General features: G+C 41.9%; 46 protein-coding genes (1 of these 46 only partly in view). 7 read left to right on the plus strand and 39 right to left on the minus strand.

The features are described 5' to 3' along the window. Positions 1-568, minus strand: partial view of a condensation domain-containing protein gene (locus BLR42_RS06300; RefSeq protein ID WP_091867554.1) — the 5' portion only. Its footprint begins 818 nt before the window's first position; the window shows 568 of its 1,386 coding nt (coding positions 1-568); it begins with the start codon at positions 566-568; the stop codon falls past the left edge of the window. Positions 569-741: 173 nt separating this feature from the next. On the opposite strand from BLR42_RS06300, the gene BLR42_RS06305 reads away from it, so the two are divergent. Continuing rightward, positions 742-2,061: an MFS transporter gene (locus BLR42_RS06305; RefSeq protein WP_091867556.1), complete on the plus strand. Its 1,320-nt coding sequence runs from the start codon at positions 742-744 to the stop codon at positions 2,059-2,061. A 44-nt stretch (positions 2,062-2,105) separates the two neighbouring features. Then, positions 2,106-4,721 carry a glycoside hydrolase family 2 TIM barrel-domain containing protein gene (locus BLR42_RS06310; protein WP_091867558.1) on the plus strand — a complete coding sequence of 872 codons (2,616 nt, stop codon included), beginning with the start codon at positions 2,106-2,108 and terminating at the stop codon, positions 4,719-4,721. On the opposite strand, the gene BLR42_RS06315 is transcribed toward BLR42_RS06310, so the two are convergent. From BLR42_RS06315 to BLR42_RS06415, 21 genes are all read right to left on the minus strand, one after another. After that, positions 4,693-5,340, minus strand: coding sequence for a 4'-phosphopantetheinyl transferase family protein (locus BLR42_RS06315; protein WP_091867560.1), 648 nt, complete (start codon positions 5,338-5,340; stop codon positions 4,693-4,695). The two genes, BLR42_RS06310 and BLR42_RS06315, sit on opposite strands and share 29 nt — an antisense overlap. Beyond that, positions 5,337-6,440: a putative glycoside hydrolase gene (locus BLR42_RS06320; protein WP_091867562.1), complete on the minus strand. Its 1,104-nt coding sequence runs from the start codon at positions 6,438-6,440 to the stop codon at positions 5,337-5,339. Before BLR42_RS06320 ends, BLR42_RS06315 begins: the two co-directional genes overlap by 4 nt. A gap of 1 nt (position 6,441) precedes the next feature. After that, complete coding sequence (locus tag BLR42_RS06325) at positions 6,442-6,687, minus strand: TIGR03905 family TSCPD domain-containing protein (protein WP_026498163.1); 246 nt, start codon at positions 6,685-6,687, stop codon at positions 6,442-6,444. A 28-nt stretch (positions 6,688-6,715) separates the two neighbouring features. Further along, on the minus strand, positions 6,716-7,531 hold the full coding sequence (locus BLR42_RS06330) for a transporter substrate-binding domain-containing protein (protein ID WP_091867564.1): 816 nt from the start codon (positions 7,529-7,531) through the stop codon (positions 6,716-6,718). 45 nt (positions 7,532-7,576) lie between these two features. Next, entirely contained in the window at positions 7,577-8,314 is a 738-nt protein-coding gene (locus tag BLR42_RS06335; RefSeq protein WP_091867566.1) for an amino acid ABC transporter ATP-binding protein, read from the minus strand. A gap of 12 nt (positions 8,315-8,326) precedes the next feature. Continuing rightward, positions 8,327-9,001, minus strand: a complete 675-nt coding sequence (locus tag BLR42_RS06340; protein WP_022761241.1) for an amino acid ABC transporter permease — start codon at positions 8,999-9,001, stop codon at positions 8,327-8,329. Between the two features lie 161 nt (positions 9,002-9,162). Next, positions 9,163-9,846 (minus strand): L,D-transpeptidase, encoded by a 684-nt coding sequence (locus BLR42_RS06345; protein ID WP_091867569.1) that lies wholly within the window; start codon positions 9,844-9,846, stop codon positions 9,163-9,165. 101 nt (positions 9,847-9,947) lie between these two features. After that, positions 9,948-11,303 (minus strand): glycoside hydrolase family 5 protein, encoded by a 1,356-nt coding sequence (locus BLR42_RS06350; RefSeq protein WP_091867571.1) that lies wholly within the window; start codon positions 11,301-11,303, stop codon positions 9,948-9,950. 152 nt (positions 11,304-11,455) lie between these two features. Next, entirely contained in the window at positions 11,456-13,624 is a 2,169-nt protein-coding gene (locus BLR42_RS06355; protein ID WP_091867573.1) for a glycoside hydrolase family 3 C-terminal domain-containing protein, read from the minus strand. A 33-nt stretch (positions 13,625-13,657) separates the two neighbouring features. Then, positions 13,658-15,370: an SGNH/GDSL hydrolase family protein gene (locus BLR42_RS06360; protein WP_091867575.1), complete on the minus strand. Its 1,713-nt coding sequence runs from the start codon at positions 15,368-15,370 to the stop codon at positions 13,658-13,660. 16 nt (positions 15,371-15,386) lie between these two features. Then, on the minus strand, positions 15,387-16,340 hold the full coding sequence (locus BLR42_RS06365; RefSeq protein WP_022761236.1) for a hypothetical protein: 954 nt from the start codon (positions 16,338-16,340) through the stop codon (positions 15,387-15,389). An 81-nt stretch (positions 16,341-16,421) separates the two neighbouring features. Beyond that, positions 16,422-17,996 (minus strand): ABC transporter substrate-binding protein, encoded by a 1,575-nt coding sequence (locus tag BLR42_RS06370; RefSeq protein WP_139165113.1) that lies wholly within the window; start codon positions 17,994-17,996, stop codon positions 16,422-16,424. Between the two features lie 160 nt (positions 17,997-18,156). Next, on the minus strand, positions 18,157-19,203 hold the full coding sequence (locus BLR42_RS06375; protein ID WP_242879232.1) for a carbohydrate ABC transporter permease: 1,047 nt from the start codon (positions 19,201-19,203) through the stop codon (positions 18,157-18,159). Continuing rightward, positions 19,196-20,110 carry a carbohydrate ABC transporter permease gene (locus BLR42_RS06380; RefSeq protein ID WP_026498156.1) on the minus strand — a complete coding sequence of 305 codons (915 nt, stop codon included), beginning with the start codon at positions 20,108-20,110 and terminating at the stop codon, positions 19,196-19,198. The genes BLR42_RS06375 and BLR42_RS06380 overlap by 8 nt, the downstream gene beginning before the upstream one ends. 14 nt (positions 20,111-20,124) lie before the next feature. After that, a complete protein-coding gene (locus BLR42_RS06385) occupies positions 20,125-22,707 on the minus strand; it encodes a DUF5696 domain-containing protein (protein ID WP_139165114.1) in 2,583 nt (860 codons plus the stop codon). Positions 22,708-22,728: 21 nt separating this feature from the next. Continuing rightward, the gene (locus BLR42_RS06390; protein ID WP_022761231.1) at positions 22,729-23,379 is read right to left on the minus strand and encodes a YIP1 family protein; all 651 of its coding nucleotides are present in this window, start codon (positions 23,377-23,379) and stop codon (positions 22,729-22,731) included. After that, positions 23,379-24,902: an NHL repeat-containing protein gene (locus BLR42_RS06395; RefSeq protein WP_091867582.1), complete on the minus strand. Its 1,524-nt coding sequence runs from the start codon at positions 24,900-24,902 to the stop codon at positions 23,379-23,381. Before BLR42_RS06395 ends, BLR42_RS06390 begins: the two co-directional genes overlap by 1 nt. A 40-nt stretch (positions 24,903-24,942) precedes the next feature. Next, the gene (locus BLR42_RS06400) at positions 24,943-25,860 is read right to left on the minus strand and encodes a carbohydrate ABC transporter permease (protein WP_091867584.1); all 918 of its coding nucleotides are present in this window, start codon (positions 25,858-25,860) and stop codon (positions 24,943-24,945) included. Position 25,861: 1 nt separating this feature from the next. After that, the gene (locus BLR42_RS06405) at positions 25,862-26,800 is read right to left on the minus strand and encodes a carbohydrate ABC transporter permease (RefSeq protein WP_091867586.1); all 939 of its coding nucleotides are present in this window, start codon (positions 26,798-26,800) and stop codon (positions 25,862-25,864) included. A gap of 43 nt (positions 26,801-26,843) precedes the next feature. Next, complete coding sequence (locus tag BLR42_RS06410; RefSeq protein WP_091867588.1) at positions 26,844-29,792, minus strand: extracellular solute-binding protein; 2,949 nt, start codon at positions 29,790-29,792, stop codon at positions 26,844-26,846. 18 nt (positions 29,793-29,810) lie between these two features. Continuing rightward, positions 29,811-31,328 carry an endo-1,4-beta-xylanase gene (locus BLR42_RS06415; RefSeq protein ID WP_091867590.1) on the minus strand — a complete coding sequence of 506 codons (1,518 nt, stop codon included), beginning with the start codon at positions 31,326-31,328 and terminating at the stop codon, positions 29,811-29,813. A 504-nt stretch (positions 31,329-31,832) separates the two neighbouring features. On the opposite strand from BLR42_RS06415, the gene BLR42_RS06420 reads away from it, so the two are divergent. Then, positions 31,833-32,819: a helix-turn-helix transcriptional regulator gene (locus BLR42_RS06420; protein WP_091867593.1), complete on the plus strand. Its 987-nt coding sequence runs from the start codon at positions 31,833-31,835 to the stop codon at positions 32,817-32,819. 61 nt (positions 32,820-32,880) lie between these two features. Here the strand turns inward: BLR42_RS06420 and BLR42_RS06425 are convergent, their stop codons facing one another. Both BLR42_RS06425 and BLR42_RS06430 read right to left on the minus strand, forming a co-directional pair. Continuing rightward, a complete protein-coding gene (locus BLR42_RS06425) occupies positions 32,881-34,452 on the minus strand; it encodes a glycoside hydrolase family 43 protein (RefSeq protein WP_091867595.1) in 1,572 nt (523 codons plus the stop codon). Continuing rightward, on the minus strand, positions 34,449-35,921 hold the full coding sequence (locus BLR42_RS06430; RefSeq protein WP_091867597.1) for a glycoside hydrolase family 43 protein: 1,473 nt from the start codon (positions 35,919-35,921) through the stop codon (positions 34,449-34,451). Before BLR42_RS06430 ends, BLR42_RS06425 begins: the two co-directional genes overlap by 4 nt. Positions 35,922-36,169: 248 nt before the next feature. Here BLR42_RS06430 and BLR42_RS23895 point away from each other — a divergent pair, with 248 nt between their 5' ends. Further along, positions 36,170-38,938, plus strand: a complete 2,769-nt coding sequence (locus BLR42_RS23895; RefSeq protein WP_330387308.1) for a carboxylesterase family protein — start codon at positions 36,170-36,172, stop codon at positions 38,936-38,938. Between the two features lie 125 nt (positions 38,939-39,063). Here the strand turns inward: BLR42_RS23895 and BLR42_RS06440 are convergent, their stop codons facing one another. From BLR42_RS06440 to BLR42_RS06455, 4 genes are all read right to left on the minus strand, one after another. Then, entirely contained in the window at positions 39,064-39,918 is an 855-nt protein-coding gene (locus BLR42_RS06440) for a carbohydrate ABC transporter permease (protein WP_091867652.1), read from the minus strand. Between the two features lie 88 nt (positions 39,919-40,006). Beyond that, on the minus strand, positions 40,007-40,924 hold the full coding sequence (locus BLR42_RS06445) for a carbohydrate ABC transporter permease (protein ID WP_091867599.1): 918 nt from the start codon (positions 40,922-40,924) through the stop codon (positions 40,007-40,009). A 160-nt stretch (positions 40,925-41,084) separates the two neighbouring features. Continuing rightward, positions 41,085-42,557 carry a type 2 periplasmic-binding domain-containing protein gene (locus BLR42_RS06450; protein WP_091867601.1) on the minus strand — a complete coding sequence of 491 codons (1,473 nt, stop codon included), beginning with the start codon at positions 42,555-42,557 and terminating at the stop codon, positions 41,085-41,087. Between the two features lie 77 nt (positions 42,558-42,634). Further along, positions 42,635-43,666 carry a LacI family DNA-binding transcriptional regulator gene (locus tag BLR42_RS06455; RefSeq protein WP_091867603.1) on the minus strand — a complete coding sequence of 344 codons (1,032 nt, stop codon included), beginning with the start codon at positions 43,664-43,666 and terminating at the stop codon, positions 42,635-42,637. Between the two features lie 319 nt (positions 43,667-43,985). Here BLR42_RS06455 and BLR42_RS06460 point away from each other — a divergent pair, with 319 nt between their 5' ends. Further along, on the plus strand, positions 43,986-46,418 hold the full coding sequence (locus tag BLR42_RS06460) for a glycoside hydrolase family 94 protein (RefSeq protein ID WP_091867605.1): 2,433 nt from the start codon (positions 43,986-43,988) through the stop codon (positions 46,416-46,418). Positions 46,419-46,496: 78 nt separating this feature from the next. Here BLR42_RS06460 and BLR42_RS06465 read toward each other — a convergent pair whose 3' ends face one another. From BLR42_RS06465 to BLR42_RS06480, 4 genes are all read right to left on the minus strand, one after another. Then, the gene (locus tag BLR42_RS06465) at positions 46,497-47,156 is read right to left on the minus strand and encodes a bifunctional (p)ppGpp synthetase/guanosine-3',5'-bis(diphosphate) 3'-pyrophosphohydrolase (protein ID WP_091867607.1); all 660 of its coding nucleotides are present in this window, start codon (positions 47,154-47,156) and stop codon (positions 46,497-46,499) included. Between the two features lie 20 nt (positions 47,157-47,176). Beyond that, positions 47,177-48,613, minus strand: coding sequence for an MATE family efflux transporter (locus BLR42_RS06470; RefSeq protein WP_091867609.1), 1,437 nt, complete (start codon positions 48,611-48,613; stop codon positions 47,177-47,179). A gap of 3 nt (positions 48,614-48,616) precedes the next feature. Next, positions 48,617-49,129, minus strand: coding sequence for a hypothetical protein (locus BLR42_RS06475; protein WP_091867610.1), 513 nt, complete (start codon positions 49,127-49,129; stop codon positions 48,617-48,619). Between the two features lie 71 nt (positions 49,130-49,200). After that, positions 49,201-49,479, minus strand: a complete 279-nt coding sequence (locus BLR42_RS06480) for an HU family DNA-binding protein (RefSeq protein WP_022761214.1) — start codon at positions 49,477-49,479, stop codon at positions 49,201-49,203. 183 nt (positions 49,480-49,662) lie between these two features. On the opposite strand from BLR42_RS06480, the gene BLR42_RS22640 reads away from it, so the two are divergent. Continuing rightward, the gene (locus tag BLR42_RS22640; RefSeq protein ID WP_022761213.1) at positions 49,663-49,812 is read left to right on the plus strand and encodes a hypothetical protein; all 150 of its coding nucleotides are present in this window, start codon (positions 49,663-49,665) and stop codon (positions 49,810-49,812) included. A 40-nt stretch (positions 49,813-49,852) separates the two neighbouring features. Here the strand turns inward: BLR42_RS22640 and BLR42_RS06485 are convergent, their stop codons facing one another. From BLR42_RS06485 to BLR42_RS06500, 4 genes are all read right to left on the minus strand, one after another. Next, positions 49,853-50,164, minus strand: coding sequence for a hypothetical protein (locus BLR42_RS06485; protein ID WP_139165115.1), 312 nt, complete (start codon positions 50,162-50,164; stop codon positions 49,853-49,855). Between the two features lie 141 nt (positions 50,165-50,305). Next, positions 50,306-50,827: a tRNA-dihydrouridine synthase family protein gene (locus BLR42_RS06490; protein WP_091867615.1), complete on the minus strand. Its 522-nt coding sequence runs from the start codon at positions 50,825-50,827 to the stop codon at positions 50,306-50,308. Positions 50,828-50,831: 4 nt separating this feature from the next. Further along, on the minus strand, positions 50,832-51,389 hold the full coding sequence (locus BLR42_RS06495) for a GNAT family N-acetyltransferase (RefSeq protein WP_091867617.1): 558 nt from the start codon (positions 51,387-51,389) through the stop codon (positions 50,832-50,834). A gap of 210 nt (positions 51,390-51,599) precedes the next feature. Beyond that, a complete protein-coding gene (locus BLR42_RS06500; protein ID WP_170832653.1) occupies positions 51,600-52,253 on the minus strand; it encodes a GDSL-type esterase/lipase family protein in 654 nt (217 codons plus the stop codon). A 301-nt stretch (positions 52,254-52,554) separates the two neighbouring features. Between BLR42_RS06500 and BLR42_RS06505 the strand changes: the two genes are divergently transcribed. Continuing rightward, positions 52,555-52,800, plus strand: coding sequence for a PTS sugar transporter (locus tag BLR42_RS06505; protein ID WP_022761209.1), 246 nt, complete (start codon positions 52,555-52,557; stop codon positions 52,798-52,800). A gap of 67 nt (positions 52,801-52,867) precedes the next feature. On the opposite strand, the gene BLR42_RS06510 is transcribed toward BLR42_RS06505, so the two are convergent. The 3 genes from BLR42_RS06510 to BLR42_RS06520 all read right to left on the minus strand — a co-directional run bounded on the left by BLR42_RS06510 (position 52,868) and on the right by BLR42_RS06520 (position 56,564). Continuing rightward, a complete protein-coding gene (locus BLR42_RS06510; RefSeq protein WP_091823648.1) occupies positions 52,868-54,097 on the minus strand; it encodes a replication initiation protein in 1,230 nt (409 codons plus the stop codon). A gap of 944 nt (positions 54,098-55,041) precedes the next feature. Then, positions 55,042-55,779 (minus strand): hypothetical protein, encoded by a 738-nt coding sequence (locus BLR42_RS06515; RefSeq protein WP_091867621.1) that lies wholly within the window; start codon positions 55,777-55,779, stop codon positions 55,042-55,044. Next, positions 55,776-56,564: a ParA family protein gene (locus BLR42_RS06520; protein WP_022761206.1), complete on the minus strand. Its 789-nt coding sequence runs from the start codon at positions 56,562-56,564 to the stop codon at positions 55,776-55,778. Before BLR42_RS06520 ends, BLR42_RS06515 begins: the two co-directional genes overlap by 4 nt. Between the last annotated feature and the right edge of the window lie 1,107 nt (positions 56,565-57,671).

A 57,671-nucleotide genomic window follows, 5' to 3' on the forward strand; every position in this document is an offset into this window, starting at 1 on the left:
TCTCTACTCTCTTTTCATTGGATGCCTTTGTCAGATCCCTCTGCAGGGCTTCCTCATAGTCCACCAGGTTAGCAGGGAACTCTGTACCGAACTTATAATGAGTATAGAGCGCCATAATGTCTCCGGTCATGACGAATATTCCGCAGGAATCGATGAGCCTGTGATCCATATGTACAAAGAAGCCGTTGTAACCCTCGGGAAGTTTTGTCAAAAACACTTCGCACATTGGGATATCATCGCCGTCAAAGGTCTTGTATGCCCATTCCTGCATTACGGCATCCGCCTCCTCCATTGTCAAATCAGACAAATCCCTAAGCGGTATGTCTCTGTCATCCTTTTCTATCAGATACTGCTTAACATCCCCGTTTTTATCCGCCTTGGTAAATCTGATTCGCATACAACCGTATCTCTCCATTTCCAGACGGATGCATTTTTTCAGAAGATCAAAATCAATCTCCACCTTGAGTGATGCAATAAAGCTGAGCCCCGATACCTGCTGTGTCCCATATTCCTTTATCCATCGGTAATGCATGTTCTGTGCTGCTGTCAGCGGATATTTCTTAGTCATAACGTCCCTCCTCATACCTCATTTATGAGAGAAAAGTTATCACAATCCTCCTCGCCATTCCATACCCTCCCCGACTTAACAAACACTTCTCATCAAAATGACCGATATCTTCCATCCATTCGGATAGGATGATATTATAGGAGATAAGAATAGTTTTAGGGGGAATAGTTAAAATGAAGCTCAATTATAAGCGGACAATACTTATCGGATTTGCTTTTATGTCCATCTGCGCCTTCTGGCAGTTTTATGACAATGAAATCCCAAAGATACTAACCTATCATTTCGGGCTCGGCGAGACCCTTACGGGCACTATTATGGCCTTTGACAATGTTCTGGCACTATTCCTTTTACCCATGTTCGGAACACTCTCCGACAAGGCTAATACCAGACTGGGTAAGCGCATGCCATTTATTCTTATCGGAACCGTCCTGTCTGTAATTTTATTCCTTTCTCTCATATATATTGCTCATGTCAGTACTAATCTTCAGCTTTTTATCTTTATACTGCTTTTGCTCCTGGTTGCTATGGGCATTTACAGATCTCCGGCCGTATCACTGATGCCTGAGCTGACCCCCGCCGTGCATCGAAGCGGAGCCAACGCCATCATCAACCTTATGGGAACCCTTGGCGCAGTATATACACTTATAATGATCAAGGTTTTCCTTAAATCCGCTGCAGTCGAAGCAGAAACAAATTACACCCCTCTGGCCATAGCAATTGCGGCCTTTATGGTGATTACAGTTGCTATTCTTTTCTTTACGATTCCCGAAAAAAAGCTCATGTCCGAGGTCCGTGAGGGTGTTGAGAACTTTGACGGAGATGACGTGCGTGAATTGACAGGAAAAGATGAGGATGAAGCCTATCAGAACGCAGGAAAACTTTCCCAAGACGTATTCAGAAGCCTTACCTTGTTGCTCTGCTCCGTATTTTTGTGGTTTACAGCCTACAATGCGGTAACTACTGCTTTTTCCAGATACGTAACAGAAGTATGGGGACTCCGCAACGGAGCCTACGCTGACTGTCTGATGATAGCAATGATAGCAGCTGTTCTTTCATATATTCCCGTGGGCTTTGTTTCTGCCAAACTTGGTAGAAAAAAGACAATACTCATAGGTATAACACTCATGAGCATCTGCTATCTGTCTGCAGCCTTGATGCCGCAGTATAACGCTTCTCTGAACTTCCTGTTCGCAATTATCGGGATAGGCTGGGCCGCGATAAATGTTAACTCCTACCCCATGGTCGTGGGCATGGGCGAGAGCCGCGTCATTGGCAAATACACCGGTCTGTACTATACCTTTTCCATGGCAGCCCAGGTATTTACCCCGATTTTTTCCGGCTTTTTGCTTGAGCACGTGTCCTACAGGACCCTGTTCCCCTATGCATTCGTCTTCTCCTGCCTGTCCTTTATTACCATGCTCTTCGTTAAACACGGAGATGTAAAGCCCACAGCCAAGAAGAATGTGCTGGAACACTTTGATGTCGACAACTGATTACCAATATTTCTGAAAGGATTTTCTGATAACAGGTTACTACTATGAAGAGACTATTTAATCAAAACTGGAAATTCCTGAAAACTCCCGCAGGCACTACCTTTGATGAGGCTCATAAGTGCCTGGGCGATTTTAATAATGTGGAGATTCCTCACGACTGGATGATAGAGGACGCTCAAAATCTGTATGCGGACGCAACCGGGTGGTATTTAAACCACTTTGAAGCTATGGACGGACGGCGTCTCTTTTTCGTCTTTGACGGAATCTATATGGACAGTATTGTGTATATAAACGGGCATGAAGCCGGTGAATGGAAAAGCGGTTATTCCCAATTTGTTCTGGATGTAACGGACTACGTAGTTCCCGGCACCAATGAGATTCTTGTCGCTGCAAGATGCAAATATCCCAGTGCCAGATGGTACACAGGTGCCGGTATATACCGCAATGTCTGGCTCTGCGACTACAGTGATATTTTCATCCCGGAAAATGGCATATATGTACATTCAAGCAAAATAGGCGAAAGCTATCTTCTGGAGATTTCTACGGATATTTCCGGTCTTAAGGAATCCGATGAAAATGAGAATGTCTATGTCAGACACAGATTGTTTGACAACGATGGTAATGAAGTACCTATCATGCCCCAAATCAACAAAGATGAAGAAGTTCACACCTACAAACGCTTTATTGTAGATAATCCCAAGGAATGGAGCCCTTCCTCTCCTGTACTTTATGAACTCCTGGTAGAATTATACGCAGGCGTCGATGTGGATACATCAAATCAGCACACATATCCGATTCAGACAGAGAGCGTCAGAATCGGTTTTAGAAATATTCGTTTTGACAACAATAGGGGCCTTTTCATAAATGATGAACATATAAAACTAAACGGTGTCTGCCTGCATCACGACCTTGGTGCCCTTGGCGTCGCCTTTAACAAAGGTGCAATGAAAAGACGCCTTGTTCAGCTGCAGAAAATGGGCGTAAATGCCCTCCGTCTTACTCACAATGTCTATGATCCCGCCGTACTTGATATGGCTGATGAGATGGGCTTTTTAGTGCTCTCCGAGTCTATGGACATGTGGGAACGCTCAAAAACCGATTATGATTTTGCAAGATTTTTCCCCGACTGGTATAAAAAAGAGGTTGAAAGCTGGGTCAGACGCGACAGAAATCACACAAGCGTATTCATGTGGAGTATCGGAAATGAAATATATGACACCCATGTGGACAGCAGAGGTCTTGAGCTTACTATCATTCTCCGGGATGAGGTCAGAAAATACGATCCGCTAAGAAATGGTCTTGTTACCTCCGCTTCGAACTATATGGAATGGGAAAATGCGCAAAAATGCGCCCCGGAACTCGATGTTGTGGGATATAACTACCTGGAACGCTTATATAAAAAGCAGCATAAAGCCAACCCCGAATGGATAATCTTCGGAAGTGAGACTTCCTCCATCGTTCAGAGCCGCGGAATTTACCATTTCCCGCTCGATGAGCACCTAATTAAGGAATCTGACCTCCAGTGTTCCTCCCTGGGAAACAGCATTACCGAGTGGAGTGCTAAAAGCATGGAAGCCTGCGTCTGCGAGGACAGAGATATGGAGTTTTCTCTCGGACAGTTCCTCTGGACAGGCTATGACTACATCGGAGAGCCTACGCCCTATGAGACGAAAAACTCTTACTTTGGCCTGATAGATACCGCAGGCTTTTTCAAGGACGCCTATTATGTCTGGAAATCCGCATGGGTAAGCTGCAAGGACAATCCCTTCGTGCACATTTTCCCCTACTGGGATTTTAATGAAGGTCAGCGCATTGATGTGCGCGTAGTCAGCAATTTACCCTTTGTAGAGCTGTTCTTGAACGGAAAAAGTCTCGGCAAACAGGAACTAACCCACGCACCCGGGGCCGGAGATCATATTATCGCCGATTACAGTGTGATTTATGAAGAAGGCGAACTTCGCGCTGCCGCTTACGATGAAGAAGGAAAAATCATTGCCGAGACCGCAAGATGCTCTTTTAAGGATACCCATGCCCTTAATGTGACAACGGAAGATGTCGGTGATCTCATTTTTGCTGAAATAAGTGCAGTGGATGAAGACGGAAATCCTGTCGAAAACGCGCGTGACTACGTAAAGGTAACCGTAGAAAACGGGACTCTTGTAGGTTTTGATAACGGAGACAGCACCGATTACGACAGCTACAAAGCTGATACGAAAAGACTTTTTGCAGGAAAAGCACTCGTTATTGTAAAGAAAGAAAGTACTCTGGATGCGGAAGGCAGTTGTATAACAAACTCCGTTCCGAAGGTTGTGCCCTCTCTCCTTCCGGGAAGTGATATCAGAACTATAAAGCTTAAAGTCTGTGAGAAAACTTCCACAGATAACGGCATATATACACTGACTCCGGGCAATAAAAAAATCACCGTCTCTGCCGAAGTATTCCCCAAAGGAGCAGATGACAGCGATTTATGTTTTAGAATTCTTAGCAGAAATCGCGGCGAGACAACCATCGCAAAGGTTAGACAAGACGGCTGTAATGCGATAGTTGAAGCCCTTAGCGACGGCGAATTTGTTCTTCGATGTGAAGCGTCAAACGGTGCTAATGAAGTAAAGGTTATTTCAGAACTTGATTTTAAGTCAGTTCATTCTGATGAACAGTAAAAGGGAAGCGACCGGCACAACTCACCATAAACTCATCTCTAAGCGGGAAACTCTCAATATGGAAGCCTTCCATGAAGGAGTTATCCTCTCTCGGATCTAGGAAAAAGCCGCTTCCTATCGCCTTTAGAACTGCCTCTACAGAGGTCCAGGCCTTCGCCCAGCGAAGCTTCTCTTCGGGGCTTTGAGGCTCTTCGGCAGCTTTATCGCAGCCGGGATTCTCTTTTTCTCGCATACTGATAAGTTCATCGAAATATGCGACCGGAAGAACACGCTTAAGTACAGAAAGCGTGAGTCTTTCCGTGCTCTCAATATCAACTCCGACAGGCACTTTTGATACGGCCAGCACCACATAGCTGCGAGCATGTGACAAACTAAACTCCTTGGACTTATCACTCAAAAACGGCTTCCCGTGCTCCCCAAAGGACAATTGCTCATCTTTGGTCACTCCAAGGACCTTGGACAATATGTATCCGGCACCGAGTTCCTGCATTTTTACGCTCTCTACCTTAGCTCTGCGGGATTTTTCTGCATAATAGGGTGCAATACCTTGTACAATATTGTCTTCCCGGCCCTTCAGCCGTTCTGTATCCAGTATATAAATATCTACGCTGTCTTTCATTTAAACGCATCCCACTTATATTTGCATGAAGGATTCCATATGATCCATGAATAAACTCCGTTCTCATTAACAGCCTTAATCTGATCCTGTATCTCTTCTACTCCGTAATCTCTGTATTTTGACAGATAAGATGCCGTAAATCCCTGAAGCCAGGGGCGTACCGAAGCTTGCTGTCTTTTTCCAAGCGGATTGACCACTTTAAGCTCGGCATCGGAGTATTTCATGGCCGCATCCACGGTCTCATAGGGATGAAGATCGGGATAATCAAGCCCCATAGAACCCTCGTAGTAATGTGAAGGATAGATCATTGGCGAGAGATACTCGCAGTTCATGGAAAGCCAGGAGTATTCCTGCCCTACAATGTCTCTGTCAACCTTGGAGCCCATCGCTGTTCCGAATACATCAAGCGAAAGCGGTATCCCCTCCTTTTTGAGACTAAAATGAGCATCGCGGACGAATTTGTAGATAGCACGGCGTCTGCCGTAGCCGTTCATTCCAAGATCCTCTTCCTTTATCCCTGTGGGAAATCTCACATAGTCATACTGAACTTCATCAAATCCGGCCTTTTTACAGCCAAGAGCTACTTCGATGAGATAGTCCTTTACTTCTTCGTTCTCGGGATCCATCCAGGAAAATCCCTTGCTATCCTCATACAGTTCACCGGATGCTTTTTTCAAAACCCATTCCGGTTTTATATCATCGATTAGAGGATCCCTGAAGGCAACGCATCTTGCAATTGCATAGATTCCATGCTCATGAAGTGTGTTAATAAGTCCCGGCATATCTCCTACAAGAATATCCTTTGTCCCAAGAGAATCCACAAGTTCTGAATCCATGTCGAACACTATGTTGCCGTCATCATTTTTAACATCTATTACCACGGCGTTTATGGATGTCTCGTCTATATGAGTTATGATTTCATCCATCATATTCTTCGTGCCTGCAACAAAGGCACTCACGTATATTCCATGGATTTCACTTCCGATATTTTCATTATCCTCCTCTGCAGCCACATCAAAGCCGGTACCGCAAAGAAGGCTGGCGCACAGCGCGCCGCATAAAAACCTTCTGCTATTGTTTATCAGCTTCTTAAGTTTCATCTCAGCCTTCCTGCATTGCCTGCTCAATAGCGTAGGAAAGCTGGTCGGGACAGGATGTACTCTTCATTCCGCATCTGATGCCGCGAAGCTTGGCAATGGCATCCTCTGCCTTCATACCCTCCACAAGTCTTGATACACCCTGAAGATTACCGTTGCAGCCATTTGTGAAAGCTACATGCTTAATAATTCCACCCTCAACGTCAATATCAATCTGTGTGGAACAGGTTCCTTTTGTCTTGTAAATCATTTCTAAAACCCCTTTAATACTTTTTTACTTATTCTGCTGTTATATCAGCACCGAAATACTTCTCCGAAATCTCTTTCAGTTTTCCTTCTTCCCTGAGCTCCTTAATTGCCCCGTTAATCGCCTCACGAAGAGAATCGTTGTCAGAGCCCTTTGCAAGCGGAATCGCATACATTGTCACTTCCGGATCAACGGCAGCAACCTTAAGCTCTGTTGTTCCTGTTGTATTGAAATAATCCTGAGCAGAAGTATTGGCATTTATTGTAGCATCTACAGTGCCGTTAAGGACAAGTGTCATTGTCTCTCCGAGCGTATCCACATTTGAAACGGTTGCACCATGCTCTTTTCCCATAGCCTCATAGGTGGAACCTGCGGAATTCGCTGTTGTATGGCCGTTTAAATCGTCAAATGACGTGATAGTATCATTTGTTGCCAGAGTAACAACCACGGCGTGGTCGTAAGCATAAGGCTCGGTAAAGTCATAGGTTCCCTTGCGGTCGTCAGTGACATCAACTCCGTTAGCCATCATATCAAAAGTGCCGGTGGATACTCCGGTAAGGCCTCCATCAAAGGCAACCTCCTGGAAGTCCGCCTCTACTCCGAGTTTTTCGGCAATAGCAGCTGCTACTTCAACATCGAAACCGACCAGCTCATCTGTGGTCTCATCGTGGTAGGTAAAAGGCGCCCAGCAGCCTTCCGTAGCAACCGTGATTTTTCCTGCCGCCTTAATCTTTGCAAGGTGATCATCACCGGTACTTGTCTTTGCTCCTCCGGCTCCCTGTCCGCAACCTGCGACAAAAGTTGTAATCATCACTGCTGCAAGCACCATAGAAAGATTTTTCTTCATAATTTTCCTCCTGTTCTTGTTAAATATCAATAACCAATTCTGGTACTACCCTGTAATTCTCAGGAACTCTCTGGTCTTTTCCTCTCTCGGATTCACGAAGATATCCTTAGGACTCCCCTCCTCGACAATAACGCCGTCTGCCATAAAGACAACCTTGGATGAAACCTCCTTCGCAAAGCCGATCTCATGAGTCACAACTATCATTGTCATGCCGTCATCCGCTAGTTTTCGCATTACTTCCAGTACCTCTGCAGTAAGCTGGGGATCCAGTGCAGAAGTCGGCTCGTCAAAATATATTATGCTCGGATCCGTAGCCAGTGCTCTTGCAATTGCCACTCTCTGCTGCTGACCTCCGGAGAGCTGCGAGGGATATTTATCCACGTGTTCCAACATTCCGACTTTTTTTAGGACATCCAGAGCCTTTTCCTTTGCCTCTTTTTGCGGAATATGGCGTGCTGACGTAAGTCCCAGAGTGACGTTCTGAAGTACTGTCTTATTTGCAAACAGGCAATAGTTTTGAAAAACAAAGCCCGTATGCTTTCTGACAGCGGCCATTTCTGCTTTACTTACCTTTGAAAGGTCGTATGTAGTCCCATTAAATAACAGCTGTCCTTTATCTGCTTTTTCCAGAAAATTTATGCATCTAAGGAACGTGGTCTTACCTGAACCCGAAGCCCCGAGAACAGATACCACATCGCCCTTTTCAATCTTTATATCAATGCCCTTTAGCACATCTCCGGCGCCAAAGGTTTTATGTATGTTTCTAACCTCTAATAAAGCCATCTCTAACCCCTGCTATTTCCTTACGCCGTAGCTGCCAAGCGCAAGCTCTCCTCTCTTTTGCACATAGGTAAGCACGGTGCAAAACAGCAGATAAACTATGGCAACCTCAATGTACAACGGAAGATAATTATAGGACTGTCCCGCAATTTGCTTGGTCCTTGTAAACATCTCAACCACAGTTATGCTTGATGCAAGCGACGTATCCTTAACCATGCTGATAAGAGCATTAAACAGCGACGGAAAAGCCGTTCTGAACGCCTGGGGCAATATGATATGCCACATTATCTGCATATAGTTCATCCCCACGCAGTATCCTGCCTCAAGCTGCCCCGCAGGAACAGCCTCCATGGCGGCCCTTACTGTTTCTGCACTGTATGCACCTTCATTTATCGTAAAGACTATCACCGCCATAACAAACGGATTGGAATGAATTCCCAAAAGCGGAAGCCCGTAAAAAGCAACCATCAACTGGACGAGGAGCGGTGTTCCTCTGATAATCCAGATGTAAAATCGGCAAATCTGCCTTGCTACCGGAACCTGCGCGTATTGTACCATCGCAACAAGTACCGAGAGAATTGTTGATAGTATAAAGGCCAGAGCCGCCAGCGGTATTGTAACCTTTAAACCATATTCCAATATTTTGGGAAAAGAGCTGATGATAAGCCCCAATGTATTTTCGTCAAACATTATCCTTCTATATTTCCAATTTTATATTTTGTGCAATCTTTTTAGTTACAATATATTACGCACCATATTGTACATAAAGTCAATACCTTTTTATTATACAAAAAAACAGGCAAAATGTACGTCTACATCTTGCCTGTTCTACTAATTTGTTTTGATATCCATCAGTGAACAACCACCGGTGTTCCGACATTTACTCTGTCAAAAAGTGCTACTGCTGTATCATGCGGCAGGTTCACACATCCATGGGATCCGTTAGTCTTGTATATCTCGCCTCCGAAGGAGCTTCTCCAGGATGCATCGTGAAGACCTATGTGACAAGGATTAGGTGTGAACTGCATCCATCTGTCAACCCATACATTCCAGGTAGGTCCTACCAGATTCTTACCTGCAATATGAGACTGAATCGTATAGGTGCCTCTTGGTGTCCCGTTTCCACGATTAGGATTGCCGGATACTATAGGTGACTGAAGTGCAACCTGACCATTTTCATAATAGGTCATGCACTGTCCGTCTATATCAACATCCACATAGGTACTGTAGGGTAATCCGTTTACCGGTTCGTTCGCCGGTGCTGCTTGTTGTGCCGGTGCTGCCCCACCCGCAAGCGCTGCCTGATACTTTGCAGTATCCTCCTGTTGGTTCTGGGATCTTCCCTCTTTTACGCCATAAGTTATGTAATGATTGTAAAGAACGGCGGGATCATTTCCCAAGGCTGCCACTACATCAGGATACTTATTAGCATAAAAGTTCGCATCAAAGCCATCTGCCGATACACTGACCTTAGCTGTGAGAAATATCACGAACGTTAATGCTGCCAATGATAAACCAATTATTCTTCCACGCATTACTAATCCCCCTCAAGATAGAAACACGATATTATGTGAATAAATGTATTTTATCACATTAGCGCGAGAAAAACCGCTATTTTATGCTTTTTTTATAGAAATTACCTATATTCTTCAAATACTTTCATGAGTTCCGGATAAGGCGTTTCAAACGTTTTTCTGTCAATTATTCCGAAGTTTTCTCCGTCTCCGTTAAACTGACCGTTATCCCACCATACACAGGGAATATTCTTTGCTCTCGCCTTTTTCAGATAATAGCTGAGCCATTCTACTCTGTCTGCTTCGTTGTCCTTGTTCACAGCACCGAATTCACCGATTATAACCGGTACATTCTTGAAGAATATAATTCTCTCAATATCAGATAAAAGCTGGTCGAGATCACCATGATCGTTGTCATAGGTGGATCTTCCGGGGCTCTCAAGGGCGAAGGTATAAGGTGTGTACGCGTGAACCGAAACTGCTACGCAGTCGTCCTCGGGAAGCTCAATAGCTCTGAGACAATTACCCTGTGAGCTTGCTGCATATCCGGGGAACATAATAAGACGCTTTTCATTATTTCCGCCTGCAGCTCTTATAGCCTTATATCCTGCCATATTTACAGCATTTACGACTTCTCTTCCTTCCTTGTCACCGCCGTTCCATTCCACGTCGGTACCGACTTTTCTGGGCTCGTTCTGAAGCTCAAAAATAAGGTGCGTATCATAATCCTTGAATCTCTCGGAAACCTGTGTCCAGATTGAAGCGAGTTTCTCAGAAGCCGCATCCTGATTGTCATAGTAAGGATAGTTCCAATCCTCATGGTGAACATTAATTATGGCATATGCACCTCTGCCATATACGTAATCCACAACCTCCTGAACACGGTCCATCCATGCAGAATCGATATTGCCCTCTTCATCGATGTGATCCTTCCAGGTGATCGGAATTCTTACAGTGTTGAAACCAAGATCAAGAACTGCATCAATCAGCTCCTGTGTAGTCTCGGGATTACCCCAGCAGGTCTCCTGCTTTGACGGCGGATCGCTTATCTTAATATTTGAATCATGTGCATCAAGAGTATTACCGAGGTTCCATCCTATAGTCATGTCATTGACAATTTCCCATGCAGGTGTTGTAGCCACGCTGTCCTCCTCTGAATTTGCAGAGTCTTCCGCAGCTTCCTCTGAAGACGTATCTTCACTCGAAGCATCTTCTGAAGTCTCTTCCTCTGTTGTCTCCTCTGCCGAATCCGTATCTTCAGTTGTTTCTTCTGCGGCTTCTATTGCTTCATCTTTGCTTTCATCCAAAACTACTTCTGTAGATTCCGCAGTAGATTCTGCAACTTCTGCTGAATCTGCGGGTTTAATGGAGTCCTGCGCAACCGTTTGCGCACCATTGCCTTCGCCTGTTCCACTTCCGCAGCCTGCGGTGGATATCATAGTTACTGCAAGCAGCAACGCCATTACTTTTCTTTTCATTTTCTTTTCCCTTTCCACAAAATATTACTCTGACTAAAACAGCCAGAGTAATAAAGTATCCAAATATCAATATACGCCAATGTCTAGGAAAAGGGTACCATTTTCATGTTAAAAATGACATTATTCTGACATCAGGTGATTTTTATTATTTATCAAAGGCGGATGTCCTTTGAAACGCATTTATGGCCCGTAAGCTCAGCAGAACGTGCATCAGGCTGAGATACACCGGCAAATACCTTGAAGCTGTCTGAGAAAATCTTTCTGTTTCCTTCATCATCAACGGAGGTAAATGCTCTTGCGCTTATATGAACAGTAATCTCCTTCTCCTCGCCTGCGCCAAGGTGAACTCTCTTAAAGCCGCAGAGACAGGGATTCGGGATTGCTTTATCAAAACCTGTATCCTGAATGTAAACCTGTACAACATCCTCTGTTTCAACGCTTCCATTGTTAGCAACTGTTATTTTTAAATCAGCCCCGTAAAATTCAGAATTATCAGTTTTATTAAATGTGTATTTAGCATCTTCGGAACTTGTTGTAACTGCCTTATCACATAAGGTAACATCCATATCCTTCACGCTGCAGTCACCGTAGGTAAGTCCGTATCCGAAGGGATAGAGGACCTCGCCCTCAAAGTATCTGTAGGTGCGGTTTTTCATGGAATAATCCCTGAAATCCGGAAGATCTGCAGATGAATTGTAGAAGGTCACGGGAAGCTTTCCTGAAGGAGAAATCTCACCAAACAGTACCTGTGCTACTTCTACGCCGCCTCTGGCGCCGGGATACCAGGTCTGAAGCACTGCTCCTGCACGCTCCTCGGCTACAGAGAGATCAATCGCACTTCCTGACATGTTAACGACAATCGTAGGCTTGTTGCAATCAAGAACAGCCTTAAGAAGCTGTCTCTGTGAAAGAGGAAGATTCAAATCTATCTTGTCACCTGAAGCGAACTGATTACCTGTATCACCTTCTTCACCCTCAAGAGTCTCATCTAGTCCGACAACAGCAACTACTACGTCGGAATAATCTGCTACAGTCTTAGCCTCGGAAAGTCTGTCGGGCTTATTGGGATCCGCAAGTCCGCTTACATTCTCCTTCCAGAGATCACAGCCCTCTGAATACATAACACGTGTATTTTCTCCGACCATGTCCTGAATGCCCTCAAGAACTGTGATGTATCTTGAAGAAGTACCATGATAATTTCCGACAAGAGCAGATCTTGAATTTGCATTGGGTCCGATAACGCCGATGGTTCCGATTCCGTCCTTTTTAAGCGGCAGAATTCCGTCGTTCTTGAGAAGAACCATACTCTCAGCTGCAGCTCTCTTTGCAACCGAAAGATGCTCTTTACACTCAACCACCGTGTAAGGAATCTTGTCATACTCGGTCTCATCAAACATTCCGAGAAGATATCTTGCAGTGAAAAGTCTTTCACAGGATGCTGTTATAACGCTTTCATCCAGCATTCCTGCGCGGTATGCATTCATTACTTTCTGATAGGTACATCCGCAGTTAAGATCGCAGCCTGTCTCAAGGGCAAGCTTTACTGACTCCTCGGGTGCACCTGTCACCTTGTGATTTTCATGGAAATCTCTGACTGCCCAGCAATCGGATACATAATGACCTTCAAAGCCCCATTTTTTCCTGAGATAGCCGTTCATCAGCTCCTCATTGGCACAGCAGGGCTCATCGTTTGTTCTGTTGTATGCGCCCATAACAGCCTCAACACCGGCTTCCTTTACACATGCCTCAAAAGCCGGAAGATAGGTCTCCTCCAGGTCCTTCTTGGAGGCGATGGCATTGAAATGATGACGCTCTCCCTCAGGTCCCGAATGCACTGCAAAGTGCTTGGCACATGCAGCAGCCTTCATATATTCTCCGTCGCCCTGGATACCCTTTACAAAGGGCACAGCCAGTCTGCTTGTAAGATAAGGATCTTCTCCGTAGGTCTCATGACCTCTGCCCCATCTGGGATCACGGAAGATATTTACGTTGGGCGCCCAGAAAGTTAATCCCTTGTAAATGTCTCGGTCCTCTCTCTTGGACTGCTCATTATATTTCGCACGGCCCTCAATAGCAATAATCTCACCTATACACTGCATGAGTTCTTCGTCAAATGCAGCTGCAAGGCCGATTGCCTGCGGGAACATTGTTGCGGTACCCGCACGGGCTACTCCGTGGAGCGCCTCATTCCACCAGTTATATGCAGGTATCCCCAGCCTGTCTATAGCAGGGGCATCAAATTTGAGCTGTGAGGCCTTTTCCTCAACAGTCATCTTAGCTACAAGCTTTTTAGCTTTTTTTCTTGCCTCTTCTCTGTTCATCTCATCACCTTTCCCAATAACACTTGTTTTTTATCACTCCACAACCCCAAATCCAAGAATTGTAAACTTCTTTCTCTCATCACCCTTTGCCATGCGAACTTCTACTTCGTGTGTCGTATTCTCCTCTTCATTAAGGATTATCAAAGGATTACAGTGTGTCCATCCGTTAATATGAGGATCGGCATCAATAGCCTTTTTGCCATCCACGTACACTTCGGCGGTTCCGAATATATTCTCTCCGGAATCCTTTGATACGATAAGAAGCTTTTTACAGTTTATCTTCATGCAAAATGGCTCCGGATTGTCACTCTCTCCGTCGTAATACCAGTTATATGGAAATTCCGGCACAGGAACCACCTCACTGTCCATTTCAACCATCTGGAGCATCTTATCTGTTCCCGAAAAAGCGCCTACCTGTATTTCTGCGCTTCCGGGATTTTGACGATCAATAAGGAATACTTTTTCAAAATCAGCTCCGATCGCAGGCTTTCTTTCAAGAAGAGCCGGATCTTCATCAGAATCCGTACTTCCTACTGATTCTCTGGTCATCTCCATCAGGCAATCGCACATAACCTGATGTCCGAGGTTACTCGGATGATAGATATCATAGAAAAACTGCTTCTTGGAAATAACTCTTCCCTCGCCGGGCTTTAAGCCAAATTGAGGACTTACCGCATCAAGAACACTCACCATCGGAAGGTCATAATTTGTTCCGACAGGTGAAAGTCTGTCCTGAAGGTTCCAATCGTAGGAAAATACTGCGAATAATAAAATAACAGCCGGTTTCCATGGTAATGCAAGGCACTTTCTTACAAGACTCTCATAGCATACGCCCTGGGTCTCATCTCCCTCATCGTTAACGGCAAATTCTATTACTATTAAATCGGGGTTTTCCTTACCGTCACGGAGAACATCTCTCTCGAAACGGATCATTCCAAGCTCGGAGGGCGTTCCGCCGACGCCTGCTTTTATTAGATTTACTGCACCGCCGTTTGCGAATTCTTTCTCAAATGCATCAGCATATATTCTTGCGTAGCATTTTTCATGAATCGGAATCGCGCCCGCACCCTGAGTTATTGATCCACCTATAAATGAGAGAGTCACATCCTCTCCTCTCTTCGCTTTCTCGGTCACGCTGCGAAGACGCAGGAGATTACCCTTACTCATTACGGAATTGGCAATCATTTTCTTATATGCATCAGATTCAAAGTCTACTGCGCTGTCTGAAAGCTGCTCAGGCGCTTCGAATCCATCGTGCAGATAAAAGCACACATCTGCCATAGCCTGTATGCCTGATTTTTCAAATTCAAAGCGGATCTGTCCCGGTACGGTATCTGTGTCATACCATGTTATCTCGGTAAGATCTATAATCTGCTCTGAGCCGTCTGCCACAAACTCTTTGCTTACCATTGTTGCGGGATCGCACTGGTTTGCGCCATACATCTGAAATACGAAATTAACCTTCTCAGTCTTTGAATCTTCCGTAACGGATACACCTATGCTGTGTACAAGCTTCTTAAAGCCCTCCGCAGTCCTTAGCATATCGAGGAGCTTCTCATCCGTTACATTACCTGTCAGCTTTGCAGAATCTGGAAGTCTGCCGCTGTCTTCATATATAAACTGAATTCCTCTTCCATCCGGCTGAGGTGCCGCAAATATTCCCTTGTCCTGCATTATGTAAAAATATGGTCTTTTCTTTGTTGGATCCTTAGGGGCTACCGGCCCCTTTCTTTCTTCGTTACTCATGCTGTCCTCTTTTCTATCACGGCCATCTGCCCGGCCTGGGTTTGTTAACACTTATTATTCCTGAGCTCTCGAGATTTCTGAGAAGCAGTAGTCTTGCCTCTCCGACCTTCTCTGGCTTTAACATGTAAAAACTGTAGGTTTCTATTAAGGAGAAGAGATTTCCTGTTCTTCCCTCAATTTTGAAGTTATTTATACCCATAGGCACATATTTCTCCCAGATCATCTCCGGAGAAACAAAGGTTGAATACTCCTGAATAGTATATATGCAATTCTTATCGCCGTATTCACAGGTCCAGGGCTTTATGGGCTTTTGTTTATCCTTGGGAAGCTTTCTGTTCTCAAGGGTTGTTCTCTGATTTATTGCAATATTTTTGTAGTGATCGCCTCTGCGCTTGCAATCAGGCACACAGCAAGCGTTTATGAGCACTTCCAGCTTTTCCTTGTGCTCTACTTTCTCTAATAAATCCCACTTGTTATTTAAATTGTAATCAAGGACCACATACTTATAATCCTTGTTCATTTCCTCATTCAAAGCTTCAACATCACGAATTTCCTTGCAGGTTGTGCTGTTGAAATGATAGGAGGGATATTTTTCCCTCAGATACGTTTCCAATATTTCCGAAAAAACAAGGACCTCATTCATTCCGTTATCGCCGACTTCCATGCAGAAGTTACAGAAAGGATCATCCAGATCATCTTCGGTCAGAAGCGGATTTGTAAAGGTGTACCTGATCGGTATTCCCTTTGCGTTGATGCTCTTTACCACATTTTTCACGAATCCTGCATCACACTGATCGTTCCCCAGGAATCTTCCGCCATTCCAAAGCGCAAGCGGAAATGCTCCGAAAAATGATGCTATTTCAACACCTTCCCTGAAATACTCGGGGTGCTGTTCCAAAAGACTGATCCAGAACATATTTAGCGGATAATTGTATCTAAGTCCCGGAAGATGAAATTTTACCTTGTTCATAACTAATACCTCTGAAAAAATATGGGGCGGCCAAAAGTTCAGCCGCCCCTCTGATTCTCCACTTATCGAGTTAAGCAGAAATTATTTATTTGCATCGTCGATGTATGCCTTCCATGTATCAGCAATAGCCTCAACCTGCTCAGAAACTACACAACCGGGTGTGATGTTCCAGATGAAGTCTGAACCGATGCTCATGTTAGGAATCATGCCGTGATAAGCAATTGTGCCGTACTGAGGCTCTGACATCATTGTGATTGTCTCATCAACAGCTCTTGTATCGAAGATACCGTTACGTGCTGTAGAAAGGAATCCGTTGAAGTCTTCATAGCCTTCAGGCTGATTTGTCCAAAGATCCCAAGCAAATGCAAGTTTCCAAGCCTTCTCCTCATCATAGCAAGCAGGAATAGCTACCGGGTTGTTTGTCCAAACGTTGATGTAATCCTTGCCCTTAGGTCCCTTCGGGAACATTACGAAACCGAGTTCGTCTGTCATATCCTCAAGGAAGTTGCCGGGTGTTCCAGCATACTCATCCTCTACGAGGAATGCTGCCTGGCCGTTAATGAACTGCTCTTTGTAGTAATCCCACTCAGCGCCTTCAGGATTAGCCTTCTCAGCATCATAGTTATCAAAAATCTTTACTGTCCACTCAAGAGCTTCAAGAGTCTCAGGGCTCTCAAGGTCATATGTGTACTTACCGCTGGAATCCTTACCAACAATGTCGCCACCGTTAGAGAAGATTGCCTGTGTTGTCATAACACCTTCGTTAAGTGTCATACCGTAAATATCGATAACACCGTCGTTATCTGTATCGCGCTGAACCTTGGAAAGAAGATCCTCGAAAGCATCCCATGTCCATGTTCCGTCTGCCTGCATATCATAGATTGTCTCAGGGTCGATACCTGCATCTGTAAGAAGTCTCTTGTTGAAGTATACACCTGTTCTGGGCTCTGACATGCCAGCATACATAGCGTAAATCTTGCCGTCTTTGCCATACTGCTCATGCAGTCTGTTCTTCTGGAACTTATCCTTGCTGAAATCAAGGCAGTCAAGTGTAGAAAGATCATACATAAGTCCGCTTGCCATAGCAGATGTGATAGCCGGATCATCACGAAGGATCCAGAGATAGTTCTCGTCGCCGCCTGTTGTAGCATAGTCAACGAAATCTGCCGGTGTTGAACCCCAGTCAGAAATAGCCTGCTGCTTAATTGTGAAGTTGTATGTCTCCTGAATCCAATCTCTGTACTCCTGCTGAGCTTCCTCATAATCGTTAGCGGGTTCAGCCGGGTCGCCTGACCACCAGTCACGAATGATGATTTCCATACCGCCGAGATCGATAGGATTACCATCTGCATCTGTCTTTACTTCAAAGAGATCGCTGCTCTCCTCTGCATCCTCAGCCTCAGCTTCTTCTGCATCGCCAGCATCCTCAGCCTCAGCTTCTTCTGCATCGCCAGCATCCTCAGACTCAGCCTCTGCTGTATCCTCAGCTGCTTCTGTGCTCTCCTCAGCTGTAGCTGTTGTGTCCTCTGCTGTCTCTGTGGAAGTTGCTGTTGTTGCATCTCCCCCATTAGATGTAGCGCCACAACCAACAGCACTCATTGTCATTGCTGCAAGTGTAATAGCAGCTGTTACTTTTTTGGTTAATGCCCTTTTCATTTTTGTCCTCCTTTTGTTTTGAGATTTGAAAATCTCTTTTAAAGTTATATAGAAGCCATCTGCCCCGGCGCATTCCCGGGTGCAACCAGGGCAAATGGGCATTCCCTGATAAGAAAAATATTACATATACTCTCCCACCAACGCGGTGCGAAGAGATTTTTTACATCTTGATACCTGTACTTGCAATACTCTCTACAAATGCTCGCTGTGCGAAGAGATAGAGAATGATGAGCGGCATAATGATCATCAGTGTACCTGTCGCAAGGATACAGTTTGAATAAGCTACTGAAATTGTAGTCTTAACTCCATTGATACGCTGGATATAAGCACCCAGACTATCAATGATACGTGAAAGGCTTGTACTTACAAGCTTTGTGTTTCCAAGGAACAGTCTGGAATAAAATCCATCTGTCCACTGCCAAACAAAGGCAAACAGGAAGCATGATGTAATAGGCGGCTTAGCCTGTGGAAGCATGATTCTTACAAAGGTCTTAAGCATTCCGCATCCGTCAACGTATGCAGCTTCTTCAAGATCAATAGGAAGTCCTCTGAAGAACTGTCTGATGATGAATATATACAGACCATTTTTTAACCCCATACAGCCTGCGCTCATCAGATAGTAAGGAATAGCTGAACCCCTCAGGTTTAATGTACTTCCCGTTGTAAGCTTAATAAGGCCAAGTACATCAAAGAATCTGAAATGCAGATGCAGTGAACTTGCTATTGTCTGCGGCGGGATAAGGATTACCAGAATAACACAGGCAAACCATATCTTCTTAAGCGGGAAGTCGAATCTTGCAAATCCGTATCCTACAAGTGTGCAGACCGTAATCTGCAAAAGTGCGATTGTCAGTGCTACAATAAGTGAATTCACAAGAGCTTGACTGTAATTCATGAGCTCCGCAGCAAGTCTGTAGTTCGCTGTTGTAAAGTGCTCAGGAATCGCAATAACAATAGGATTGTACAAATCCTGCTCAGTCATGAAGCTGACTGATATTTTATTTAGGATAGGCTGAAGTATCATGAAGCACATTCCAAAAAGTAGAATGAATCTTACAATACTAACACCAACATCCATTATACGCTTTTTTAAGAGATATCCGCCGGAAAGTTTGTTTCTTTCCCAAAAAGTTTTCTGGGAATGATCCGTATTTTTCTTTTTTTCCGCACCGGCTCTCATTTTCTGTGCTAATGCCATATCAGTCATAGTAATAAACTCCCTTCGAGATAACAAGAGATGTAATTCCAACAAATGCAAGTACTACAATGAAGTATATCCAGGACATTGCAGACGCATTACCATACTGCAACTGGTCAACCATTACCTTCTGGATTTTTTCGATAACTCCGTTATCGGAACGCATACAGAAATCAACTACTGTATAGAGCCAGTTTACGAGGAAAAGTGAACTGATCATCGGGAAGGTAATCTTCCAAAGACTTTCCCACTTTGTACATCCTTCGATATCAGCAGCCTCATACATACTGGATGAAATGCTCTGAAGACCTGAAAGAAAGATAATGATCTGAATACCTGAAGCAATAGCAACATCATAGATATTGTTAATAACTTCAAATACCTTTTCATAAGCTCTTACTCCAATGCCAGCAGTACGAAGTATACTTTCCATAGCAGCCGTTACGCTTACGCCCTGTGTTGACTGTTCAATTGTCTGTGCAAGTGCTGCCATAAGCTGGTTGTTTGACTCAAGTCCAACGATTACACCTGATGAAAGGATAACCGGAAGGAAGAATATCGCTCTTACAAGAGCACGTCCTTTGAACTTCTGGTTAAGTATCAGTGCTACGAAGAAACTGAATACTATGATAGCCAGTGAGTAAACAATCATTCTTGATAACTCTTCAACCAGCAGTCTTGTAAACTCAGGATCTACTCTGAAGGCATAGATATAATTGGCAAGACCAAGCCAGGTTGTTTTGAAATCACCCGCTCCCAGCTCAACATTGCAAAAACTCATCTGAAGAGACTGCCTTAAAGGATTTATCATGAACACCAGAAATCCGATTACGAAAGGCGCAATAAATGCATAACCTGCTTTCGCTTTTCTCTTCTGCAGTCCTACAATTTTCTTTTTTTGCTTCTGCTTTTCCATAAAACCATTTCCTCTCATCTGACAACCAGATAATCTCTGGCAGGAACTGTCTTTCCGTCCGGTGTCTGTACATCACTGTATCCGTAGTTTACATAGACATTAGTTCCGTCCGCATACTCTGTACGGGATAAATCCTCAGTGATATTCTCGTGGTCGACCATTTCCTGGTTAAAGGTATGTCCGAGCTCTTCATTATATCTTGTATAGATCTCGACCATCTTGTCCTTCCAGGAGTCGTATGTAGCACCATAATAATCGGTGTACAGTGTCTTCTGTGTTGCGAATGAAGTTTCCTTCATAAATGTAAACTGCAGGCCTGCGCCATACTCAGCACTGTAAAGAACTTCATTTTCCTGATTGCCGCCGACATTTACTGAATCGCCGGTGTAATTAACTTTTCCATGTACAGCAAGCTGGTAGAACGGCACGCACTGATCAAGGATTGTGTACTCACTTCCTCTGAGATCCATATCTGTAACCATACTTGCATACGGTACTGCATAATCGTTACCCATATTGATCATGATGGGTGTTCCCTCGGACTGAATCTTCTTGAATTCTTCCTCCTGAAGGCCTTTAACACTCTGCCTGCTTTGAGTTTTCTTTCTGTAGAAATCCGAAGAAAGATCTTTACCCATATCCTGGAAGCTTACTCCTGCATTGTAGGTCTTTACTGCCTTTGCAAATTTATCTGCAATATTCATAGCCAGGTTTGTATGAAGCAGATAATACAAATGATCTGAATTTTCTCTCTGTGCGTAGGTTATATGGCTGTAATCATAAAGTTTAGCCTGCTCTTTACTGATAAGCTTTGCAGCATCTCTGTATGAGAAAAATCCGTCAAGCAGGTTTGAAGAGTTAGCATACTGTGTGATTCCGTTAAGGTAGATTGTGGAATCTGTCTCTTCTCCGACCTTTGCCAGGTTCTTAAGATCCTTCTTACTTCCAAGACTACCAATCGGCTTAGCCTTTTTTAGTAGCTTCTGGTCAACACCGCCGTTGCACCAACCGGTAAGCTTAACTGACATATTTTTGACTCCGCATGCACTGAGATCCTTAATCATATCAGCTGCTTCTTTATAACTTGTGAGTTTAAGCGGTCTCTTAACCGGTACTCCGAGAATCTGTCTAACCTTATCGATAGCTCCGACAATTTCAATTGCTACAGGAGCACTCTCATCATTGTTCATTGCGAGAGAATCGCCGTATTTGTTATCGAGATATGTTCCATACTCCTTAGCCATGTCTACATAGTTTCCGGAATTGATGAATGTATATCTTCTTGTAAGTGTCTCATCCGGAAGTGAAGGAACGTACTCATACACATCACTGTTAGCGATATCACCTACGTCATACTGTTCTCTCTGACATATACTGTATACAGCGTTTACATAATTGTAGCTGTTATTTTTTCCACTGATGTCAGCCTGGATTGATGCATAAGGGCTTCCTTCTTCAAGTATGCAGATAAAGGAATCATCCCCTTCAGCTACACCAAATACTCCGTAATATGCTCTGGTGTTATGAACAACCGCATCTCTGCTAAGACACATATCCCAACCGTATACATTTGTATAATAGCTGCTCTGTGATGTTTTACCATTGTTGAAGTTAATGGTTGCTCCGCCGCCCTCAGGCACGAACATGTAGCCTTCTTCGTCTGTTCCGCCTGCTCCGAAATATGGGAGAGGTGTAAGGGTATAAATCGGTGAATCTTCTTTATATGCAAGGTCCTTCATGGGAACCTCAACAACAAGGTCGTTTCCATCGAGCTTATAAACAACACTTACGTTGAAGACCGGCTTGTCAGAGCTCTTTACTGAAAGATCCTGCGCCTTATCTGCAAGGAAATCATCATAGGTATATCCTGCAGCTTCGAAGGCCGCCTCCATCTTCTTTCTAACATTCTCCTTGGTTTTATCACGAAGAACGTAGATTACATTATCGGCAAGGGCAGGATAATTTGCCAAAAGTTCGTCCTTATTATCCTTTTTACCAAGCTTGTTTATGTCATATTTCTTGTAATACTGCTGAATAAAGTTGACATCACCTTTATCCATCTTATCGAGCCATGCATCAAGGCTATCCTTGGTGATTACCGGAGGAATAACATATTCCTTGATTACATCACCCAGTGAATAATCAACTCTTATGGAATCACCGTCCTGAGTTATGTTATATATCTGGTTTGATGTACTGTAAGCATAGGTGTTATATGTTGTTTCAAGTCCGGTTACAACCGCATATGACATAATAAGCGGGGACTGAAGATTTGCCTTTTCCTCAGGAAGAGCAACACTGTCAGTTGCTGCATTCTCGGGATTAGATCTCCATACCTTACCTGTTTCCTTAACTGTAACAGTGAACTGTGTGGTGAGGGGATCCATCTCAAGCTTGAGCTTATCGTTTTCTACGATAATCGGCTCAGCATCCTCTCCGCCTTCATACGAATATGGTACAATCGCTTCACCCGTATCACTGGCATTTTTATGATTTATTATGAAAATTACGGCAGCAAGTATCAGCGCACATATTATGACCGGAGCCGCAAGGCTCTTTACTATCTGTCGTATTTTTCCGTTCTTTTTATCCTTCATGTCTGCTCCCATCCGTAATTCCTATAGTCGGAACAAAAATTCCTTACCCAGAGATATGAAATAGGATACTCCCTGAGATATCATACTGAAGAAAATCATCAGTATGAAGATCATTACCAGCATTGAAAAAAGTGTTGCTACTGTAAAAAGCAGGTTCTTTCCTGCTGAGTACTCATGAATCTGTCCCATTGCCGCTATAACCAGAAGTGCAGCCCAAACCAGCGATATGGCACTGACCATAGCATAAAACTCAGCTTCATCAACAGTTACAAAATTACTGAATATCATCAGCGGAAACTGTACAAGCGGGTAGGGAGTAAGTGCATAGCATGTAGCCATGTAAACCTGTCCCAGACGACCTTTACCATCAAACAAAGTGGTAAGCCCCCAGTTACCTACTACCCACAAACTCAAGGGGAAGAGGATACTTGCTATATATAGGAAGATATTCAGATCTTCCCAATAAACAGTCATGAATATGAAGCTTGTATATCTTAGCTTAAGTATTCGTATAAGTACCGTCGCGATCAGTATTGTGTTTGCTGCTGCGTAAGTTCCTCTCTTTTCGTGCGTAAGATCCCAGAATCCGTCAAGCGGATGAGTGATGCAGTATAGAGCAAACTTCAGCGAGTCAATATATCGATCATATTTCTCTTTTGTGATAGCTGCCATTATTTTTCTCCGTCCTGTAAATTCATGAAAATATCTGCAGTGTCAATCTCATGTCTGATTTTATTGATTCTTCCGGTTCCAAGAGGAATAAGGAATAATGCCAGAATAACAATTACAATCCAGACAATATGATCTTCTACCCATTCCTTACGGTACTGCTTATAAGCTTTGGAATAATTATCATCGTCATACTTGAGCTCGAAGTACTTCATAGCTTCCTTATAGCGCTTCTGACGAAGAAGTGATCTTCCTATTCCAATATATGCAAGATCGTAGTTACCGTTCTGCTTCATTACTTTCTCCCAGGATTCACCAGACTCGGTGTACTTACCCTGGTCGAACTGCTCTACTGCGTTATATACTGTCTGTCCAAACTCTGTAGGTACGAAAACCGTGATTGAGTTGTCCAGCGCATCCACTACATAAAGGTCGTGACCTATGCAGTCAATTGCAGTAGGCTTTCTGAAATATCCGTTCATATTACCGTTTCCACCGTAGCAGAACACTATATTTCCCTGATCATCATATCCGAAACATCTGCCTCTGTTTCTGTCGAGACAAACGTAGATATCATTCTCCATGACAGTTACGTCAGTAAATACTGAAGGTCCTTCATATCCACCGCCGGAACCCCAGTAAAGATCTCCGAGGATTCCCCATTCTCCGTTGTGTACAAGAATGTCACTTCCAACGAGATTGAGCTTTCTGACGGCATTATCAGTTTTGCTTGCCTTATCCTCATTTATGGCAGTTGTCGCATATATAAAGCCTTCATAATCCATGAAGATATTTTCATACTCTGTAGGCACAAAGGATACCATCTTCGCTCTCTGTTCCTGAGAAGCAAATTTCTTCCAAATATAATCGGTCCAATCGAATTTTACCGGTGTAGCTCCGACAAATCCTGAGAAAGTTCCGTCATTTTCATACTTGATCAGACCTTTGTTGATTCCGGTTGCTATGCAGTACACACGGCCTGCTGAATCAATTGCCAGCTTTTTAGGCTGGAATACAAGGCTCGGATCAAGAGTATTATCGTTGGGCTTTGTAAATTCCATCAAGTAATTTAAATCTTTATCAAGCTTTAACACTCTCGCGTTGCCCTGATCGGCAATATAGAATTCACCGCTCTCCGAAACAGCCACATCCGTGGGATTGGAAAATGTTTTTATCTCACAATCACCCTCGAAAGAATCTATGATTCTTACCAGTTCAAGCTTTTCCGCGGAATCTCTTTTCAGCTCCAGGATACGGTTATTACCACTGTCACAGAGGTATATCATATTACCGTAAGCAAAAATTCCATCCGGGTTGTTTAAGTTTTTATCAAGTCCCAGGTCTGATGCGGTAAACACCTTACAAACTGTATAAAAATCAGGGCTTTCCTGAACATCTCCCCAATAATCGTAGTTATAGGTATATCCGTATTCACTTGCGTATGTCGTCAAAGGAGTGGCGGTTATTACCACAAGTCCTGCCAAAACAGCAGCTGCTCCCTTTACGATTTTTTTCATAGTCTGCATAACTAACACCTTTCCAAATATGGTATGGTAATGTTCTTCATCAGTCCTTAAGACCTGAACTAGCCATTGTCTCGAGGATCTGGCTCTGAGAGAATACAAAGATGATAATCGGAACGATCATTACTACAACCAGTACGGCTGCACCCTGACCTGTTCTTGCAATACCACCGCTCTGAATCTGCTGAAGTGCAAATACCAGAGTCTTCTTTTCTTCGGAATAGATAAATGTTGCTGCTCTGTCATTCCAAAGTCTCTGCACAGAGAAGATAATCAGTGTCATCCACGCCGGCTTAACGTTTGGCATTACTATTCCGGAAAATACCTTCCACTCATTTGCGCCGTCAATCTTTGCCGCTTCAATAAGTGAAGTCGGAAGACCTTCCATAAACTGTTTCATAAGGAAAAGTCCCATAGGTGCTGCAAACGCAGGTATTATGATAGCCCAATATGTATCAATCCATCCAAGTTTGTTCAAAATAATGTAGTTCGGAATTGCTGTTACATAACCTGTAAACATCATCGCTACGGTAACCAGTTTGAAGAATGTCTGATTTCCGGGGAATTCATACTTAGCAAGTACAAATGCCGCCATAGATGAAATGATCAGGTGGCCGAATGTTCCTACAAATGTGATAAACACTGTATTAAACAGGTATCTTGAAAAGGTTACCCATGATTTTCCCATTGTTACGAACAAATCCGAGAAGTTATCGAGTGTCGGATGCTGAGGGAAAATTGTAGGCGGGAACTTAAACAGTTCATCAAGAGGTTTCAGCGCACTACTTACTGCATAAACGATCGGGAAAACCATTACCATGGCAACCAGTATTAGGAATAAGTAAAGGAAAAAGTCTCCTACGATTGACCGGTTAGGTTTCCTTCTCTTTATCAGCTTTTTACGGTAAACCTGTTCCTTCTCTTCTTTTTCAATTTTTTTCTTGCTGCTTAATTTACTCATGTCAGGTTCCCACTCTCCTCAAGAGACTTTGAATTGCTTTGTTACATAAGATCATCATCAAAAACAGAATTGTCGCTATAGCACATGCATATCCCATTTCAAATCTTGAAAAACCGTAGTCAAACAGGTGAGTAACGATTGTTCTTGCTGCATAGTCTGTACTGGGATATCCGCAAAGAGCCATTGTGACTTCACATACGTTAAATGCCTGTGTTATGGACATAACGGCACCGAACATAAGCATAGGCTTCATGTTGGGAAGTGTGATGTACCAAAGCTCCTGCCAACGGTTTTTTACACCATCCATGTATCCGGCTTCAAACTGGGATTTATCTACGCCCTGGAGACCTGCCACGAAGGAAAGGAATCCTGAACCAAGACTCATCCAAAGGATAACTCCCATACAAACCGGCAGCATGTACTGCGGATTGATGAGCCACAAGATCGGCTTGTCAATTATTCCGACATTCATCAAGAATGCGTTTACATAACCGTATGCATCACCTCTGAAGAATACAGAGAAGATAACATAACAGTTTCCCGCGATCGACGGTGCGTAAAACAGCATGACTGCTATACTTCGTACCCATCTTGGCAATTCGTTAATCAGCCAGGCAAAAAGGAAGGACATTATGTAGCCAAGCGGTCCGGTAATTACTGCAATCAACAGCGTGTTCTTCACACCGATTAGGAAGATGTCGTCCTGCAGAATCAGGCTGATGTAATTCTGCAGACCGATGAATCGCGGTGCTTCCAATATGTTGTAATATGTAAAACTAAAATATATGGATGCCACAACCGGAAAAATATAAAACATGGTGAACAAAATCGCATAGGGTGCAAGAAAGAGATAGCACATTTTTCGATTTTTCGCCTTTTTAACTGCCACCTGCGCTTCATGTTTACGCAGAGTGAAGTATTTTTGAAGATACTCTTTCATTCTTTCTCTCCTAAATATCTCGGATTACTGTGCCTGTACCGGTTTATTCTTCAACCGGCATACCAAACTCTTTCCTCTTCTTTACAATCTCTTCATCTATCAGGATCGAGTAGTCAATAATTGTCTCTCGTGAGTCAACCTTTTCGTTTATAACCTTACGTATAGCGTTGGAGATATGGCGTCCGGTGAAGTATCCGCCGGGAACCTCTCTGATTCCAACTGTCTGATCCCACTGATCATCAAGTACTTCTATGTCTTCTGCACTCCAGGACAGATTCTTAAATGCATCTCTGTTCGCTGTAGCATATCTTGCGGAAGAACCAAGAAGAGCCTCTATTTCTCGACCAAATCTGATCTGTGTATCAGGTTCAGCCCACCACTTCATGAACTCCCATGAATTCTTTCTGAGCTCCTCGTCCTCTTCCTTGATCATCATTGTTGCACTACCGGTTATAAAGTCTGAACGGTCAATGCTTCCGTCGGATTTCTCTGTTCCGGGTATAAGTGTGAAGTCCCAAAGACCTCTTATCTCAGGTGCTGATACCATAAGTGTGTTATATGTTGAATAAGGCGCAACACCTATTGGCATCTCTCCTGATCTGAATCTACTTACAAAATCATAGATAACCGGAAGACCATAATCGTTAAAATATCTTACATAATCATCAAATGCCTTAACGCCTGCCTCGGTATTGACGGTTGTCTTTGTACCGGTTTCGTTGTACATGTCTCCGCCATACTGATAAAGCAGTGAGAAGTACATTGAAAGATCAGGTGTGCTTGACATGATAGCGGTTGAAGCTGTTGCTGAACCACTGTTACCTGCTGCGGTAGGTATTCCGACTGAGAGGTTGCTTCCCTGAATTGTGGGCATCATCTCAATAAGTTCCTGCCAGGTCTGCGGAGGCTCAAGTCCAAGCTCTTCAAGTACGTCTTTTCTGTAGAACATTACGTTGAAGGTCTGTGTCTCAGGAATTCCGTATACATGTCCGTCAAGTCTGTACTGTTCATATGAACTCTCGGAATAGTGAGCAAGAACATCTTCCCATCCCTCAAACTGTGTAATATCCTCTGCAGCTCCACGGAGTGCGTAGTTTACAGGCTGATCGGCACCAACTGAAAGAACTACGTTAGGACCTCTTCCCGCAAGTACCGCGTTCAGAAGTGCGTCAGGTGCAACAATTTCTACATTAACCTTAACCCCGCTCTCAGGTGTAAAGGTATCATCCACCATGGACTTAAGAATTGTACCCTGATCACGACCTGTAAGTATCCAAACCTTAACTACTTTATCTGATCCGTTTGCATCATATACATCACCGACCGAATTGTAATCAACGAAGAACGATGCTACAAAAGACTTAATCTCATGACCACTCTTTGAAAGGAAATTTGCTTTATCTTTCTTAGGCTGTACGCCAGTACCTGATACTACCAGATAATCAATATCCAGTTTTGTATCACTCATGTTCAGTGATGCGGTACCAAGTGCTGTGATATTATCCTTAAATGCTGTAAACTCTGTGGTTATCTTCTGAGGCTTTTTGCAGAATCTCTCAAGCTGCTGTGCTACTGTCTGCGCTGATGCTATCTGATCTGCTTTCTGTCCACTGAATGCAACCATATCATCTACTATCTTATAGAGACGCTTGGATTCAAGATCCATAGCTTCCATAATTTCAGGATAGGTCTTTTCAATATGATAATCTCTGTAAATATCAGGATTTGCTCCTGTATATACAAGTACTCTTCTATAAATCTGGTTGAGTCTGTAGGTTGAATCCTCAAGCTCTTCAAGAATCTCACCAAGTCCTCCGAGGGTAGCCTCAAGTCTTACTGTATGTGTACCCTTTGTGAGGAAAATGTTGTAAGGTGTTCCGTTTTCATCTGCAAGTGTTAAGCTGTTCCAGTCGTTTTCGAACGGGAATGACACCTCGTTAAGTTCGCCAAAAGGAACCTCGCCATCGATAAGAACTCGTCTGCTTGATACAGAACCTCTTGAGTAATTCTGACGTCCCTTAATCATCAGGTTGTATAATCCATCCTCAGGAACCTCAATATCCCACTCAATCCACTGTCCGGAACTTCTCCAGCTGTCACCACCGACATAGTTAAGAACTGTATGTGTAACACTGTTGGGAACAGTTGTCGGTGAAGATCTGTCATATTTTGCATATAATGAAGATTCTGATCTTAATGTTGAATCTTCACCCTGTACTGTCTGAATAAATGTCTTGGCTGTATCTGAACCGTCCTTGCCACCAACCTCTGCAGAATACTCTGCGTATGTCTTGGGCTGTTCAATTGCCTTAACCTGAAGCTCCGAAATAAGCATCGGCTCATTTACCGCTTCGAGTGTGAGTTCATTCTCGCCCTGTTCAAAGTAGAACTGATAAGGTTCTGTAATGAATCCCATGTCATCTCTGAAGTATGCACTCTGCCAGTCAAAAACCTCTGTCTGTGTAGGTCTTATCTCATTACCCTGGTTATCTACTTTAACATCACCGCCATCAGTCCATATTCTTGTGAATGTGATGTTTCTTGCATCCTCGAAAGGTGCTTCCCCATTGATCAAAACCGATCTCTCTGCCGGAACTCCTCTGGATTCGGGAAGTAAATAGTTAACATAGAGGTTATACAATCCAGCCTTAGGTACATTGACCTTCCAAGTCACCTTGGATCCTGTCTCTGTGTAGAGAGCTTTCTCTACATCTCCCTCAGGACTGTCCTCCTCATGAACATCTCCTTCGCTCTGATTATCATACAGATCAATGTCTATTGACTCACTCGGTTTATCTGCATCTGCATGTCCATTCAGGTAAAGTGTGTAGGTTCCTGTCCTTTCCATACCTTCAACATCAACCGAAAGATCTGATCCTTCATATTTATTATGGAAATCATCCACATCTCTCATCGACAGAAGTACGCATATTCCAATCAGAACTGCTAAAACGCCGACTACAATTAAAATTGTTCTGGAAGTCTTTTTCATGTTATCCACCAAATTCTTTTATTCCGAATCTGTCTCTGCAAATACCCAGAAACTCGGTTTAGGCTCATATTTACTGTCAAATAGAAGCGGGCATTGTGACTGTCCCGATTTATTACCACCGCCTACATTGGAGCGGAACTGAAGCCATGAATACTTATCAATGGTTCCCCAGAAAGTCATTCCTGTCACTTTTGCGGTTCCGGCTTTCTGAGCTGACTTAAGTACATAATATAGAAGGTTGTATTGCTTTCTGTTCTTCTCGTACTCAGCCTCAACCGATGCCGGATCGCTGCTGTCATAAGAATCACTGGCCGAAAGATCCCACTCAGTAATCTGAATATTTCCAACCGCTTCTCCGTATGCTTTTACAGAAGTCTCAAACTCAGCTGTTGAAGGACCGCTTACGCTGTAATGTCCCTGCATACCCATCGCCGTAAGTCTTGTTCCCTCTCCGGGAGCACCCTCCTCAGCTTTTACCGCTTCGAGAAGCTTTAAGATTCCGCTTCTCTTCTTGGCATTACACTCGTTATAATCGTTGTAATAAAGCTCAAGTGACTCAGGTGCATATTTATTTGCATATTTGAAAGCATTTATAATGAAGCTTTCGTTCTGATATACGTGCCACCAGCTTGAGTTGCCGCCATGTGTATCCTCTGAGAGATCTTCATCCGGCCTCTCCGTATCCGTTCTGTAGGTTCCTGTCGAATCGGAAATCGCTTCATTTACAACGTCCCATCCATAGAACAGATCCTTATATTTACTGTCTTCACCAACGAAATGTTCAAGCACTGACTTTATGTACCATTCCTGACGCTTATCCATCTCTTCGGCTGTCACATATGGCTTTTCCTTATCATAATCCTCATGGAAGAACCACTCGGGAGTCTGTGAGTGCCACAGCAAAACATGTCCTCTTACCTGCAGCGCCTGATCCGGATGAGTTTCGTTCCACTTAAGTATCTTGTCGAGAATCTTCTCGGGATTCTTAAAAGTAAGAACCGGAACTGTTATCGTCTCGCCGTTAAGCTCGGCTTCTTCCGTCCCCGGACACTTTCCGTTGCTGTATCCGAACAGCGAATCCGGTTTCAACTCATTTCCAAGTGTTACACAATTAAAATGCTTGGTTACTATATCCCAAACGCTCAGATCCCAAGGCTCCTGCCCTGTTATTGCACATCCGAACCTGCATCCCATTGTTTTTTCAACACTGTCCTTTAGTGCAGGCAACTCTTCCTCCTCGCTCTCTTCGGCGCTATCATCGTTTTCTTCGTCGTTCTTTTCCTCTTCAGCTTCTTCTGCTTCCGTTTCTTCCTCAGCACTTTCTTCTATATTAGAAGCTTCATTATTATCATCTTCATTAGCAGTGTCTTGCTGCTCATTATTTGATTCATCAGATGTTGCGGTTATCTCCTCCGCATTATTTGTCTCAGTAGTGCTTCCTACAGGGGTTTGTCCGCATCCTGTACCGATTATTGCCGCTGCCATCAGTAATGCCGCGACGTCAACCCTTCGGCGCTTTATAAGATCATATTTCATCCCGAAATATTCCTTTCTACTTCTCAAAATTTGCTAAAAGCCTTAAAAGCTACGCTGTTACTAAAGTTTATCCGTTTACAGAATAATATGCTTATCATATTTTGCTTTTCCATACGCGCTTATTGCTAGACACTTTCCAAAAAACGGAGCTGCTTTTTGTTAATATTATACAATACTGTATTTTTACATGCACCCCTTTTTAATAATTAGTTTATATATAGAACATATTCTGTTCATAATCGCAAAATGTGAGCTACAACTTTGAGCAAAATTTTTCTTCTTTGTTGTTGCTATTTAATTCTCACTTATTGCTTTTTTAAGTCCAAATTTTACATGCATTTCTTGTACGCATTTCACAAACTTGCTAAAATAGGGCTTTTTCTATTTACTATATCCAGCAATATATGCTAAAGTACGGAAATAAAAGATTGCGTTTCGCAATAATTGCGTATAAATAGCAAATATCAATTTGTCAAATATTGGTTTTATAACAAAGAGGGTACTATGAAGAACAGCAAGAAAAATCTCAATCTTAACTTTTATCAGCAGAATACCGATTTCAGAAACAGGGTCATGGTCGCTGAAAAGGAAAACAGTATTTTCCCCAAGGATGCGTCCGTTCGCATCTGGTATAATGTCGAGACCAGTGATTATCTGCCCCATTGGCACGATGCTATGGAAGTGATCATTCCCATCGATAATTATTATGATGTGGATATAGATAACGAGCCTCATCACGTGCTTCCCGGAGAAATTCTCATGATTTCTCCCCGTAAAATGCACCATCTTCATGCTCCCGAGAGCGGAGCTCGCTTCATATGCCTTTTTAATGTAGATTTCTTCTCACAGGTTAAGGACTATACCGGTATGCTGTTTGTAAAAAACAGCTGCATTCACATAACTCCAGAGAGTTATGCGCCTGTTTACAGCGAAATCTATGACCTTTTCACACAGATTTGGAACGAATATTTCCAGAATACGGAGTTTTATGAATTTTCAATTTATGCTAATCTCCTTCAGGCTTTTACCCTGTTAACCAGATGTCAGCTCAACCAGATTCATCTGTTTACTGAGAGCAGCCCGAACAAGAGGAGAGATTACTTCACAAGGCTTAACGGCGTTCTTGAATATATAGATGAACATTATACCGAAGACCTTACCCTTGATGAAGTTGCTGATTTCAGCGGTTTTTCAAAGTTCCACTTCACCAGACTCTTCAAAGAGTACATGAACAGCACCTTTTACGATTATCTTATAGGTCGCCGCATTAAAGCCTCTGAAATCCTGCTCTCACAGCACGATCTTTCAATAACAGATGTTGCTCTTCAGGCCGGATTTTCGAGCATTTCTACCTTTAACAGAACCTTCAAGGCCAAGAAAGGATGCACTCCCGGAGAGTACAGAGCACTCTTCAGCCATAACAAAAATGACGCAGCGGATACCAATGAGCAGGCAATTGAAGAAGACTCCTTTGCTACAAGTATAATTTGATTAAAGAACTACTATTAAGAAACCAAACAGGGAAACGCCCATATAAGCGTTTCCCTGTTTTTTAATACACCTCATATTTAAATTCTGAAAATGCAGCTTCTCCGCCGATGCTCTTTTTACTAAACATAAACAGCGCGAATCTGCAGCCGGTAAAATGCGCCAGAGTGAATTTGAGACTCTTTGAAAATGGAATCGGATTAAAGTCTTTTTCAGAAAGCTTCCTCCAGAATACCGTCGCATTACCGACAGGTGCAAAGGTATTTGCATCTATTCTGAAAGCATAAGCCTTATCATTTCCCAATAATTCTCTGCATTTCTCTACTTCTTTTCCCTCCTCGTTGGAGATAAGAAGCAGCTCGTTGCCCTTTTCTGTCTTTTCAACGGCAAGATAGCAGTATTCTTCACACAAAATGCCGATTCCGGCCCTGTCACCATCCTTTAATCCTTCGACATTTACAATAACACTTGCTCTGCTTCGAGGCAGTGTCATTCTCTGCGTCAAAGAGTTTATCGCCTTATCAAACCTCTCACAAAGCCTGTCGGTTTTTATGAGAAACCTTTTCTTCTTTGTGTCCTGCTTTACAAGAGACATCTCCGGCTGGTGATTGAACTGCCAGAAGCTCTTCATACCAAAGCAGTCATATTCCCGCTTTTCAGTTTTTCTTCCATCAGCCACATCAGATATCTTCCCGCTTTCGCTAAAATCATCGCTTCCGCAAAGCGGCAGATATTCATAGCCGGGATCTGCATTGCACAACTCTATCTCTGCAGGAAGTCTGCCATTTTCCTCTATAAACGGAACTGCTCCCTTCCATCGAAGCGGCAACAGGAACGGTGTTCTTCCGGCTCCGCCTCTATCCTGAAAGAGCATTGTAAACCAGTGCCCGTCAGGAGTATCCACTATACCGCCCTGAGCAACTCCCTGTCCGAAGTAGCCCATATCGTCGCAGAATATCTCTCCTCCGCGAAACTCGCCTTCCAGCGAAGATGAAACAAAATAATTTTGCGTTCTCATCCATCTATCCGGCAAAGAATGTATAAGGAAAAGATAGTATTTATCATTTATCTTGTAAAAATGGCAACCCTCATAAGAAAGGAAATTATTTCCTTCCTCTTTAACAAGCACTCTCTGAAGCCCGCCTTCCTTGGGGCCTTTGAGATCGCTGTCAAGCTCAACCAGCTTTATCTCCCTGTTACCAAATGCGATAAAAACTCTGCCATCATCAAACAAAATGCTCGCATCATGATAAAAACCTTCAATATATTGTTTCTTCCATGGGCCTGTAATTGAATCTGCCTTATACAAATACGTCTTTTGCGTATCATTAGCACAAAAGCTCAGACAATAACTACCGTTATGATATCTGAGGCACGGCGCCCACATACCTTTTCCATAGATGTTCTCATCATCCAAAAGGCGCTGGCCGGGCGTATCATCAAGTCTGTCATATACATAAGACGCATGTTCCCAGTGAAGCAAATCATAAGATCTCAATATCTCACAACCCGGAAAAAAATGCATGGTTGTAGTAGCTAAATAGTATACATCCCCAACACGAATTACATCCGGATCCGGATAATCCATCGGAATTATAGGATTTATTGTCCCTAAGGAAACCTTCTCTTTAATCATTTCACAAATCTCCATGAATGTAATTCATATCCTTCTCCGGCAAAAGTAAAGAATACATCGTGTACTCCGCTCGGGGTCTTATCCAAAGAGACAAACACATCAGCTACCTCGTTGTCCTGTTCCTCCACCGGAACATAGGCAAGAACCTCACCGTCCGGTCTGTCCAGGCTCACGCGGATAGCACCTGATCCATTGCCGCCGACTTTAAGACAGATTTCAAAAGGCTCTTCATTTCCAAAATCAGCACCGCTAACGCCAATCCAGCTTCCATCACTCATCCCGGTGACAATCATATCACCCGAACCGCATCTCTCTGCCTCTTCACCATATTGCACAGTGTCTATTCCGGCAGAATTTGCCATGGTCACTGCCTTTACCTCATCATACGGATTAAGGTGAGAAAGCTGTGCAACTCCGTTTCGGGTTCCCTTTGAAACGGACGGACCGCCATTTTCAATCTCAAGTACATCTATATTTGTACTTCTGTATCCGCCATTCATTCCCATCGCTTCCTCAAGAATGCGGGCATGATATGTGATATACCAGTTTCCCTTAAACTCAAACATGCAATGATGGTTGTTTCCACCAAGTCCAAAGAAATGCTCAGGATTTCTTAAAACAGGCTTATAACGCTTAAACGGTCCCATAGGTGAATCGGACACAAGTGTTACGATTTCTCCCTGCAAATAACCTTCCTTCTCCTCATCTTCTGGCATCATGCTGAAATTTGAGCAATATGAATAGAAATACTTCCCGCCCATCTTATTGATTCCGGAATCCTCAAACAGGAAAGGAACATTCTCAATAGGCTGAGGATCACAAGCAAGACTGATCATATCGTCGCCAAGTTTTACAACTCTTGCCGTACCCGGATTTGCAGCCATTTCAAGAGAAGGAACACCGCCTCCTACATATAAATAAGCGCTTCCGTCATCATCCATTAAAACTGCGGGATCAAAAAGCCATGTAACCTCCGCGCAGTTAGGTGTCTGTCTGGAAATAAGAGGCCCATTAATAGGATCCGTAAACGGACCTACCGGACTGTCCGCGGACAGAACTGCTATTCCATTTCCATTATTTGCAAAATAAAGGAAAAATTTGTCTTTTCCATCAATATTCTTATATGCCGCAGCGGGAGCCCATGAATTAGCACCCCAATTTGCCGCACCGGTCTCTGATGCCGCATAGACCGTACCATGATCAGTCCAGTTAACAAGATCCTCGGATGATACAACACATATTGTATTAATATTGCTGTATGTATTTTCCAAAAGCTTGCCATCAGCATCATACATAGGCTTATCTCCTGTCATATACAGATAAACCCTTCCGTCGTAAACAAGCGCATACGGATCTGCACCAAATCTCTGTGTCATAACCGGGTTATGCTCAGACAGACCCTTCACCGCTTTAGAAAGTTTTATATTAGCAAAAACTTCCTCCATGTTCATTTCTTCTAAAACCTGCATTACTGCCTCCCAAATCTTGCGAAAACCGCAAATCCCTATATTTATACCAATCTACAATAAATTTTATTGATAACAGGCATTACTTTCCACAAACTAATTGCTGATTTTTTTGCATAAATTGCGTAGTACATAGCAATCTTTAGAAAACAAAAAGCAAGATTCGCATAGACCTCGGAAATCCAATATAGCTACAATCAAAATAGAGAATAGGTATAAAGTAGGAAACTTTAAATGGAGGATTAGAAGAAATGCTTAGACAGACTAAAGTTGAAAACGGAGCGGTTAAAGGCCTTCCGGGCTCAGATCCCAGAATAACCGTTTACAAGGGAATTCCCTTCGCTGCTCCGCCTGTTGGCGAAAACAGATGGCGTGCACCTCAGCCCTGCAAAGACTGGGAAGGCACACTAAACGCCTATGAATACGGCCCCATTTCCGTGCAGGATACCCCGGGCCTTGGAACCGACATTTACTGCAGAGAGTGGCACGTTGATCCCGAAATTCCGATGGATGAGGACTGCCTGTACTTAAATGTATGGACTCCTGCAAAAAAGACAGACGAAAAGCTCCCCGTACTAGTATGGTACTTCGGCGGCGGTTTTCAGTGGGGCTACACAGCGGAGATGGAATTCGATGGCGAAAAGCTGGCAAGACGCGGAATCGTCGTTGTTAGCGTTAATTATCGCTTAAATCACCTTGGCTTCCTCTCTCACCCGGAAATAACGAAGGAAGCACCGGATGCCCCCGGAAACTTTGGCCTTCTCGACCAGAAAGCAGGTCTCGAGTGGGTTTACAGAAACATTGCCGCATTTGGCGGAAATCCCGATCAGATTACTATCGCAGGCCAGTCTGCAGGTGGCGGTAGTACCATGCACCAGCTCGCATGCGATGATAACTTCGACAAAATCAAGGGTGCCGTTGTTATCAGCGGCATGATTCATCATCCAAAAATGACAGATGATATCTTTAAACCCCTTGATTTGCCTAAGGCTGAGAAGCTCGGTGAAGAATTCTTTGAATTTGTCGGAGTAAAAACGCTTGAAGAAGCAAGAAAAATTGATGCCTTTACTCTCAGAGAAAAATATGGTGAGTTTGCGCAGTCTCATCCCCGCATGTTTCCTATTCAGGACGGCATATTCTGCAAGGAGGATCCTGCCGTAAAGTTCCTTGAGGGAAGAAATGCTCCGGTACCGGTTATTTCCGGAAATACCACAGACGAGTTCCAGATCGATGGCGAAAGCAGCGTAGAGCTGTCTGTTAAGACCGTCTTCCTTGATGCAGAGAAAAACGGCAGAAATCAGAATCACTACTATTACAGATTTGATCCCGATATCCCGGGCGATGACACCCCCGGAACCTTCCATTCCGTAGACCTCTGGTTCTTCTTTGAGTCTCTTGGAAAATGCTGGAGACCCTTTGATGGAAGACATTTTGAACTCGCAAGAAAAATGTGCGATATGTTTGCCAACTTTATTAAAACCGGCGATCCTAACGGAAAAGGATGGGACGGCGAAGATCTTCCCGCATGGGAGCCTTACACCGATAAAAACCGCGCTGAGATGGTATTTGATGGCAGAGGCGCCACTCCTCAAAAGGAAGGCGGCATAAGACTTGGAATAACAGGTAAAAAGCAGGCAGTTAACCCCTATCTTCCCTCCTGGGAATACATTCCGGATGGAGAACCTTATGTATTCGGCGACAGAGTCTATGTATACGGTTCACACGACCTATATAATGGCGAGACTTTCTGCCTGGGCGACTATGTATGCTGGTCCGCTCCTGTGAACAATCTCGGCGACTGGCACTACGAAGGAGTTATCTATCCAAAGACTGCTGATCCGCTCAACAAGGACGGCCACATGTGCCTCTATGCCCCTGACGTGACTGTGGGCCCCGATGGCAGATATTACCTGTACTATGTACTTGATAAAATATCAATCGTTTCTGTTGCAGTATGCGATACTCCTGCAGGAAAGTACGAATTCCTCGGATATGTTCACTATCCGGACGGAACAAAACTCGGCGATAAAGAAGGCGACGAGCCTCAGTTTGATCCCGGAGTACTTACGGAAGGCGATAAGACTTATCTCTTCACCGGCTTCTGCGGACATGGTGATAAATCCAGACACGGTGCTATGCTAACAGTACTTGGTCCGGACATGCTTACAGTAGAAAAAGCTCCCGTAATCGTTGCTCCCGGAAGCTGCTACAGCAAAGGAACAGAATATGAGGGACACGCTTTCTTCGAAGCACCTTCTATCAGGAAAAAAGACGGAAAATATTACTTTATCTATTCCTCAGAAGTAATGCATGAACTCTGCTACGCTACTTCCGACAGTCCCGCGGGACCGTTTACCTATGGCGGTGTTATCGTAAGTAACTGTGATTTACATATCGATTCTTACAAAAAAGCAGCTATGTCCATGGCATCAGGTGCAAATAACCACGGAAGCATGGTTCAAATCGGCGATTCATGGTATATCTTCTATCACAGACATACAAATAATACCTGGTATTCCAGACAGGGATGCGCGGAAAAGCTTGAATTTAAGCCTGACGGAAGCATAATACAGGCAGAGATAACATCCTGCGGTCTTAACGGTGGTCCTTTATCCGATGTAGGAGAATATCCCGCATATATAGCCTGCAATCTGTTTACGGAAAAGCATGACATCTACGTTGGCAGCGAAGGTCCCAGGGTTGTTCAGGATGGCGGCGACGGAGATCCCGAAATCGGCTATATAAGACAGTTTTGCAATAATTCCACAGCGGGCTTCAAATACTTTGATATGAAGGCTGTAACAGGCCTTAAAATCAAAACAAGAGGCTATTTCAACGGAGTTGTCCAGGTGAAAACAAAATGGGATGGAGAAGTCCTCGGAGAAATCAAGGTAGATTCCCAGAATATCTGGAAAGAAGGAACCTGCAGCTTCGCTCCCATAACCGGAGTTAACGCTCTGTACCTCACCTTTGTAGGAAGCGGCAGTGGTTCTTTGAAGAGTTTTGAGATGTTACATTGATATATTGTTACAAAATACATAAAACAGTGAGCCGCAAGGCGCACATGCAGAAAACCACGGCACATAACATGCCGTGGTTTTCCTTTACTAACGCTTATTTAAAAAGAGTAAGTATAAAGTTTATATCAACCCTTTACACCACCGAGAGTGACGCCACCAACGATGTATCTTGAAAGGAGCAGATATACAACAATTACAGGGAAGATTGAGAATGCAATCATTACATAAACCTGTCCCATATCGAACTTCAGCCAGTCTGCTGCACGAAGCTGTGCAATAAGAATAGGAAGTGTCTTCTTGGTATCTGTATGAAGCACAAGTGCAGGTGTGAAGTAGTTATTCCAGCTACTTACAAAGGTAAAGATCGCCTGAACCGCAATAGCGGGCTTCATAAGAGGTAATACAATACTGTTGAAGGTTCTGAACTCACCTGATCCATCAATTCTTGCAGCCTCAATAAGTGAGAGCGGAAGAGTTGAATCCATATACTGCTTCATGTAGAAAAATACTGAAGGAGCAGCAATTGCAGGAATTGTCAGCGGAATAAATGAATCATCAAGTCCCATTTTTCCGATCAACTGTAAGAAACCAAGCGCAGTTACCTGTGCGGGAATCATCATAACCATAAGTATGAAAGTAAACATAAAATTCTTCAATTTGAAGTCATATGCGTGAATAGCATAAGCTGTCATCGTTGAAAAATATGTTGATAATACTGCAGTAACAACCGCTATTAAAAGCGAGTTGAAAATACCGTTAAAAATCGGCAATGTACCATTTTTAAGGTTTGTCCAGTTTTCAATAAGATGTGTGCTGGGAATTGCTGTAAAGCCTGCACTAAGTTCCTGATGTGATCTGGTTGAGTTGATGAAAAGCACATAGAACCAGAATAAGCACAGGAAAGATACCAGGATCAGCACAACATATGAAATTACTCTTCTGACCTGAACAGAAGCACCATTCTCTTTCTGTCCCGCCATAAGGCTTCTATTTTCTAAAGCCATACTTGAATCAGCTGCCATATTCTTTTCCTCTCTAAATCAATGATAATAAAGCAAATGCTCTATTTTAGTGTTTCTTCTTTGTCTCACCGGAAGCTGTGAACTTAAATACAATAAGGCTGAGAATTCCGGTAATGATGAACATAAATACTGAAAGCGCACCACCAAGTCCATAGTTCTTACTGAACAGATGCTTATTCAGATACATGATCAGAGTCATTGATGAACGCATCGGATCACCTGTTCCGTTTGTCAAAATCTGAGGAACATCGAACATCTGCAGTCCGCCGATGAGTGATGTGATCATAACGAAAACAAGGATAGGTCTAAGCAGCGGTAATGTTATTTTATAGAAAATCTGAGTAGCTGTAGCTCCGTCAACCTGAGCTGCCTCAAAGAGTGAAGGGTCGATACCCATCATTCCGGCCATCAGAAGAATTGTCGTATTTCCAAACCACATAACGCAGTTCATGAATGCAATAAGTGAGCGAACAGACCATACATGAGACATGAACTGATATGCCTCTTTGATCACTCCAAGCTGTAAAAGAAGTGAGTTGATCGGTCCTGTATTAGCAAATAATGTAAAGAACAGCATTGAAAATGCGGATGCCATGATCAGGTTGGGCATGTAAATAACTGTTTTGAAAAATGCCTGTCCTTTAAGTCTAAGTGACGGATCCGTGAACCATGCACCAAGAAGAAGCGACAAAAGAATCTGAGGCACAAAGCCCATAACCCACATTATCAAAGTGTTTGTAAGGTAAGTCGGCAGATCGCCGTTTGTAATAATAGTTACATAATTCTTAAGTCCCACAAAGTTGGGTCCAATCTGTGTAAGACCTGAACGGTAATTCTCAAAGAAAGAATTGTAGACGGTAGTTACAAGCGGTACCATCTGGAAAACAAGGTAAACAACAATAAAAGGTATAAGGAAAATGTATCCCCATTTATTGTAGCTTACGACTTTACTCTTTTTATTCATAAGCATTCCCCTTTTCTATCTCTTCCCAAATCATCTATTGGGGCGTTTCGTAAATGTCAGATTAAAGATATTCATTATACAGGGCGCATTGGAAAACTCCATGCGCCCTGCTAATCCCCTCATAATCTAATTCACAGGCTTTTTGCCTTTATTATTTATATCAGTCTGCTGTAACCTCAGGATACTTCTCAACTACAGCCTTTTTGAACATATCAAGAGCCTCGTCAAGAGTTGCATTGCCTTCGAAGTAGTTCTTAGCTGCGTTCTGGAACTCTTCGTTACATCCCTGATCGTATGCGGAAAGGTTAGAAAGGTCAACCTTCTCAGCACCTTCTGCAAGCTGAGCATAAGGGTTCTGGCCGCCAAGGAGATCAAGGTTACCTGAATCATCAGAAGCAAGCTCTGCAAGAACTGTCTTGCTGTTTACACAGTCAGCATCCTTCTGTGCGATCTCTTTAAGAACGTCCTTATCTGTTGTCATTGTAAGGATGATGTCCTTTACAAGACCAGCATTGTCTGTACCGGTTGCTGCACAGATCCATGTGCCGCCCCAGAAATAAGACTGAGGTCCTACACAGTATCCCCAACCACCCTGGTTAGCGATTGTGCCATCAGCGTCAGCGTCAAGGCAGAAGTTGAAGAACCAAGCGGGTCCGAAGTAGCAGAAGATCTTTCCATCAGGAGTCTTACCCTTTGCCCAGTCATCGCCCCAAAGGTCGTATGTGTTCTCAGCCTTAGCATCAACAAGTTCCTTAGAATCATTTACCCAGTTCATAAGGTTATCATCAATTACAAGCTTGCCATCCTGTACCCACTTACCGGATACATTGTTTGAATATGTACGATATGTGTCGTTTACAGAACACATTGTGTAGCCAGCTTCCTCAGCCTTCTTAGCTGTCTCTACATACTTATCCCAATCAGCTACAGCTGCCTGAACTTCATCAGGATCATCTGTTCCAAGAACTTCCTTAGCTGCCTCACGATTGTAGATAAGACCAGCAGAGCATGCCTGCCATGAAGATCCCTTAAGCTTACCGTTGCTGTCTGTTACGATTGACTGTGTATATGTGTACTGATCTGCAAGATCTGCATCTGTGATACCAAGATCTGCCATGGGCATTGTGAAATCAGTATCAACATACTTAAGAGCGTAGTCAGCCTCAACAAGGAAAATATCAATCTTGTCATCAGCAGCTGCATCAGCCTGCTTAAGAAGTGTCTCATCAAGGTTGTTCTGATAAGCGTTGTCATCACTGGGAGTGATGTTCCAAACTACATCTACATCACCGATCTTACCGTGTGTAGCGTCAACCTCTTCATATCCCTTATAGTGATCTGTAAGTCTTGACTTGAACTCTTCGTTCCAAGCATAGATGTTGAGTACCTTACCCTCATCTGCTGCAACTTCTTCAGTTGTCTCTTCAGCTGCTTCCTCAGCTGCGGGCTCTTCAGCTGTCTCCTCAGCTGCAGGCTCCTCAGCAGGCTCCTCAGCTGCGGGCTCTTCAGCTGCTGTAGACTCCTCAGCTGCGGGCTCACTTGTAGCAGGTGCTGAACTGTTGCCACCGCAACCAGCAATCATTCCTGCAACCATTGTTGTAGAAAGCAATACACCAAGTAACTTTCTTTTCATGAAATTTTACCTCCCTTTTCATAAAAGTAATGAAATGAATGTTATTTATTTAAAACAGCTTTTGCCGTTCTAAATCTTTATTGAACGAGACGCTTTACTGTCTCTCCTTCGTTCAGGTGCCCCGGAACAATTACCTGTTCACTGAGTGTGGTTCTTGGATTCTCGATGGAATCAATGAGCTTTTCGGCTGCTTTTCTTCCTAATAAATCCGTATCCTGAACAATTGTTGTGAGCTGCGGATTGTACTTCATCGCAATATCGATTCCGTCATATCCTGCTATTGAAATATCATCCGGTATTTTTAAACCCTTGAGTTTTATTGCATTTATGCCTCCAAAGGATGAAAAATCATCCGGATACAATATGCATGTCGGCCTGTCCGGCAATTCCAAAAGCTTCTCCGTCGCTCTCTGCGCGCCTACGGTATCACGATACTCAACTTCCAGGATGTACTCATCCGGAATCTCCAACCCCAGATCCATCGCCGTTTTATAGAAGCTTTTAAGTCGGCTCTGTGTAACCGCTGAATCTGTACCGTGTATGTAAGCTATTTTCCTGTGACCCATCTCATATATATATGTGAGAAGATCCTTCATGCCCATAACGTTATCGGATACAATGGCTGATCTGTCGTTGAAAACATGGTCAATCGTAACAACCGGTATGTTTCCTCTTACAAGCTCTTCAACCTCTGGATTGTAGAAATCCACACAGGCTATAGCCACTCCGTCAAAATTTCTGTATCTTGCATGTGCCATATAGGACATATATCCCTGTGAGCTTCTGTTATTACTTATAAAAGTAAGGTCATATCCCCTTTCTTCTATCTTTTTCTTAAAGCTCTCAATAACTCTGGCAAAATAGTTATGAGTTAACCCGCTCTGGGAATCATCCATAAACAAAAGTCCTATATTATAGGTTCTGTTTGTTTTTAGTGCTTTTGCAGCAAAATTAGGAAAATACCCCATTGACTCGGCAGTCCTGCGAACATAATCTTTTGTCTCCTGTCCGATGTCTGCCTGATCATTTAACGCTTTTGAAACTGTTGCGACAGATACCTTGCACGCAGCTGCTATATCTTTTAATGAAACTCTCTTACGTGCTGCCATCTATCCCCCTTAAAATTTCTAAATCGTTTTCGTAAGTTGAATATACAACACATTTTCCATTAAATCAATATCAAATTTATATTTTGTTGTGCACATTGTATCTTTTTGTGACAAATTTACAAAAATAAATATTAAGAATTTATTAATATTTCCAATAATGATCATAAAATCGCTAAAAAAGACCATTTTTAACGAAAACCTTTGCGAAAACGCGCATTTTACGCATTTCCTTTTTTTCTTGAAATCTGTGAGAAACCCCTATATAATCAACAATAGCAAATAACGCTTAATCGTTTAAGATTTTTTAGGAGGATTTTCGATGAAATACGGATTTTTCGATGACAAAAACCGCGAATACGTAATCACTACACCCAAAACTCCTTTGCCCTGGATCAACTACCTTGGCAATAAGGATTTCTTTACTCTTATATCTAACACCTGCGGTGGTTATACTTTTTATAAGGACGCTAAGCTCCTTCGTCTTACAAGATATCGTTACAATAACGTTCCCTATGATAATAACGGTAAATATTTCTATATTAAGGATGGCGAAACTGTTTGGAATCCCGGCTGGCAGCCTGTAAAGACTGAGCTTGATTCTTACGAGTGCCGTCACGGTATCGGTTACAGTAAGTTCACATCTGAGAAGAACAGTGTTAAGGCTTCTGTCCTTACATTTGTTCCTATGAGTGATACCTGTGAGGTTTCTCACGTTGAGCTTACAAACAACAGCTCTTCCGAGAAGAAGATTCAGCTTTTCTCATATGTTGAGTGGTGCCTCTGGAACGCTGATGATGATATGAAGAACTTCCAGCGTAACTTAAGTACCGGCGAAGTAGAGATTGTTGATTCCACAATTTTCCATAAAACAGAATATCGTGAGAGACGCAATCACTATGCAGTATATTCCGTAAATACTAAGGTTGATGCCATCGATACCAGTCGTGATGCATTCCTTGGCGCTTACAACGGCCCCGATCATCCGGACGCTGTTTTCGCAGGAAAGCTCACAAACTCCGTTGCAAGCGGATGGTCTCCGATCGCAGCACACCAGATTGACATCACACTCGCTCCCGGCGAGACCAAGACCTTCAACTTCATCCTTGGATATGTTGAGAATCCTGAGGAGGAGAAATGGGAGTCTCACGGAATCATTAATAAGAAGCGTGCAAATGATCTCCTTGCAAAATATCAGTCAGATGCTGATGTAGAGAAGGCTCTTGCTGAGCTTAATACATATTGGGACAACCTTCTTTCCATCTACCACATCAAATCCGGTAATGAAAAAGTTGACCGCATGGTTAATATCTGGAACCAGTATCAGTGCATGGTTACATTCAATATGTCACGTTCTGCTTCCTATTACGAGTCCGGAATCGGCCGTGGAATGGGCTTCAGAGATTCTTGTCAGGATCTTCTTGGTTTCGTACACCTCATTCCCGACAGAGCAAGAGAGCGTATCATTGATATCGCTTCTACTCAGTTCCAGGATGGTAGTGCATACCACCAGTACCAGCCCCTTACAAAGAAGGGTAACTCAGACATCGGTTCAGGCTTTAATGATGATCCGCTGTGGCTGATTGCAGGTACCAGCGCATATATTAGAGAAACAGGTGATATGTCAATCCTTGATGAGACAGTACCTTTTGATAATGATATGAGCGTTGCTACTCCTCTTATGAACCACTTGAAGAGAAGCTTTGACTACATCGTTAACCACAAGGGTCCTCACGATCTGCCTCTTATCGGACGTGCAGACTGGAATGACTGCCTGAACCTTAACTGTTTCTCAGCACATCCCGGTGAATCCTTCCAGACCTTTGGTCCCAGCGAAGGCCCCGTTGCCGAGTCAGTTTTCATTGCAGGTATGTTTGTAAAATACGGTGAAGAGTACGCTCAGTTATGCGAGCTTAAGGGTGACAACGCTGAGGCAGAGAGAGCTCGTGCTGAAGTTAAGAAGATGTACGATGCTGTTTGCACAGCAGGTTGGGACGGCGAATGGTTCGTTCGTGCATATGATGCTCACTCCAACAAGGTTGGTTCACACGAGTGCAAGGAAGGTCAGATCTACATCGAGCCACAGGGCTTCTGCGTACTTGCAGGTATCGGTGTTAAGGAAGGCCTCGCAGAGAAGGCACTTAAGAGCGTTGAAGAGCGTCTTGATACCAAGTATGGTGTAATGATCCTTCAGCCTGCTTATACAGAGTATCACCTTGAACTTGGTGAAGTTAGCTCATATCCTCCGGGATACAAAGAGAACGCAGGTATCTTCTGCCACAACAATCCTTGGGTTTCAATCGCTGAAACCGTTCTTGGCCATGGTGACAGAGCATTCGAGATTTATAAGAAAACCTGCCCTGCTTACGTAGAGGAAATCAGTGATGTTCACTGCACAGAGCCCTATGTATACTCCCAGATGGTAGCCGGTAAGGATGCTAAGTTCTTCGGCCAGGGTAAGAACAGCTGGCTTACAGGTACAGCAGCATGGACCTTTGTTAATATTTCACAGTATATCCTCGGAATTTATCCCACACATAAGGGATTATCCGTTGATCCTTGTGTTCCGGCTGATTTTGGTGATTTTGAGCTTACAAGAAAATACAGAGGAACAACTTATAATATCTCCGTTAAGACCAACGGTGCCCAGAAGGGTATTAAGAAGCTTATCGTAAACGGAACTGAGATTGAAGGAACAGTAATTCCTCATGATCCTTCCGTTAAGGAATACAATGTAGAAGCCATCATGGGCTAAACTACCATCGCTAATCCTTCCTTTTTTCTATCCTCTAAAAATCCCCGCAGATGCAACTAATCTGCGGGGATTTGTGTTTCAATTTGACTTTATAATAAACGCCTTTATTGTCTCCAACATGCTTCTAAGCTGATATTTTATAAGGAAAACAGCGTCATTATACTCAAGATTGTCATATTTCAGTTTTTCCAATATCGGATATAGATATTCCTGTGTTTCTTCCACATAATCGATCATTTTTTCGGTGGAAAAAGCCATCGCCATAACACTGACATTATTACACCTGTCTAGCCCCTTAACTATCGATGCCATGGCGTTTGTCGCTATTCCATCATAGTATTTCTTCTTTTCATCAGCAGTCCCGCCGTAATTGACCGGTTTGGTCAATAGCTTGACTGCTTCCTTTACAGTGTCTGAAAAAGGAAGTTCCTCCGGTGCCACACCACAATCCTCGCAGACATCATGTAAAAGAATCGTCGCAAGGAGCCGATCATCCTTTATTCCCATCGCGTGCGCATGACAGGCCATCATTAAAGGATGGATTATGTACGGAATATGCTCCTGCGTATAAGGACTTTTCTTTCGTGTCTGCCCGGCATGTTTATCTCTGGCATAATAGAGAGCCTGATAGGTCTCCGAGAGATTTTCCTCGATAGCGTAACCGAGCATGCGCGTAAACATATGGTCCTCGGAGAATATTTTTTCCTTGAGAATCCATGCGGGTTTTTCAATATCCATATCATCCTCCTTAAAATACATCATGCATTTTTGACGATATTTTTAACCCAAACACCTTTTTTCACAAGTATAAATCCTATTGTACTCTTAATCAGTTCCAATGCGCAAACGCAGAAGTAAACCGTGGTCACAGCCATCACGGTATATCCTGCAAGAACTCTGGCAACCGGAACACTTACCGCCCATGTAAAGCAGCTATCGAACAAAAACGTAATAAGAGTTTTTCCTCCTGATCTTAATGTAAAGTATGACACATTTGCGAAAGCATTTACAGGCATTACACACGCAACAATCCTAATAAATTCCGTTGCAAGATTCCTGATCTCGGGCTCAGTGTTGTAAATTTGAGGAATAACGGGTGATACCAAAAACAATAAACTGCCCATAACTATGCAGCTTGTTATGCTAAGGGCCGCCATTCTCCATGCATAAATCCTCGCCTTCACATAATGCTCCGCTCCAAGCTCCTGTCCTACCACAATGGATGTTGAATTACCAAGAGATAAAAATACCTCATTAAATATCTGTGCTATTGTATTGGCAATATTCATCGCGGCAATTACCTCTATTCCTCTCATGGAATAACTCTGCAGTAAAACTGCCTGTCCAAGACTCCACAGGCATTCATTTACCAAAAGCGGAAGGCTCTTTGACAATATCGGCCATATCAAGTGCACAGGTACATGAAAATTCTTATATAAGCCCTTTAAAAACTCGTACTCTGTCTGCTTAAGATGACCTCTGAATACTACTATACTTGATTCAACAAACCTTGAAATAACAGTTGCTATTGCCGCTCCGGAAACCCCGAGCTTTGGAAAGCCGAAATGACCGAATATCAGTATGTAGTTAAATATGAAATTAATAATCATAGCAGTCATGCTGGCAACCATCGGAAGTGTGGTCTTCCCCGATTCACGTATGGTTCCTGCATAGACCTGCGTAATACCAAACGGAACAAGACTTACAAGCAAAATATTAAGATAATTTTTTGCAAGTCTCATTGTTTCCGCAGCCTCTTCGGCAGATGTCTCTTTTGCTATATATAACTCAATGAGGCTTGTTCCTGCTATTTTGAACAAAATAATCGCAGAAACAGAAATCACCAGCGCTACTATCATTTTAAAACGCATGGTGATTCTTACTCCTTCATAATCTCTTTTTCCAAAAAACTGTGTTCCGAAAATACCTGCTCCCGCAAGAGCACCCCAGACGCACAACATGAATACAAACATCAGCTGATTAACAATTGCAACCGCTGACATCGCAAGTGTTCCAACCTGCCCAACCATAATGTTATCTAAAAGTCCCACAACGTTGGACAAGGTGTTTTGTATAATCATCGGCAAGACAACCATCGCTACTTTTTTGTAAAAAAGTGCCTCACCAATCAGACATTCTTTCAGCGGAAGCTTTACCTTTATGGCATCCGCCGCAGTCACCTCTGTATTTTTCATATTTTAATTTGTAGCTCCGTCAATCTGATCCATAACACCATCGGAATACTTTTCAAGAATTCCGGTCAATTCAGAATAATCTTCAGCTGTAAGCTTGTCCTGTGCATAGTCCATAAGACCATCTACATCCTTATTTGATATATAGGATTCCACATCTCCCATCGATTCAAGAGAGATATTCTCGGAAATAATCTCAGAAACCTTATCCTTATCCTCTTCGGTAATTGATTCCAACTTTTCCTTAACTTCCGAATCGGACTTTTCTGCGTATTCCTCGATAGCCTTGTTTACAACAGTCTTTGCAACCCCTTTTACTACTTCCTTTTTGGCACTTTCTATAGCACCTGTTATCCCTTTTTCCTCAGGCTTTTTCGCACCTTCCGCATTCGTCTCTTCGGAAGTTTCCGCGGTCTCCTCGGTATTTGTATTAAAAATTGTATCTTTACTGTAAAGATATATTCCTCCGATAGCCAATACAATTGCCAATGTAACTACAAAAGATTTAAATATTTTCATAAATCATTCCTCGTAAAAATTGAAAAACCCGGAGTGCCAATGACACCCCGGGTCTAAGCTCATGATCTGAATTATTTCTTGTTAACAAGATCCTTAAGGGCCTTACCAGCCTTGAACTTAGGAGCGATTGAAGCAGGAATCTTAATGGAAGCACCTGTCTGAGGGTTCTTACCTGTTCTAGCTGCTCTCTTTGTGGTCTCAAATGTACCAAAACCAACGAGCTGAACCTTATCCTTCTTCTTAAGTGTCTTAGAAACAACATCAATGAAAGCCTTAACAGCCTTCTCAGAATCCTTCTTGGAAAGACCTGTTTCCTTAGCAATAGCTTCTACAAGTTCTGTCTTATTCATTTTTTATCCCCCTTTGTAGGTTGTATTTTGAAACTAAAGAAATTCTACCACTACCTATCATCTAAATCAACGCTTTTATACGCTTTTTCGCTATTTTTCAAAATAAAAACCGCATTTTTTTGTGCCTCTGGTTCCATTTTAGTGATATGATTAGTATATAAACACTCTATATCAGGAGGCGATATGGGCGCAGAAAATAAGGAAAAAGAAGAATTAGCGGATATACCAACACATCCTGAGGAAGCTGAAAAAGCCAAAAAGCTTAAAGCTGCACCGGATGAAATCCTGGCAAAAGCCATACATGAAATGCTCATGAAGGATATTCCGCAATAAATACTCCTTTTATACAGCATGACATCATGATGTATTGTTGTCATGTCTCTTTTATTATGCAATTTTTGAATACTGCCCTCTCGGCATTCCTGTATTCCGCAATATTTTTTGCAGTTCTTATCTTGTGTATATAGGGCTCAGCCGCTTGTCCATTTTCCTGTATCATAAGATTTCCAACATAAAACCATATTTCTTTCATTTTATGCATTATTGATTCTTCTGCAGGAATTTCTACCTTGTAACAGTTTTCAAGTTCTCGGATAAAATCCTTTAATTCAAGAAGTGTTATTCCTGATCCTCCGCTTATCTGTCTTGCAAGTGCAGGATTTACAACCAACCCTCTTCCCAGCATTACCTCGCATAAATCCGGAAACTGTCCTATGATTCGTTGATAATCCTCTGCATGAAATATATTACCGTTATATCCTACAGGATTCTTACTGTTTTCATAAGCCCAGGAAAAAACCTCCATGTCAGGAAGTCCTTTATACATCTAAGTTCTAACCCTGGGATGTATTATTACACTTGAAAAGGGATACTTATTAAGTACAGGTAAAATATCTTCGAATTCATGCGGATTTACAAGTCCCAGCCTGGTCTTTACCGAAAATTTAATATCCCTTGTTATCTTATCGTTAAAAACTTCTGCAAACAATACATCCAGTCTTTCCGGATCCTCCAGCATTCCTGAACCTTTGTGTTTACTTACTACTGTTCCCACCGGACAACCCATATTCAGGTTTATCTCATCATATCCCCTCGAATGAAGCTCGCCCAATGCCCAAATTATCTCATCCGCATCATTTGCCATTATTTGCGGTATTATCCTTATTCCCTGCTCAGAATTGTTTTCAGGTAAAATCTCACGGATATCTCTCTTTTTTATCGAATGATGCTTATAAATCGATAAAAACGGGGTATAGTAGACATCTATACCCTCCTCAAAGATTCTGTGATGAGCATTTCTGTAGCAATATAATGTTATGCCTTCCATCGGCGCAAAAGATGTTCGCATCGTACTAGTGTCTCCATAAATTCTTGGACATCAAAATCTCATCATGATAGGTCCCATCCATCATTTTGAAAGCCTGCGGAATCTGACCGCAATCCAAAAATCCCTTTTTCTTATATAATCTAAGCGCTCTTGCATTATCAGCAAAAACACTGAGCTCCAATCTCTCATATCCGCAATTCTCAGCAAGCTCTATAGCCTGATCAAGAAGATGCGACCCCAATCCCAAATTCCAGTATTGCTTTCTCACCACAAGCTCTGCCGAAGCCCTGTGACGAGTTTTGAAGTTTAATCCAACAGGACTTACGGAAGTGACGCCTACGATTAAATCCTCATCAAAAATCGCTATCATACCAAGATGCTCTGCCCTTAAATAATTTCCTATGATTTCACGCTCTTTTTCCACGGAATTTTCAATTTCGTAGGGATACCTGGTCAGATATACTGTCTCACCGGCAACATCCCGCCTGAAAGCCAATACTTTCTCAGCATCTTCTGCCGTCGGAGTTCGAAGTTTTAATTCCATACCCCTTTTTGTTGATACTCTTCTCTCCTCTACTCTCATAATGCTAAATTATCATCCCCCAAAACTACTAATTATTTTTATAATATCACGTGCTATAATTAAGTAAGTTTTTGACTACAGTAGTCAATAATTGGCATTTCCAAAATGCTTTATGCACTCTTATATTATGCAACAAAAAATCCACGAAGTCGATAACTTCGTGGATTTTAGTTATATTAAATAATGTTATAATTTATAGGCAATTGGTTATCATGCGAGATGAGCGCACACATAATCATCAACTTCATGTCTTTCCTGGGTAAGATCGATGTTTTGAAGAATATCTGCCATTTTATCTGCAAATACCCTGTGTCCGTCCGCATTCATATGCACACCGTCAAAAGACATCTCAAGATCCCATTCACTTGCATCTGCAAAGAATATTCCGACTTCCTGCGCAATTATATCCAGTTCAGCTGAAAATCTCTTTCTCTGTGCCTCTGCCTCTTCCAGATTTTCATCCATATGAGGAAGTATTCTTGGAGGAGCAATGAGGAGAAATCCCGTCTTATTGTCAATAAACTCTGTTCTTTCCAGCTGTCTTTCGATAAAATCTCTCATTTTTGTCGCAACCGTCTCAGCATCAGGAAGAGACATGCTTATAAGATCATTTGTTCCTAGCATAACTGCAAACAGATCAAGCGGACTATTCTCCAAAACTGTCTTGTCTAGAGATAAAAGGGAATAGGGATTATCCGGTATTACTCTGCCATTCATTCCATCAGCAAAAACTCGCCAATCTTCATACACCTTTGAAGCCAATATATCTGTCCATCTCTCTGATGCGGGAAGTCTTCCGCCCATCATTCCTCTGGGATCAAATCCGTATGTGTTCGAATCACCGTAAAAAAGCACTTTTTTCATGTACATCGCCCATTCCTTTCTGTATTTTTCTTTATTTCCAAATTCAATATACCACACGAATTATGAATAATCTGTGTTTTTATAGTTTTTTTATGGAATTCAGCCTTTTTTTCGCAAATTTTCGCAATTTCTACACATTTTGACGCAATAATATCATTTACCTTTCCGATATATTGTATTTATTAAATTTTTATATACTATATTTTGTGGTTGTTCTTTTTGTAAGTTTATGTTATTGTTGTGACTGTATTTTTTAATCATTTTCTATAGGGGGAAGCGCAAAATTAGCGCGAGTTGTACTATGACAAAAGACGTAAAAATCAGTTTCACAGACAAAAAACAGGTAATTAAGTTCGTGCAGATGAATTCAAGTTCATCTTGCCAGATCGATGTTCGTAGCGGTCACAGCTACATTGATGGCAAATCCATCATTGGTCTTCTTTCACTTAACTTATTGAAGCCTTTATATGTATCTGTAATCGGTGATAAGAACAAGATCGCAGCATTAATCAATGGTTATCAGGAATCACATCTTGTAGCCGGTTGATTCGGATGTAATTTAATCCAATAGTTTTTATGTATTAAAAAAAGAGCTCGTTTGAGCTCTTTTTTCTTTAGAAATTATCAAGAAGTTCCGATTCCATATCCTCATAGGAAAAAGTACTTTGCACATATTCTCCGACGATAGGACTTGCCTTTACTCCTGCTGATGTGTAATTATTCTTAATTGCCGCTATCATCCATCCAACAAAATTTTCCACATTACCGGATTGTCTCAAATATAAATCATACGCATTTTTTATCTTATCCAGGTTATAATTTGATGCCTTCAAAATGGACCTGATCTCTGAAATCTTAATCTTTTCGTCTATAATATCCTGTACCTGATCCATAAGCTCCAATTCACGTGCAGGATTTATAGTTGTTTCCTTCTGATTTAAATCATCACATGCGTTATTTTTATTCTTAACCCTCGGATTTACATCGATCTTAAATCTGATACTTACTACTTTTCCGCCTCTTCCGGCCTTGACCGGTTCATAATCAAACCAGATACTGGTGGTTTCATTTAATTCTTTCTGTGCTTTATCAAGAGCAAACTTTTTGAAATTACCAAAAGTCTTAAGTTTACCTGCCCCATCCAGCTTGTCAGCCTGCTTCTCAATAGCATCGTAATCCGGATTTCCCTTCTTAAGTGCGCTGATTATTGCAGGATCTGCCTGAGAGTCGATTATTCCCAGACGAAGCTTCAAATCTGTAAGATGATACTGAACATAATATGGCCCTTCTTTTCTTGTAATAGCACGCTGTTTGTCCATTTCAGCCTTCAAAATCTCGTATAATCTGAATGAATATACGCTGTTAAGCTGTACAGCTTCTGCCAGACTAAGAACTGTATAATTGTTCTGAAGATTTGCCAGATAAGGAGTAATCTTACTGTTATAGCGCACATTCAGAACTCCGTTTTTGAAAGAGGCATCCGTAATGACATTTATGGCCTCAATCTCTCTGGTATCATCATTGGAATAGATAATTCTCCAGTCAAGTATTGATGGTTTTGACTTCACAGGCTCAATGGCAGCCTTTATATGTTCATAAAAAGAGCCACCCTTAACGCCAAAAATCTTCTTTAAGTCCGTTCCGTATATATTTGCTTCCAGTGTATTGCTATCCTGATTAAGCTCTGCCTTTGCTATACTTACTGCAAAGAGCTTTTGGACAAGAAGTGTAGATCTTCCTTTAGAATTGATCAGCGTATTTGCCTTTTTGTAATGCTGATTAGATAAAAAACTTTCAATAGCAGTTGTTTCTTCTTCCATCTGCTGTTTTGATTTGCGCCCCAAAACAACCTCCTTCACCCCAAAAGGTCTTTATTCATACCTTTTTAATACTAGCTTATTATAGAGCTATTATATCACACTGTAAACAAAAAATACCTGATTTTATTAAACTTCTTCCTTTTTGATAATATTATATACCCCTTAACTAATATCTTCTATTATATTCTATGTTATTTTATCGGTATATTGATAATTGCAGTTGACTATATGGGTCAGTTATAAAATTGACTTATACAGTACCAAATAAAATATGTACCCATTTACTACTAATTAAGTATAAAATCTCCCCATAAACTACTAAATAAATCAAATTATATACCTTTTTTCTACTAACTTGGTCTTAAATATCCCCTTTTACTACTAACTACTCTGATATTAATCTTTTTCCGGTCAATAAAATTAGGCTAAAAAACGCATTTTTTTCATTTTATCTACTTTACTGTACATTTATGTCCCCTTTTTCTATCGAAGTTACTATAAAATCTCCCCAAAAACTTACGAAAAAAGGATTTATATATCCCTTTTTTCTACTAAGTTATTAAAGTATATGCAATCTATAATAGAAATACTGCGAATCTGACGCGTTTTGCTGTTTATTCCCCCGCTTAGGCCTGATCCGGAGACATTATGATATATATACCTAAAAACTACTTGATTTTACCAATTTTCTTATTTATCATCCCAAAAACTACTAATTAAATCTTCTAAAAATCCCTATTTTCTACTAACTACTACTTATTCTTTACTTTTTCTTTGTTTTATATGACCCATTTTTCTATCATCTTATTCCATTTAAGTAATTATCATGTACCAAATAACTACTTACCTTAAGCCCTTTTTCTAGACAAAAAAACCTCGAAAGGCCCATATCTTCTGGCATTCCGAGGTTATTAATTAATAAAGAATTATGTTGTTAATTAATATATATTGTTAACAACATACGTTGTTTAAATATTTAATTGTTCCATAAAGGATTTATATTTTAGATACAAATCTTTATTTTTCTCATAATCCTGTTCAATAAGATTACTAATATATTGCTGATAGGATATTTTACCGGATTGAGTCATAAAATCAACATATGATCTTAACTCTCCCAATCTAATATGTAGAACACCACTACTCTTCTCTTCAGGCATTAAAGGAATTGGTTTACGTCCAACATTTTTGGAAGCTTTTATTGTTTCATTTTCATAAACAGTAGTGGGCTGTACTGTAGGCTGCTCTGCATATACTATCTGTGGCTGCATAACAGGAGCCGCTTCCTGAACATATGAAACTACTGGTTGAACAGGTTGTACAGGTTGTATGGGCTGAATCGGCTGAGCTGGCTGTACAGGTTGTGCGGGCTGCACTGGTACAGAGGATTGAACTACAGTCTGAGCATTTGATGAAAATGATGCAGCTACAGGAGTAGCAACAGATATTTGCTGTTCTTGTGCAGGTACAGGCTGCGCAGCAGGCTGTACAGGTTCTGGAAGTACTTGTTCAACTTCTGGTTCCGGGACCTTCTTATTTACAGGCTTTTCATCAATAACGGGTGTTTCAATAACGTCAGATACAGTATCTTTTTTTGTTTCTTTCTTTGTTGTATTTTCTGCTTTCGCAGGTGTCTCCTGTATGGGCTGGTCATTGACCATTTTCTGGAAGTTTTTTGCCATTGCATTGTGCAAATTCTTTTTCATTTGGACTCCCCTTTCAGAAACTCTTTAACAAATGCTTCATAATCTTTTGTAGCACGTGCATTAGGTGCATATTCGAATAATGACTGATTAAGTGTCTGAGACTCCTCTACAGCGACATTTTGGTGTATTTTGGTGTTATATACCTTTATTTCATACTCTTTTGCCAGCATTTCAATACCTTCGAGCCAAATATTGGCATTATTGGTATTTCTGCAATTGGTTACGAGGATTCCGGCTACATCAAGATCAGGATTATTTAATCTCTCTGACATGACAGATATCCATGAAAACAGCATATTTGCACCATTTGTTGCGAATGCCTCTGGTGTCATAGGAACTACAATCTTATCTGTAATTGCAAGTACATTCTGTGTAATAAGGGCCAATGTAGGGCTGCAATCAATAATACAATAATCATATTCCTTATTTAGCTTTTTCAATGCTCTTTTAAGCATAAATTCTCTGGAAGTAACACCTGAATAGTCCAAATCAGCAGAAGTAAATTCAATTCCTCCTATAATAAGGTCTAAATTGTTATTTATAGGTATCAAAGTGTCATTTATATCTGCTCCGGGCTCCCCTTTTTCTGACTTAAATACGTCAGATAATGTAGCTGCAGGTATGTTATATAGATCAATTCCTGCCGCCTGGCTGAGATTTTCCTGTGGATCAGAGTCAATCATAAGTACTTTGTAACGTTTTTTTGCCAAACCGGATGCTAATGCATAAGTAGATGTTGTTTTTGCAACGCCACCTTTTTGGTTGCAAAATGAAATTGTCTTCATATTCCCTCCCATTTATCACATTTAATCATTGTATATTGTAACATTGCTGATTAGATGTGTAAAGATAAATATAAAATGATATATGTGTTATTTGATATAACAATATATAGATATATAAATATATTGCTAATAATATATTTATATATATGTATATATGTATATCATAAAATAAATGTAATAAGAAACAAATATATAAATAGAATAATGTAATATGCCAACATGACATCATTTAAATAATATAGATATATATAAAAATAACAATACAACATGATGTCATATAGAATAATTAATGATGAACATATAAAATGGTGTGGATAACGCAACACATCAATACATCAAAACAACATTCTATATTTTGATGTAGTGATGTGTTAGTCCAAGATGCACCCTTGGCGCATGTGGTTAGAGCTTTCGCGCAAATAATGATCGTTTTTACAATGATGTAATGACATCATGATATATAATTATATACAATATATAGTACCTACAAAAATAGTAAAAGCAATATATTGAGTTATGACTTGTATATATGTAGTAAGTTTGGCCCGAACTGGTTACATTATACACGTTTTAAAATACATGGTTATTAAGCCGGACAAATGATGTGGTGACATCATTATGTAAACATATCAAGAAACTTTGAATATAACAACATGATGACATGATACAAATATACTAATGGAATATGAGATAATTGTATCGTTATGTAAACATGTATTTGGGTATAGACATCATAATGTATCAATATATATAAACAGCAATATATTATGTTAACATGATATATATCTATATTATTAGAATGTAAGTATGATATAATAGTATCATTAGATGATGCATATAAGATGTACAAATATCTAAATAAAAATATATAAATATATAAATAAAACAATATATTTAGAATATTAATCATCAATATGTAATAGTATTTGTAAATAATGATGAGCAAATATAAAGATGAAAATATATAAAAATGTGCATATATATTTATATTATGTTGATTTGTATACTTGATAATAATATAAAAAGATGATATTATATAAATGTATTTTGATTACAAATATGTATTTTTAAAATCTAAAAAAATAGAGAGTAAAACAGAAAAAAATC

It is taken from the genome of Butyrivibrio sp. INlla16 (assembly GCF_900104155.1).
Classification (GTDB): Bacteria; Bacillota; Clostridia; order Lachnospirales; family Lachnospiraceae; genus Butyrivibrio.

What these genes read in the sequence shown, in the direction of transcription:
- BLR42_RS06305 (WP_091867556.1), top strand. Translation starts at nt 742, where the DNA reads ATGAAGCTCAATTATAAGCGGACAATACTTATCGGATTTGCTTTTATG.
- BLR42_RS06310 (WP_091867558.1), top strand. Translation starts at nt 2,106, where the DNA reads ATGAAGAGACTATTTAATCAAAACTGGAAATTCCTGAAAACTCCCGCA.
- BLR42_RS06315 (WP_091867560.1), bottom strand. Translation starts at nt 5,340, where the DNA reads ATGAAAGACAGCGTAGATATTTATATACTGGATACAGAACGGCTGAAG.
- BLR42_RS06320 (WP_091867562.1), bottom strand. Translation starts at nt 6,440, where the DNA reads ATGAAACTTAAGAAGCTGATAAACAATAGCAGAAGGTTTTTATGCGGC.
- BLR42_RS06325 (WP_026498163.1), bottom strand. Translation starts at nt 6,687, where the DNA reads ATGATTTACAAGACAAAAGGAACCTGTTCCACACAGATTGATATTGAC.
- BLR42_RS06330 (WP_091867564.1), bottom strand. Translation starts at nt 7,531, where the DNA reads ATGAAGAAAAATCTTTCTATGGTGCTTGCAGCAGTGATGATTACAACT.
- BLR42_RS06335 (WP_091867566.1), bottom strand. Translation starts at nt 8,314, where the DNA reads ATGGCTTTATTAGAGGTTAGAAACATACATAAAACCTTTGGCGCCGGA.
- BLR42_RS06340 (WP_022761241.1), bottom strand. Translation starts at nt 9,001, where the DNA reads ATGTTTGACGAAAATACATTGGGGCTTATCATCAGCTCTTTTCCCAAA.
- BLR42_RS06345 (WP_091867569.1), bottom strand. Translation starts at nt 9,846, where the DNA reads ATGCGTGGAAGAATAATTGGTTTATCATTGGCAGCATTAACGTTCGTG.
- BLR42_RS06350 (WP_091867571.1), bottom strand. Translation starts at nt 11,303, where the DNA reads ATGAAAAGAAAAGTAATGGCGTTGCTGCTTGCAGTAACTATGATATCC.
- BLR42_RS06355 (WP_091867573.1), bottom strand. Translation starts at nt 13,624, where the DNA reads ATGAACAGAGAAGAGGCAAGAAAAAAAGCTAAAAAGCTTGTAGCTAAG.
- BLR42_RS06360 (WP_091867575.1), bottom strand. Translation starts at nt 15,370, where the DNA reads ATGAGTAACGAAGAAAGAAAGGGGCCGGTAGCCCCTAAGGATCCAACA.
- BLR42_RS06365 (WP_022761236.1), bottom strand. Translation starts at nt 16,340, where the DNA reads ATGAACAAGGTAAAATTTCATCTTCCGGGACTTAGATACAATTATCCG.
- BLR42_RS06370 (WP_139165113.1), bottom strand. Translation starts at nt 17,996, where the DNA reads ATGAAAAGGGCATTAACCAAAAAAGTAACAGCTGCTATTACACTTGCA.
- BLR42_RS06375 (WP_242879232.1), bottom strand. Translation starts at nt 19,203, where the DNA reads ATGACTGATATGGCATTAGCACAGAAAATGAGAGCCGGTGCGGAAAAA.
- BLR42_RS06380 (WP_026498156.1), bottom strand. Translation starts at nt 20,110, where the DNA reads ATGGAAAAGCAGAAGCAAAAAAAGAAAATTGTAGGACTGCAGAAGAGA.
- BLR42_RS06385 (WP_139165114.1), bottom strand. Translation starts at nt 22,707, where the DNA reads ATGAAGGATAAAAAGAACGGAAAAATACGACAGATAGTAAAGAGCCTT.
- BLR42_RS06390 (WP_022761231.1), bottom strand. Translation starts at nt 23,379, where the DNA reads ATGGCAGCTATCACAAAAGAGAAATATGATCGATATATTGACTCGCTG.
- BLR42_RS06395 (WP_091867582.1), bottom strand. Translation starts at nt 24,902, where the DNA reads ATGCAGACTATGAAAAAAATCGTAAAGGGAGCAGCTGCTGTTTTGGCA.
- BLR42_RS06400 (WP_091867584.1), bottom strand. Translation starts at nt 25,860, where the DNA reads ATGAGTAAATTAAGCAGCAAGAAAAAAATTGAAAAAGAAGAGAAGGAA.
- BLR42_RS06405 (WP_091867586.1), bottom strand. Translation starts at nt 26,800, where the DNA reads ATGAAAGAGTATCTTCAAAAATACTTCACTCTGCGTAAACATGAAGCG.
- BLR42_RS06410 (WP_091867588.1), bottom strand. Translation starts at nt 29,792, where the DNA reads ATGAAAAAGACTTCCAGAACAATTTTAATTGTAGTCGGCGTTTTAGCA.
- BLR42_RS06415 (WP_091867590.1), bottom strand. Translation starts at nt 31,328, where the DNA reads ATGAAATATGATCTTATAAAGCGCCGAAGGGTTGACGTCGCGGCATTA.
- BLR42_RS06420 (WP_091867593.1), top strand. Translation starts at nt 31,833, where the DNA reads ATGAAGAACAGCAAGAAAAATCTCAATCTTAACTTTTATCAGCAGAAT.
- BLR42_RS06425 (WP_091867595.1), bottom strand. Translation starts at nt 34,452, where the DNA reads ATGATTAAAGAGAAGGTTTCCTTAGGGACAATAAATCCTATAATTCCG.
- BLR42_RS06430 (WP_091867597.1), bottom strand. Translation starts at nt 35,921, where the DNA reads ATGCAGGTTTTAGAAGAAATGAACATGGAGGAAGTTTTTGCTAATATA.
- BLR42_RS23895 (WP_330387308.1), top strand. Translation starts at nt 36,170, where the DNA reads ATGCTTAGACAGACTAAAGTTGAAAACGGAGCGGTTAAAGGCCTTCCG.
- BLR42_RS06440 (WP_091867652.1), bottom strand. Translation starts at nt 39,918, where the DNA reads ATGGCGGGACAGAAAGAGAATGGTGCTTCTGTTCAGGTCAGAAGAGTA.
- BLR42_RS06445 (WP_091867599.1), bottom strand. Translation starts at nt 40,924, where the DNA reads ATGAATAAAAAGAGTAAAGTCGTAAGCTACAATAAATGGGGATACATT.
- BLR42_RS06450 (WP_091867601.1), bottom strand. Translation starts at nt 42,557, where the DNA reads ATGAAAAGAAAGTTACTTGGTGTATTGCTTTCTACAACAATGGTTGCA.
- BLR42_RS06455 (WP_091867603.1), bottom strand. Translation starts at nt 43,666, where the DNA reads ATGGCAGCACGTAAGAGAGTTTCATTAAAAGATATAGCAGCTGCGTGC.
- BLR42_RS06460 (WP_091867605.1), top strand. Translation starts at nt 43,986, where the DNA reads ATGAAATACGGATTTTTCGATGACAAAAACCGCGAATACGTAATCACT.
- BLR42_RS06465 (WP_091867607.1), bottom strand. Translation starts at nt 47,156, where the DNA reads ATGGATATTGAAAAACCCGCATGGATTCTCAAGGAAAAAATATTCTCC.
- BLR42_RS06470 (WP_091867609.1), bottom strand. Translation starts at nt 48,613, where the DNA reads ATGAAAAATACAGAGGTGACTGCGGCGGATGCCATAAAGGTAAAGCTT.
- BLR42_RS06475 (WP_091867610.1), bottom strand. Translation starts at nt 49,129, where the DNA reads ATGAAAATATTTAAATCTTTTGTAGTTACATTGGCAATTGTATTGGCT.
- BLR42_RS06480 (WP_022761214.1), bottom strand. Translation starts at nt 49,479, where the DNA reads ATGAATAAGACAGAACTTGTAGAAGCTATTGCTAAGGAAACAGGTCTT.
- BLR42_RS22640 (WP_022761213.1), top strand. Translation starts at nt 49,663, where the DNA reads ATGGGCGCAGAAAATAAGGAAAAAGAAGAATTAGCGGATATACCAACA.
- BLR42_RS06485 (WP_139165115.1), bottom strand. Translation starts at nt 50,164, where the DNA reads ATGCTGGGAAGAGGGTTGGTTGTAAATCCTGCACTTGCAAGACAGATA.
- BLR42_RS06490 (WP_091867615.1), bottom strand. Translation starts at nt 50,827, where the DNA reads ATGCGAACATCTTTTGCGCCGATGGAAGGCATAACATTATATTGCTAC.
- BLR42_RS06495 (WP_091867617.1), bottom strand. Translation starts at nt 51,389, where the DNA reads ATGAGAGTAGAGGAGAGAAGAGTATCAACAAAAAGGGGTATGGAATTA.
- BLR42_RS06500 (WP_170832653.1), bottom strand. Translation starts at nt 52,253, where the DNA reads ATGAAAAAAGTGCTTTTTTACGGTGATTCGAACACATACGGATTTGAT.
- BLR42_RS06505 (WP_022761209.1), top strand. Translation starts at nt 52,555, where the DNA reads ATGACAAAAGACGTAAAAATCAGTTTCACAGACAAAAAACAGGTAATT.
- BLR42_RS06515 (WP_091867621.1), bottom strand. Translation starts at nt 55,779, where the DNA reads ATGAAAAAGAATTTGCACAATGCAATGGCAAAAAACTTCCAGAAAATG.
- BLR42_RS06520 (WP_022761206.1), bottom strand. Translation starts at nt 56,564, where the DNA reads ATGAAGACAATTTCATTTTGCAACCAAAAAGGTGGCGTTGCAAAAACA.